The sequence below is a fragment of the Arthrobacter sp. Soil761 genome (assembly GCF_001428325.1).
Classification (GTDB): domain Bacteria; phylum Actinomycetota; class Actinomycetes; order Actinomycetales; family Micrococcaceae; genus Arthrobacter.
Genome location: NZ_LMSF01000002.1, coordinates 279,633 through 337,059 on the forward strand (window position 1 = coordinate 279,633; position 57,427 = coordinate 337,059).

General features: G+C 62.1%; 47 protein-coding genes and 3 pseudogenes (1 of these 50 running past the window's edge). 25 read left to right on the forward strand and 25 right to left on the reverse strand.

Annotated features, from left to right (window positions below; all coding sequences use genetic code 11):
- Positions 1-852, reverse strand: partial view of a nucleoside hydrolase gene (locus ASG79_RS03735; protein WP_056388509.1) — the 5' portion only. It extends 213 nt beyond the left edge of the window; 852 of the gene's 1,065 nt are visible here — the first part of the coding sequence; the start codon lies at positions 850-852; the stop codon falls past the left edge of the window.
- Between the two features lie 217 nt (positions 853-1,069).
- Here ASG79_RS03735 and ASG79_RS03740 point away from each other — a divergent pair, with 217 nt between their 5' ends.
- The gene (locus ASG79_RS03740; RefSeq protein WP_186447859.1) at positions 1,070-2,059 is read left to right on the forward strand and encodes a LacI family DNA-binding transcriptional regulator; all 990 of its coding nucleotides are present in this window, start codon (positions 1,070-1,072) and stop codon (positions 2,057-2,059) included.
- Between the two features lie 45 nt (positions 2,060-2,104).
- On the forward strand, positions 2,105-3,211 hold the full coding sequence (locus ASG79_RS03745) for a GTP pyrophosphokinase family protein (protein ID WP_018770343.1): 1,107 nt from the start codon (positions 2,105-2,107) through the stop codon (positions 3,209-3,211).
- A gap of 100 nt (positions 3,212-3,311) precedes the next feature.
- On the opposite strand, the gene ASG79_RS03750 is transcribed toward ASG79_RS03745, so the two are convergent.
- On the reverse strand, positions 3,312-3,653 hold the full coding sequence (locus tag ASG79_RS03750; RefSeq protein WP_056388511.1) for a YegP family protein: 342 nt from the start codon (positions 3,651-3,653) through the stop codon (positions 3,312-3,314).
- 309 nt (positions 3,654-3,962) lie between these two features.
- Here ASG79_RS03750 and ASG79_RS03755 point away from each other — a divergent pair, with 309 nt between their 5' ends.
- The 4 genes from ASG79_RS03755 to ASG79_RS03770 all read left to right on the forward strand — a co-directional run bounded on the left by ASG79_RS03755 (position 3,963) and on the right by ASG79_RS03770 (position 8,142).
- Complete coding sequence (locus ASG79_RS03755) at positions 3,963-4,178, forward strand: hypothetical protein (protein ID WP_056388513.1); 216 nt, start codon at positions 3,963-3,965, stop codon at positions 4,176-4,178.
- 561 nt (positions 4,179-4,739) lie between these two features.
- Positions 4,740-6,047, forward strand: a complete 1,308-nt coding sequence (locus ASG79_RS03760) for a hypothetical protein (RefSeq protein ID WP_235509720.1) — start codon at positions 4,740-4,742, stop codon at positions 6,045-6,047.
- A gap of 322 nt (positions 6,048-6,369) precedes the next feature.
- Positions 6,370-7,413, forward strand: coding sequence for a DUF4041 domain-containing protein (locus ASG79_RS03765; RefSeq protein WP_235509721.1), 1,044 nt, complete (start codon positions 6,370-6,372; stop codon positions 7,411-7,413).
- 162 nt (positions 7,414-7,575) lie between these two features.
- On the forward strand, positions 7,576-8,142 hold the full coding sequence (locus ASG79_RS03770) for a recombinase family protein (RefSeq protein WP_056388516.1): 567 nt from the start codon (positions 7,576-7,578) through the stop codon (positions 8,140-8,142).
- 268 nt (positions 8,143-8,410) lie between these two features.
- Here ASG79_RS03770 and ASG79_RS03775 read toward each other — a convergent pair whose 3' ends face one another.
- On the reverse strand, positions 8,411-10,705 hold the full coding sequence (locus ASG79_RS03775; RefSeq protein ID WP_056388517.1) for a hypothetical protein: 2,295 nt from the start codon (positions 10,703-10,705) through the stop codon (positions 8,411-8,413).
- 573 nt (positions 10,706-11,278) lie between these two features.
- Between ASG79_RS03775 and ASG79_RS03780 the strand changes: the two genes are divergently transcribed.
- The gene (locus ASG79_RS03780; RefSeq protein ID WP_082581653.1) at positions 11,279-12,595 is read left to right on the forward strand and encodes an AAA family ATPase; all 1,317 of its coding nucleotides are present in this window, start codon (positions 11,279-11,281) and stop codon (positions 12,593-12,595) included.
- Between the two features lie 881 nt (positions 12,596-13,476).
- On the opposite strand, the gene ASG79_RS03785 is transcribed toward ASG79_RS03780, so the two are convergent.
- Together ASG79_RS03785 and ASG79_RS22955 are read right to left on the reverse strand one after the other, a co-directional pair.
- Positions 13,477-14,748 carry an SLC13 family permease gene (locus ASG79_RS03785; RefSeq protein WP_056388521.1) on the reverse strand — a complete coding sequence of 424 codons (1,272 nt, stop codon included), beginning with the start codon at positions 14,746-14,748 and terminating at the stop codon, positions 13,477-13,479.
- Positions 14,749-14,751: 3 nt separating this feature from the next.
- Positions 14,752-15,498 (reverse strand): GntR family transcriptional regulator, encoded by a 747-nt coding sequence (locus tag ASG79_RS22955; RefSeq protein WP_082581654.1) that lies wholly within the window; start codon positions 15,496-15,498, stop codon positions 14,752-14,754.
- 75 nt (positions 15,499-15,573) lie between these two features.
- On the opposite strand from ASG79_RS22955, the gene ASG79_RS03800 reads away from it, so the two are divergent.
- Entirely contained in the window at positions 15,574-16,461 is an 888-nt protein-coding gene (locus tag ASG79_RS03800) for an amidohydrolase family protein (RefSeq protein ID WP_056388526.1), read from the forward strand.
- A gap of 130 nt (positions 16,462-16,591) precedes the next feature.
- Here the strand turns inward: ASG79_RS03800 and ASG79_RS03805 are convergent, their stop codons facing one another.
- The 5 genes from ASG79_RS03805 to ASG79_RS03825 form a co-directional block, all read right to left on the reverse strand.
- The gene (locus ASG79_RS03805; RefSeq protein WP_056388528.1) at positions 16,592-17,452 is read right to left on the reverse strand and encodes an amino acid ABC transporter permease; all 861 of its coding nucleotides are present in this window, start codon (positions 17,450-17,452) and stop codon (positions 16,592-16,594) included.
- A complete protein-coding gene (locus ASG79_RS03810) occupies positions 17,449-18,093 on the reverse strand; it encodes an amino acid ABC transporter permease (protein WP_056388529.1) in 645 nt (214 codons plus the stop codon). The genes ASG79_RS03805 and ASG79_RS03810 overlap by 4 nt, the downstream gene beginning before the upstream one ends.
- Positions 18,094-18,102: 9 nt before the next feature.
- On the reverse strand, positions 18,103-18,969 hold the full coding sequence (locus tag ASG79_RS03815) for a glutamate ABC transporter substrate-binding protein (protein WP_056388531.1): 867 nt from the start codon (positions 18,967-18,969) through the stop codon (positions 18,103-18,105).
- 55 nt (positions 18,970-19,024) lie between these two features.
- Positions 19,025-19,789 (reverse strand): amino acid ABC transporter ATP-binding protein, encoded by a 765-nt coding sequence (locus tag ASG79_RS03820; RefSeq protein WP_056388533.1) that lies wholly within the window; start codon positions 19,787-19,789, stop codon positions 19,025-19,027.
- An 82-nt stretch (positions 19,790-19,871) separates the two neighbouring features.
- A complete protein-coding gene (locus ASG79_RS03825; RefSeq protein ID WP_200953135.1) occupies positions 19,872-20,858 on the reverse strand; it encodes a tripartite tricarboxylate transporter substrate-binding protein in 987 nt (328 codons plus the stop codon).
- A gap of 90 nt (positions 20,859-20,948) precedes the next feature.
- Here ASG79_RS03825 and ASG79_RS03830 point away from each other — a divergent pair, with 90 nt between their 5' ends.
- The 10 genes and pseudogenes from ASG79_RS03830 (at position 20,949) to ASG79_RS03870 (ending at position 30,324) form a co-directional block, all read left to right on the forward strand.
- Positions 20,949-22,553, forward strand: a complete 1,605-nt coding sequence (locus ASG79_RS03830) for an ATP-binding protein (RefSeq protein ID WP_056388535.1) — start codon at positions 20,949-20,951, stop codon at positions 22,551-22,553.
- A 49-nt stretch (positions 22,554-22,602) separates the two neighbouring features.
- The gene (locus ASG79_RS03835) at positions 22,603-23,931 is read left to right on the forward strand and encodes an AAA family ATPase (protein ID WP_082581656.1); all 1,329 of its coding nucleotides are present in this window, start codon (positions 22,603-22,605) and stop codon (positions 23,929-23,931) included.
- The gene (locus ASG79_RS22960; protein WP_082581657.1) at positions 23,928-24,554 is read left to right on the forward strand and encodes an HNH endonuclease; all 627 of its coding nucleotides are present in this window, start codon (positions 23,928-23,930) and stop codon (positions 24,552-24,554) included. Before ASG79_RS03835 ends, ASG79_RS22960 begins: the two co-directional genes overlap by 4 nt.
- Before the next feature lie 1,106 nt (positions 24,555-25,660).
- A complete protein-coding gene (locus ASG79_RS03840) occupies positions 25,661-26,866 on the forward strand; it encodes an MFS transporter (protein WP_056388538.1) in 1,206 nt (401 codons plus the stop codon).
- A gap of 55 nt (positions 26,867-26,921) precedes the next feature.
- Positions 26,922-27,464: a cyclophilin-like fold protein gene (locus ASG79_RS03845; protein ID WP_056388539.1), complete on the forward strand. Its 543-nt coding sequence runs from the start codon at positions 26,922-26,924 to the stop codon at positions 27,462-27,464.
- Between the two features lie 57 nt (positions 27,465-27,521).
- Positions 27,522-28,406: pseudogene (locus ASG79_RS03850) on the forward strand (alcohol dehydrogenase catalytic domain-containing protein).
- A 215-nt stretch (positions 28,407-28,621) separates the two neighbouring features.
- A complete protein-coding gene (locus ASG79_RS03855) occupies positions 28,622-28,924 on the forward strand; it encodes a carboxymuconolactone decarboxylase family protein (protein WP_156400152.1) in 303 nt (100 codons plus the stop codon).
- A complete protein-coding gene (locus ASG79_RS03860; protein WP_321165350.1) occupies positions 28,914-29,111 on the forward strand; it encodes a hypothetical protein in 198 nt (65 codons plus the stop codon). The genes ASG79_RS03855 and ASG79_RS03860 overlap by 11 nt, the downstream gene beginning before the upstream one ends.
- A 110-nt stretch (positions 29,112-29,221) precedes the next feature.
- Positions 29,222-29,605: a DUF2255 family protein gene (locus ASG79_RS03865; RefSeq protein ID WP_056388540.1), complete on the forward strand. Its 384-nt coding sequence runs from the start codon at positions 29,222-29,224 to the stop codon at positions 29,603-29,605.
- Between the two features lie 29 nt (positions 29,606-29,634).
- Positions 29,635-30,324: an NADPH-dependent F420 reductase gene (locus ASG79_RS03870; RefSeq protein ID WP_056388541.1), complete on the forward strand. Its 690-nt coding sequence runs from the start codon at positions 29,635-29,637 to the stop codon at positions 30,322-30,324.
- Between the two features lie 272 nt (positions 30,325-30,596).
- Here ASG79_RS03870 and ASG79_RS03875 read toward each other — a convergent pair whose 3' ends face one another.
- Positions 30,597-31,454: an aldo/keto reductase gene (locus ASG79_RS03875; protein WP_056388544.1), complete on the reverse strand. Its 858-nt coding sequence runs from the start codon at positions 31,452-31,454 to the stop codon at positions 30,597-30,599.
- Between the two features lie 99 nt (positions 31,455-31,553).
- The gene (locus ASG79_RS03880; protein ID WP_056388545.1) at positions 31,554-32,666 is read right to left on the reverse strand and encodes an alpha/beta hydrolase; all 1,113 of its coding nucleotides are present in this window, start codon (positions 32,664-32,666) and stop codon (positions 31,554-31,556) included.
- Between the two features lie 290 nt (positions 32,667-32,956).
- Between ASG79_RS03880 and ASG79_RS23995 the strand changes: the two genes are divergently transcribed.
- Together ASG79_RS23995 and ASG79_RS03890 are read left to right on the forward strand one after the other, a co-directional pair.
- Positions 32,957-33,187 carry a cyclophilin-like fold protein gene (locus tag ASG79_RS23995; protein WP_235509726.1) on the forward strand — a complete coding sequence of 77 codons (231 nt, stop codon included), beginning with the start codon at positions 32,957-32,959 and terminating at the stop codon, positions 33,185-33,187.
- Between the two features lie 98 nt (positions 33,188-33,285).
- Positions 33,286-34,308, forward strand: a complete 1,023-nt coding sequence (locus ASG79_RS03890) for an SDR family NAD(P)-dependent oxidoreductase (protein ID WP_056388548.1) — start codon at positions 33,286-33,288, stop codon at positions 34,306-34,308.
- 333 nt (positions 34,309-34,641) lie between these two features.
- Here ASG79_RS03890 and ASG79_RS03895 read toward each other — a convergent pair whose 3' ends face one another.
- From ASG79_RS03895 to ASG79_RS03955, 11 genes are all read right to left on the reverse strand, one after another.
- Positions 34,642-35,409: an SDR family NAD(P)-dependent oxidoreductase gene (locus tag ASG79_RS03895; RefSeq protein ID WP_056388550.1), complete on the reverse strand. Its 768-nt coding sequence runs from the start codon at positions 35,407-35,409 to the stop codon at positions 34,642-34,644.
- Positions 35,410-36,041: 632 nt separating this feature from the next.
- The gene (locus tag ASG79_RS03905) at positions 36,042-36,707 is read right to left on the reverse strand and encodes an SDR family NAD(P)-dependent oxidoreductase (RefSeq protein ID WP_056388553.1); all 666 of its coding nucleotides are present in this window, start codon (positions 36,705-36,707) and stop codon (positions 36,042-36,044) included.
- Positions 36,708-37,015: 308 nt separating this feature from the next.
- The gene (locus ASG79_RS03910; protein ID WP_056388555.1) at positions 37,016-37,906 is read right to left on the reverse strand and encodes a helix-turn-helix transcriptional regulator; all 891 of its coding nucleotides are present in this window, start codon (positions 37,904-37,906) and stop codon (positions 37,016-37,018) included.
- 247 nt (positions 37,907-38,153) lie between these two features.
- Positions 38,154-39,383 carry an MFS transporter gene (locus tag ASG79_RS03920; RefSeq protein ID WP_056388558.1) on the reverse strand — a complete coding sequence of 410 codons (1,230 nt, stop codon included), beginning with the start codon at positions 39,381-39,383 and terminating at the stop codon, positions 38,154-38,156.
- A gap of 362 nt (positions 39,384-39,745) precedes the next feature.
- Positions 39,746-40,165: a hypothetical protein gene (locus ASG79_RS03925; protein ID WP_056388560.1), complete on the reverse strand. Its 420-nt coding sequence runs from the start codon at positions 40,163-40,165 to the stop codon at positions 39,746-39,748.
- A 121-nt stretch (positions 40,166-40,286) separates the two neighbouring features.
- On the reverse strand, positions 40,287-41,780 hold the full coding sequence (locus ASG79_RS03930; protein WP_056388562.1) for an NAD-dependent succinate-semialdehyde dehydrogenase: 1,494 nt from the start codon (positions 41,778-41,780) through the stop codon (positions 40,287-40,289).
- Positions 41,781-42,079: 299 nt separating this feature from the next.
- Complete coding sequence (locus ASG79_RS03935) at positions 42,080-42,862, reverse strand: isocitrate lyase/PEP mutase family protein (protein WP_056388564.1); 783 nt, start codon at positions 42,860-42,862, stop codon at positions 42,080-42,082.
- Positions 42,863-43,000: 138 nt separating this feature from the next.
- Positions 43,001-43,678: an aspartate/glutamate racemase family protein gene (locus ASG79_RS03940; protein ID WP_056388565.1), complete on the reverse strand. Its 678-nt coding sequence runs from the start codon at positions 43,676-43,678 to the stop codon at positions 43,001-43,003.
- A 569-nt stretch (positions 43,679-44,247) separates the two neighbouring features.
- Positions 44,248-45,747 carry an aldehyde dehydrogenase family protein gene (locus ASG79_RS03945; protein ID WP_200953136.1) on the reverse strand — a complete coding sequence of 500 codons (1,500 nt, stop codon included), beginning with the start codon at positions 45,745-45,747 and terminating at the stop codon, positions 44,248-44,250.
- A 33-nt stretch (positions 45,748-45,780) separates the two neighbouring features.
- Entirely contained in the window at positions 45,781-46,833 is a 1,053-nt protein-coding gene (locus ASG79_RS03950; RefSeq protein WP_200953137.1) for a zinc-dependent alcohol dehydrogenase family protein, read from the reverse strand.
- Between the two features lie 164 nt (positions 46,834-46,997).
- A complete protein-coding gene (locus ASG79_RS03955; RefSeq protein ID WP_056388569.1) occupies positions 46,998-48,401 on the reverse strand; it encodes an MFS transporter in 1,404 nt (467 codons plus the stop codon).
- A 1,115-nt stretch (positions 48,402-49,516) separates the two neighbouring features.
- Here ASG79_RS03955 and ASG79_RS03960 point away from each other — a divergent pair.
- From ASG79_RS03960 to ASG79_RS03970, 3 genes are all read left to right on the forward strand, one after another.
- A complete protein-coding gene (locus tag ASG79_RS03960; RefSeq protein ID WP_056388571.1) occupies positions 49,517-50,506 on the forward strand; it encodes an aldo/keto reductase in 990 nt (329 codons plus the stop codon).
- A 284-nt stretch (positions 50,507-50,790) separates the two neighbouring features.
- Complete coding sequence (locus ASG79_RS03965) at positions 50,791-51,882, forward strand: tartrate dehydrogenase (protein ID WP_056388572.1); 1,092 nt, start codon at positions 50,791-50,793, stop codon at positions 51,880-51,882.
- 140 nt (positions 51,883-52,022) lie between these two features.
- Positions 52,023-52,796: an SDR family NAD(P)-dependent oxidoreductase gene (locus ASG79_RS03970; RefSeq protein WP_056388578.1), complete on the forward strand. Its 774-nt coding sequence runs from the start codon at positions 52,023-52,025 to the stop codon at positions 52,794-52,796.
- Positions 52,797-53,364: 568 nt separating this feature from the next.
- On the opposite strand, the gene istB is transcribed toward ASG79_RS03970, so the two are convergent.
- Entirely contained in the window at positions 53,365-54,249 is an 885-nt protein-coding gene (gene istB, locus ASG79_RS03975; RefSeq protein ID WP_082581658.1) for an IS21-like element helper ATPase IstB, read from the reverse strand.
- A pseudogene (gene istA / locus ASG79_RS24375) lies at positions 54,246-55,785 on the reverse strand (IS21 family transposase). Before istA ends, istB begins: the two are co-directional and overlap by 4 nt.
- 643 nt (positions 55,786-56,428) lie before the next feature.
- On the opposite strand from istA, the gene ASG79_RS24440 reads away from it, so the two are divergent.
- On the forward strand, positions 56,429-56,597 hold a 169-nt coding region (locus ASG79_RS24440; protein WP_414730902.1), incomplete at its 3' end, for a helix-turn-helix domain-containing protein.
- A gap of 416 nt (positions 56,598-57,013) precedes the next feature.
- Positions 57,014-57,363 (forward strand): annotated as a pseudogene (locus ASG79_RS24445) (IclR family transcriptional regulator C-terminal domain-containing protein); the annotation flags it as partial.
- Between the last annotated feature and the right edge of the window lie 64 nt (positions 57,364-57,427).

The following is a 57,427-nucleotide window of genomic DNA, read 5'->3' on the forward strand; positions in this document are numbered from 1 at the left end:
CTGCAGTTCGATGTTGACCGGCACCTTGCGGGTGCTGACGATGCTGGGGTCGATCACGTAGGCCACGGCGCACGGATCATGGACCGGCGGGTGATCGAAGCCCTGCGCGTCCTTGTAGGTGTGGGCGAAGAAGTCCATCAGCTCGGTGACGAATTTGGCCGGGGTGGTGCCGATGGCGGCGATCTTTTCCACGACCTCGGGGGTGGCGAGCGCCTGGTGGGTGAGGTCAAGACCCACCATCACCACCGGCCATTTTTCATTGAAGACGATGTGCGCGGCCTCGGGGTCGATGATGATGTTGAACTCCGCCACGGCGCTCCAGTTGCCCACGTGGTAGCCGCCGCCCATGAGGACCACTTCCCGGACGCGTTCCACGATGCGCGGTTCCTTGCGGGCGGCCATGGCGATGTTGGTCAGGCCGGCAGTGGGGACCAGGGTGACGGTGCCGGGCTCGTGCGCCATGACAGTGTCGATGATGAGGTCGACGGCGTGGCGCGGGTCCAGTTCGATGGTGGACTCCGGGAGGGCGGGGCCGTCCATGCCGGACTCGCCATGGATGTCCGGCGCGGTTTCGATGCTGCGGACCAGGGGCCGCGGGCAGCCGGCGGCGAAGGGGACGCCGGTGATCCCGGCGATGGTACCGACGGCCAGGGCGTTGCGGGTGACCTTTTCAAGGGTCTGGTTGCCCACTACCGTGGTGACGGCCAGCAGTTCGATGTTCGGGCTGCCGTGCGCCAGCAGCAGGGCCACGGCGTCATCATGGCCGGGGTCGCAGTCCAGGATGATCTTCCGGGGCTTTGGGTGGCTGTCTACGGGCCGGGGATCTAGTTCCACGATGGTTCTCCACGTCATTGGGGCCTGCCGGGGAGGCAGGGATTCAGTATTCCGGGAGTGATCATGGCAGGCTTTTGCGGCTGGCGTCAAACGCTTAACGTCGGAGAGGTGTTGCCGCACGTCAAACGCTTGATGCGTTGCTGCCCCTGGTGTTCCCTGCGGCGGATAGGATCGAAGTATGGATTCCGGGGAACAGGTGCAGCAGCGGGCGCGGCCCCGGCGGGTGACGGCAGCCATGGTGGCGGCGCGGGCCGGCGTCTCCGTGGCCACGGTGTCATTGGTGGCCAACGGCAAGACGGCGGGCCGGGTGTCCGAGGACAACATTTCCCGGGTGCGGGAGGCCATCGCCGAGCTGGGGTACGTGGTGGACGGCATCGGGAGCTCGCTGGCCAAGGGCGTCAGTTCAATCGTGATCCTGGTGGCGCCGGACATCTCCAACCCGTTCTTCGCCAAGGTGATCGGCGGGGTGCGGGAATCCCTGGGGCCCAACTACCAGCTGCTGCTCTCCGTCACCGATTCGGGCGAATTCCCCAAGGCTGACGACGTCCGGAAGCTGATGTCCCTGCGGCCGGCAGGGCTCCTGGTTGACGCACCGAACGCGGACTTCCTGGCCGATCTGTCCGTGGCCGGGCCCCTGGTCCTGCTGGACGCACCCGGCCTGGAATCGGTTGCTCCCGCGGTCAATCTGGACGTCGCGCAGGGCGCCCGGGAGTTGGCCGCCCACCTCGCCGGGGCCGGGCACCGGCGCGTGGCCTACCTGGACAGCGTGACCGGAACCGAAACTTTTGCCATCCGCCGCGAGGCGTTCCTGGCCGAAGCGGCCGCCCGGGGCATGGCGGTGGATCCGCAGCATATCCCTGCCACCACCATCGACGTTGGCGAGGCCGCGGCGGCCTTTGCCGCAGCGTGGCCGGACTGGCAGCGCCAGGGGGTGACCGCCGTCGTCTGTGCCACGGACACCCACGCCTACGGTGTGCTGCAGGAAGCCCGGGTGGAAGGGGTCCGGATTCCGGAGGAGTTGGCGGTTGCCGGCTTCGACGACCTGCCGTACTCCGCTACCAGCAGCCCGGGCCTGACCAGCGTGCACCTGCCCGCGGCGCTGCTGGGCCTGAAGGCCGGGGAGCAGCTCCGCCGCCTGATGGAAGGCCGGCCGCTGGAGCAGGAGGAACTCATCCTCGAGAGCTCCCTGGTGGTGCGCGGGTCCACGTCGGCCGCCGAAACGTAGGGGGCCCAAAGGCTTCCTGTCGGACCCCCGCCGTAAGCTGGGACCATGCCGAGTAACTGGGAAAACCTGGACGAGCCGCTGCGTGAGTCGGTGCAGCACAACGTGGAGATCTATGAGCGCGTCCGGCCTGCCCTGAAGCTGGTTACCCGGGACGTTTTGCTGGTTCTGCGGGACATGCTGAAGGACAGCGAGGTCACGCCGCTCTTCGTCACCGGCCGCACCAAGACGGTGGAATCGTTCAAGGAGAAGATCTCCCGCACGGAGGAGCCGCTGGAACCCGGCGGCCGGCGGCTCCTGAAGTTCCCGGACCCCTTCCGCACCCTCAATGACATGGTGGGCATCCGGGTGATCACCAAGCTGCCGGCCGAGAACGCCGCCGTAGCCAACATCATCAAGCGCCAACGGCAGCTGTTTGACTGCCGCGGCGACCGCGAGAAGGACATCGGCTCCATCGAGAGCGGCACATACGGGTATTCCAGCCGCCACCTCATCCTGCGCACCATCCAGAACGAGGCCGTCAAGGAATACCAGCAGGTCTTCAACCCGGACCTGCAGCCCAACGGCAGCTACTTCTTCGAGTGCCAGATCCGCACCATCTTCGCCCACGCATGGAGTGAGATCGAGCACGACATCCGGTTCAAGGCCGAGGACCCTCGCGCCTGGACCCCGCACTTCGACCGGCAGTTCACCGCCACCGCGGCCATGCTGGAAACCGTGGAGACGGCCTTCGCCGACCTGCACGAACGGTATGAGGAAGTCCGCAGCTTCTGGGACGTGGACGGCGAAGGGGCCGCCCCGCTCACGCCCAACCGGATCCGGGACGTGTGGCGCACGCTGCTCCCCCACGTTGACCGCAAGGTGGACGACGACTGGGGCTGGGCCGCCGAACTCCTCGCCGCGCACGGCCTGAACCAGACCATGCAGCTGGCCGGGCTGCTCAGTGCCAACCGCATCACGGAGGTCCGCAAGGCCCTGGACCACCGCTACTCCCCCGGGCCGGACCGGCTCCTGGACGACCTCCTCCTGTGGCAGTACGGCACCAAGCACATCGACCTCACCGCGGAAGGGCCCGACGCCGTCCCGCACCCGCGGCGCGACAGCCTCCTGCGGCGGCTGCGGCAGATCGAACGGTATCGGATGACGAAGAAGTAGGGGTAGGTACCTGACGGCCCGTTTATATGGATCGAACCCGAACGGCCGATAGTTGATCTTGTGTAAAGCTAGAGTGGTCCCCACACCCCTCCCCGGCGGTTCAGGAAAGGCTGTGGATTGCCCCGGCCCAGCGGGGGCCCGAGACGGCCCGGCGGACCGCCCTGGCGCGGGTGTGGAAGTCGATTTTTGGCATGCGCGGGGAATCGTCAGTTTGACCGCCGGGGTCAGTCCAGGTGGCTGGCGGTGCCGCATTTGTGGTTGTTGTGCTGTGGTCGGTAATCAGTCCCATGCCGGCATATTCGCGCACGGCGGCGATGCCGGCAACGGCGTCGGTCTTGGTATCGAAGGGCTTGGACACTGCCATGACAGTTCCATCGGGTGCTGTGAGCCGGAACCTGAACGCAGATTCGGTGTCGATAAATAGTTCGAACATTCCTGCCATTGCGATCCTTTCGTCTGCGGGATCTTGTGGCGGCATCTTTGCCGCCAGACAGGAGCGGGGGCATCGTTGCCTCCGTTTTCCCTGGTATCCCGCCGTCCAAATTTTCATCAATTCAGCGCGCGTTCCTCGAGTTTCTCGTGGGACCGCTTGCCGGCGCAAGATGTCGCCCGGCATCCAACAGAAGTGATCACCTGCTCTCGGGTGTCCAGTCCACGCGCACGTTCCTCGTGGGTTCACGAGACAGCCTCAGTGCTCGGCAGGTCGTCAACATATGTTGACCCAACCCCTGGCGTCAACTAATGTTGACGCATGGAGGTGGATCGGATGAAGACTTTGGTTGCATCCATGGACGGGAAAGGACCGGCTGAAGCCCTGCAGGCGGCCGCCCAGCTGCAGAAGGAAGTCGGGCGAACAGAAGCGTCACTGGTCAGGAAGGCCCGGCAGGCCGGCCTTTCCCGGGAAGCCATCGCGCTGTGCCTGGGCGTGAGCAAGCAAGCCGTCCACCGTAAATACGGAAAGCGCTAGGTGCTGCTTCCGATCCTGGGCTGCGACCGCCCAGGATCGGAAGGCAGCCACCCCCCTGCCTCGGCTAAGAAAACGTCCCTGACCGATAGCCGACGTTACGTAAAGCTGGAGCTGAGAGGGGCTCCCCTGAGGCTTCCTGCGCCAATCCCGGACTGTCCTCCAGGTCTTCGTCAACCGCGCCAATTCACCATGTGTTCGGGCGGGGCCTCAACTGTGCGGATCTGAACTTGGCGAAGCTCCAGTCAAATAGCGGTTGACCTGAGCTCCGGTCCGTTATGTGCCAATAAACCTGAGGATTCCGTGTGAGCGCGAGCCAAGTCGAGCCTTATGGTGATGGACGTTATGTAACGCTGGGCGCCCCGGGCCTCCCGGTCAAAAACAAGGCTTCGATTATCGATCCATCCAAGGGCTTCCAGAAGCCGCGGCGTCGCCGCGACGGAGTATTCGCGGCGACTTGGCCGCTAGCCTGCGGTCGAGGTGAGCGCATTGAGACAGAGCGGCTACCTCTCAGGACTCGCTTTTGATGCTGGCTACTAAATAGTTCTTGTGTCGGGCGGCTAGGTGAATACTTTAGTCTTCCAGTTCCTTGCTAATGTGAACGAAAACTGTATCTGGGGGTTTGATTTGGCACGGCGTCGTGGCTTTTTAGCGGAAATGCAGCACCAGGCGAAGGTGGCCGAACAGCGGCAACGAGCGGCGGCACGGGAGCAGGCGGTATCGGCGCGCCGGGCCGAGCAGGCATGGAAAGCCGAGCAAAGGGCGCAGGCTGCACTGCAGCGTGCTTCGGAGGCGGACCGCAAACGCCTTGAGAAGGAAGCGTATGACGCCCATGTGGCCAGCCGCCAGGCAGAAGCCGAGCAGCTGAACGCCCAGCTTGCGAGCGTTTACGATCAGGTTGACAGCCTCCTTGATTCGACTCTGGCCGTGGATGATTATGTTGACCTAGCCAGCTTGCGCAGAAGGGCTGAGCATCCCCCGTTCGACCGGAGGCTCGAGACCCCAATGCCCGTCCCTGTACCCCTGCCCGATCCCCCGGCCCCTGTGTTTGAACCGCCCGCTCCCCCAACCGGGCTGTTTGGCCGCAAGAAGAAGCTTGCTGAGGCTCAGGCCCAAGCTGAGGCCGCATTTGCCGAGGCTTATTCGTCCTGGGAGCATGAGATGGCCCAGTTGCCTGGGCGGCGGCAGGCGGTTGCTGACAGGTATGTGGCCGATGAGAACAATCGAAAGCAAAGGCTGGCGGCAGCACAAGCCCGGTACTTGGACGAGTGCGCCGCGCGTGAGACCGAGGTTGCTGAGCACAACGCCTCGATTGACCAACTCATCACGAATCTCAGTTACGGTTCGGTGGAAGCGGTCCAGGAATACGTAGGCATTGTGCTCGCCAACTCCGTCTATCCCGATGGGTTTTCCGTAGAGCACGAGGCGGAGTTTGAGCCTGGCACAGCAGAGCTGGCGTTGCGCGTCCTCATCCCGAGCCCAGACCAGATCCCCACGATCAAGTCCTACAAGTACGTAAAGGCCAGCGACGAGATCACGCCCGTGGCACTCTCGCAGAAAGAGTCCAAGGACCGATATGCGGGAATCGTCCACCAGGTCGTACTGCGGACTTTGCATGAAATCTTTGAAGCTGATCGCCGCGCGCTGATACAAAGCATCGCGCTGGAAGTCGGAACACAAACAATTAACCCGGCGACAGGCAACGAGACGTACATACCTTTCGCCGCAGTCGGGGTATCACGTGAGGCCTTTTCTGACATTGACCTGTCAGCCGTGGTGCCTGCGGCTACTCTGGAGCACTTGGGTGCATCGGTCTCTAAGAACCCACTGGGGCTGGCACCCGCGAATGTCGCAGGAGTTCGGCGCTCCTGATGACGACAGGTGATCTGGTTTTTAATCCGCCTCCTGGCTGGCCCCAGCCCCCGCGTCATGGCGGCCACCGATAGGTTGGACACCGGACCCTGATTGGCCGGAGCCCCCGCCAGGGTGGCAGCTCTGGCTGCCATCAGGAGATTCGCCAGCCCCGAATGGCGCGGAGCCGGCACCTGACTCCTCAGCCGGCAAAGCGGAATCTACCGAATCTTCAGTTGCTGCCCGTGTCGCGTTTCTCGAGGCAGAAAACGAGCTTCTTCGGCGGCAGCTCTCCGACGCCTCCGACGCCTCGACTCCTTATGTTGAGCTCAACGACGAACGAGTGCTTCAAGAGGTCGGTATTTACCGGTATCACCACCCGCTGGAGAATGCAGCGTCCTTCCGTGAACGCCTAGACGACGTGGAAACGCGAATCGCGGAGCTGGTTAAACTCGGGCACGCGATCGTGAAGTCGAACCTCTTCACGTTCAACAATTCCCTTGCCAAGGGTCGACGCATGACGGATGACTTGGCCAAACTTATGCTTCGCGCCTATAACGCCGAGGCGGACAACAGCATCAGATCCTTGAAGTTAGGCAATGTTGTCACGGCGAAGCGTCGCCTTGATGCTTCCCGCATGGCGATCGCAAAACTGGGCGCACTGATGGAAATGCACATCAGTGATGACTTCCACGCTCTACGCGTCGAAGAAATCGAGCTCACTGCCGACTGGCTCATGAAGAAGCAGGAGGAGAAAGAAGCAGAACGAGAGGAAAAGGCCCGTCTGCGCGAGGAACGCCGCGTCGAACGCGAACTCGCCGAGGAACGGGCCCGGCTCGATAAGGAACGCGCCCACCTCCTTAATGCTCTCAACGCGATGCGAGCAGCTGGTCAGGGGGATGCCGATCTCGAACGGAGGCTCGAGCTTATCGACGAAGCCATCGCTCAGAACGACTTCCGGGCAGCCAACATCCGCGCCGGCTACGTTTACGTGATCTCCAACCGCGGAGCCTTCGGCGATGACGTCGTCAAGATCGGCCTGACACGACGCCTCGAACCCGCGGGGCGCGTAGCAGAGCTCAGCGGCGCATCAGTACCGTTCCGCTTCGACATCCACACCCTTTTCTTCTCTGAAGATGCAGTCACCTTGGAAAACGAGCTCCATAAACACTTCGCGACGAAGGCCGTGAACCAGGCCAATCCACGGAAGGAGTTCTTCTTCGCCACCCCAGCTGAGGTGCGGGACGTACTGGTGGAAAAAGTCGGGAACCTTCTGGAATTCAGCGAACAAGCGGACGCCACCGAATACCTTCAATCCATCAAGCACTGGCCGGACCGACCTTCCCAAGAACCGACGGTTTCATCACTGCCCATTGCTAAGCAATAGAGACGTACCCGCCGCGCTCAGCAGTTGGGCGGTGCCCCTCATTCGCTTGCAACTGCGGCCGCAAAACCAGCCGGTGCACCTGGAAACGGTATCCCCAATGCCTTGACTTCCTTCCTGAGCGGGCCTAGAACTCAACCTGACAGGACGAGGATTGGAGGCCACGTGAGCGGGCAGCGGATCGGCTACGTGCGGGTGAGCACTTTGGACCAGAATGAGAAGCGCCAGCTCGAAGGTCAAGTTCTGAACCGGGTCTTCATGGACAAAGCCTCAGGCAGGGACATTGCCAGACCGGAGCTCACGCAACTGCTGCGGTTCGCACGAGAAGGGGACACCGTGGTGGTTCACAGCATGGACAGGCTCGCCCGCAACCTAGACGACCTGCGAGCCCTGGTCCAGGGCCTCACCCGCAAAGGCGTGCGGGTGGAGTTCATAAAAGAGAGCCTGGTCTTCACCGGTGAGGACTCCCCCATGGCCAACCTCATGCTCTCCGTCATGGGCGCCTTCGCTGAATTCGAACGCTCCCTCATAAAGGAACGCCAAAAGGAAGGCATCGCCCTAGCCAAGCAACGCGGCGCCTACAGAGGACGGAAAAAGACCCTCACGCAGGAACGGGCCGCCGAGCTCGTCCAGCGCGCCGGCACCGGTGTTCCAAAAGCCCTCCTTGCCCGTGACTACGGGATCAGCAGGGAGACCGTCTACCAGTATTTGCGCCAAGCCAAGCTGGAGTGAGCCGCTCCCCTGCCTCCGCCGTCGATGTGCAATAGTTCGCGCGGCCCCGTTATCGGCGCTCGAAGACAGCTGGTGGGAGTGCCCGTAGAAGGTGCAGCCGCCTGCCTCGTTCGTGGAAATTGTTCCGCAGGTTCCGGAGGCAGAGACTGCTCAGCCAACGCAATTCACTGCGGAGATAACTAGGAAGGAGGGCCAAAAGCCGCACGGGAACCGGTCATTTCGGTCACCATTCGGAATGTTCCGCCAAGTGCCGCAGCGGCATAGTGCGTCACGTCTGAAAAGTTTCCTCTTCCGCGGAGGCGGTAATTACGTCCGCGTCCTTCCACGACTCGTTGACTTTGGGGCCGGTAAGGCCGCTCTGGACTTGGAATACTTCTTTTGTCATTCCCTGACTCTGAGCCAGTGCAGCTGCACTAGCGCGTTGGAGGCGTTCCTCATCTGAGGCCGGATCGGCAAAGAATTTGGCGTCACGCAGCAAGGTCTTGACGCTGTCTGTAGTGACGCCAACTGCTTCCCCGATTTCCTTCCGGGTCAAGCCTGAGGCCTGTAGTTCCAGAGCACGGCGACAGCGTTCTAACCGGCCCTGCCGCGCAGCGGCATTGGCCGCATTCCGACCCCCGACGTTTCCACTCTTTTTCGTTGGTGCAGCTGGTAGGAGCGGTTTGAGGATTGGCGACCACGCCCAAGACGTGATTTCCGACGTTGAAGCCGGGAGCCAAGGTGCGAATACCCGTGGCAGTGTGAGAAGGTCGCGTTCCGTTAGCTCAATAAGTGTTAACCCCTGTCGTTCAGCAAGCTCACGCTTTTCTCGCATTCGCGCGGCGTACGCTGGAGCACTTGGCAACCCCCAAAGCTCCACGAAAGTGCCATCAGCCAGAATCCAATCCGCCCTCCGTCGCCCCCGCGGGTTAAGGTCTGGGTCCACTGGATAGAGTGGCTCGCGGTCGTGCTGGATGCCAAACTGATGCAGGAAATCGCAAACGGCCTTTTCCCCGAGTGAGAGACACCGATGACCATCTCGCGCGCGAACGAGGGTGCCTCTGCTTAAGCGCAAGCCGTTCTGCGTCAGGCCGGCTTTTTCTAAGAGTAGTGTCCATGGGAACTTGCCGCGCTTGATCGTGAACCTTAGCAGCAAGAGCTTGTCTATGGTCTCGGGTGGCACGGGAACCCGTGAATCAATGTGCAGAGCCGCCAACTGTCCTTCAAGCATCGGCTCGTTGCTGAATTCGAGTTCTGCGAGCATCTTGAGCGCCTCAGCTGCTCTGGGCTGGTTCTCGAAGACGCCCTCGCTAGCAAACTCTAAGCATTGGTGGCAATAGGTCACCGGCTCCGTGCAGACGGCCGTCGTGAACATCCAAGCATTCTGACCGCATAGCCTGCACGACCCTGAGTTGTCGGCCAGAGTGAGTTCTCCGAACAAGTATTGCCGTTGCTGTACAAATGACTCATTAAGTCGGAAATGATCCTTATTCTCGTTTAGGGCGCCCTGGCTAATGCGGAAGCACTTTGCCTCAATCGTGTCCTTCGGTATCAGCCGTTCCAAGCCAGTTGCCTTAACCGCATCCCAAAGGGTGCTCATCAGCGATGCGGCAACCTCTTGTTGCGTGCTTTGAAGTTTCTTCCGCCGGCCGTAATCCTTTAGTTCGTCGAAGGCAACCTCATCGTCAAGTCTCCAAGGCCTTTTGGGCAGCCCAACTTCGGCTACTTGAAGACCTAGGCGCGCCGCGAAGCAAAGCGATGGCCCGACCAACCGGCTGTCTTCGACCCACAACTTCCGCGTTTTGGGGTTATATCGGCCCATGGGTGCCACAGGAGGGAACAGGTATACCTCGGTTTGATTGTCTATCTGAAGGTTCGGAACCCTGGTGACAGGCCATGCCGCTTCCAGCGGGATCGCCGTCCTACCCTTTGGTCGGGCTAGCCGAAGGCCTGAAGTGGAAAGCAGCCTCAAAACAGCGTCTCTGTCACGTTCATCTTCGAGGAGCAAATAGCCTTGGTCGATATGGCCCACTAGTCGGTGGGACAGACTATCCTCAACCGCGATTCGGCGGCCTGCCTTGCCGAATCGAGTCGTCAGGCGTAGTCCTTCTACAGCTATCGGCTCGTATGTGAAGACCTGCACGGTCGCCAGGGCCCGGTCCGTCTCAAGCGATTTCTTTTTATGGATCCTCGTGTCGTCGTACCCTAGGAACTCGTCAATTGCTCTTGCCAACTCCGCCGGTTCTGGGAGGTCAAGTTCCAGCCCGTCTCGGGTAGCAATCCCAGTGCAGCTCATCTCGGCACCGCCCAAGGTTTTCGAGAGATCGGCAAGGCGCCTCATGCCTATCTCATTCAGCTGACTGTCGTAGAAGTACCCGAAAAATCTACTGTCCCTGTCCCCACCAAACTGAGCTGGCGCTGCTATGGCGATGGCGTTCGGGTTGTAGCTATTGTCGGGCCGATGGATCAGAGCGAGTTCCAGGGGGATGCGCTCATTATGTTGCAGGGGGCGGCCAACTGACCACTCTATGAACCGTCGAATCTTATCGCCAGTATCGTTCCATTTGCAGAAGTACCAGTCCACCCCTCCAGGCGGCAAAACTGCCCTGCCGGAAACAAGACGGATTGCATGCGACGAGTCCCCCATTCGCCACCCCCTGTTCCCACTTACGATCAGCAAAATGCTGTGGCAGGCACCGTGCCTATTCGTTAAGACGCTAATGCAGCAGCTGACCCCATTGTCAGGTTGTACGCAGTGAAGTGCGGAAAATTTGTGGACTGTTTCCGATGAACTTCTGCCAGGACACGATGAGAGCGGTCATCAAGCTCGGAAGCCTGCCACCACCGAAGTCTCTCATTCCGTCCCTTGTTGCTGAAAGCCGACGATATGTAAGTCAAAGCTGAGAAGGGGCTTTTCGCGGCTGGAATAGCACCTTGTCCATTGCTGCCGGCGGTGCAGTGGCCTACTGAAAAGCGGCCCGGAATTGACGAAGGGCGGTGGCATGGCGCTGGACCGGAGGTCCCGTCCGATGCAGCTACAGCCGCTCACCGCTTACAAGAGTTATGCCCTCAGCGATAGGCTACCGACTTGGGGCGGCAGTACCTCTCGCGAGAGGTAACTTACTTGGGGGTCGGCAGAATAATTGGGGTAAAGCACATGAACAACCGCGCTGTCATGCTGAACGCGTTCCTTCCGGCGACTGAGTTAGACGATCCCGAGCGTTTCGCCGGTCGAAACCAGCAGGTCCGTGAACTGGCCGATTCATTGCACCTGAGAGGCTCCACTCCACTCATCTATGGAGACCGGGGCCTCGGGAAATCAAGTTTGGCCCTTCAAATCCGCCTCATTGCCATGGGCAACCCTGAGCTCCTACACCAGCTCAACGCGGAACGACTAGCCTTACCTGCGGACGCACACTACCTTACTTTCTACGTCACATGCACAGACGCAACGAAGTCATTTCAAGACCTTCTGCAGGCCTTAGTTAATGCAGCCGAATCCGTCGAGTCAGTCGGTTCAGGTGATGCCAGCCAACTCATCGACCGGGTTACCCGCAAGAAGCTGACCCTGAAATTCGTCGAGCTGGAAAGCACCAAGAAGTACGCCGTCGAAAGCCAAAGGCTGAGTTATCAAGATCTGAATCTCGAGGAGAAGCTAGTTCAGCTTTGCGAGCTGTTAACGCTGACCTACGGCCAGCCGGTTTTGTTTGTCATCGATGAACTAGACCGCATGGAGAGCACTGCCGGACTGGCCAGCTTTCTGAAGGCGGCATCTGGCGAGAACTTGAAGTTCGTTCTAGTCGGTATTGCAAGCAATGTCTCCGATCTGCTATCTGATCACCAATCCCTCGAACGAAGATTGCAGCCGGTTCGCGTCCCGCTCATGAGCGTTAAGGAGCTGGCACAGATCGTCATAAAGGCTCAGAATTACCTCCAGGGAGCAAACTTCGACATCAAGTTTTCTCCCGCTGCCATCGGAAAATTGATCCAGGTCGCAGCTGGCTTTCCCTGGTTTGTGCACGTTCTGGGACAGCAATGTGTGATCGACGCCGACAGACATGGCTACAGCACCATCCAGCGCAGTCACGTGGATAATGCCATTCAGGGGATCGTGGACAGCAGGTTGGCACAACAGTTCTCGGATATGTACCAAGCTGCAGTTCGTGATTCTTTGGCTAGAGAGAAAACGCTTAGATCTTTCGCTCACTGGACAGACCCGGACATACCAACTGGCGAAGTGTACAAAGTCCTTAAGAATCACTTGGGCGTCGGTAGCGGCTCCACCCATCGCGGACAGCTCTGCAAGCCGGAGTTCGGGGATGTCCTCTTCGTGCCAGGAATTCAGAAGCGAGGCCTGGTGAGGTTCCGCAATGAGATGTTCAAGGCCTACGTCCGCATGCGCCCATCCATCTATACCGGAGTCGACGAAAGCGTGCGGGATGCTTTCAGCGTTTGGAACGAGGGGGCAGCGTAGGTCCCCATCACGGCAACTTATACGCGTCCCGCGGATCTTCGCGTCAAGGCACAGGGGCAGTCCCCTGCCCCTGTGCCTGCCGCTCGTCTTGATCCGAAGTCCGTTATCCGCTGCCAGGGAGCAGGTTTCGCGCCGAGGGCTCCTGCAGCCTGACAGAATCACCATTATCGGCCTTTAAACCACGGGAGTGGAAGCAGCCGCGAGAACTTCCTCGCCTGAACGAAATCGGCCTTTCCGCAGCCACTGAGAAGTTTAGATTTGTGCAGCTCATCTAATTGCGGCAGCGGATAGGATGCGCGCCGTGCTTCTCCAATAGCTCGTGTCATACGTGTTCGACTTCGCCCTCAGCGACGACGAAGTTGCTGACGTGGACGCGCATGACCGCGGCGTGCGTGGCGGACCGACCCGACGAAGCCGATCCCTCGACATGGGACCTCGAAAGCCCGGAACCCTGACCCCGCCATAAGTGCCGCAGAGCACTCGTATTGGAAGTGAAGGAGTCCTGGGAACGAAGTCTCTGAAAGCATCCGCCAGGCTATTCCTAAGGTCGTTTTAGGACCATGAGTTTGTCGGTTTGGAGGAACAATCTACGGCGGTCTGCATCGTTCGCGGTGAGCCAAAAGACGCTGTCATCCAAGGCAACCATGTCGACCTTTCCCGACACTAATAATGTCTGGTTGTCGTAAACATCTACTTGATCGCCACGTCGTAGTTTCGTCCAGTTCGGGACCGGTTCTGTTTGGTGAGCTGGCATGGCCTTCCTTATGTTGTGCTGACGGTACGGAGCTCAGAGTGATACCCATGTCGTTTCTGGGAGACGTAGGGATGTGCTGAAGGCGGGCTGGGAGCTCAGCCCGCCTTCACTTGGTTGATGCTCTTTGCTAGATCACTACGAACAGGAGCCAGGCCAGCAGGGGCGCTGCGACGATCATTGACATGCCCCAGATCATCATGCCGCGGAAGGTCTTTTCGCGTTTTTCTTCCTCGGTGTTGGCGATGACGAGTGCCCCGCCAGTGGAAAAGGGACTTGAGTCCACAGCAGATGCTGCGATGCAGAGGGCGATCACGAATCCCAGGACGGCGACGGAGCCTGTGACAAGCAGTGGGGCTGCGAGCGGGACCAGGACGACGAACATGGCGTTGGTAGAGGCGAAGGCTGAGACGACGCCGGCCACTACGAGCATCATGAGTGCAGCTAACAGTGGCGTCCCGATGCCGGCGACGGAGTTGGCGAGTCCTTTGATGACGCCTGCGTTTTCGAGCATGCTGATGTAGGTGACGATTCCGCCGATCAGCAGGATGACGTTCCAGCCGATGTGGCCGAGTGCTTCCTTGGAGTGCTGCGGGTACAGTGCCGAAAGGACCACGGCTGCCGCGAGGGCGAGGAATCCTACGTCGAGCTTGAAGCCGAGGGCGCCGACAAGGATGCTGAGCATGAGCACCACTGTGACGATTTTCTGGCCTGTCCAGGTAGCGGTTTTGGTGATGGTTGCGGTACCGCCGCCGAGGTATGAGGTCGTGGAGTCCGCGGTTTCTTCTTCCCGTCCGCGGCGCATCAGTTCCGGTCCCCCCAGCAGAATGAACGCGACAGCGTTGATGACAACGTTGGCGATGAAGGTCCAGAGGAAAAGCTGACCGGCGTCTACGGAGACCCCCACTTTCGCCAGGACGCCGTTGACGATGTTGTAGTACACGGCGATGGGGGAAAATCCGCCGGCGTTGGTGCCGTTGATGATGCACAGCCCGACCAACAGCGGATTAATCCTGTAGCGCTGGGCGAAGGCAAGCCCCACGGGGATAAGAATGGCGTTGGTGGCTGCAGACAGCGCCCCGGATCCGGTGATGATGGCAGCGAGGATGAAGAAGACCCACGGGACTAGGGCAACACGCCCCCGGACTGCTCCGACGGCGCCTCCGACGATTTGATCGATGGTGCCGTTGGCCCGGGCCATGCCGAAGAGGTAGGTCACGCCCAGCAGGGTGATCAGGAGGCTGCCCGGGAAGCCGGATGCAAGGTCGGAGGCCGTCTGGCCGAAATAGAGGACGCCGAGCAGGAAGGTAACAACCAGGGCGACGGCGCCCATGTTGATGTTGCGCCACATTGAGAGGCCGAAGATGAGGACAAGGCCGGAAACGGCCACGAGTTCTTGCATGGCTTAGTTGATCTCCACTTGGTATCGGAATGATGATGCCAGCCCATAGGACTCGCGGTACTCGGCAACGTCGCCGGTGTGGGTTCGTGCAATGCGGTTGATTTTGACGAGGGGGTCCCCGCCTTTGCAGTTCAGAAGTGCCGCCTGCCCGCCTGCTGCCTGGGTGACCGAAAGTTCCTCGGTTGCCGAGCCGATGATGACGCCGATCCGGTTTTCGTATTCCGGATACAGCAGGCTGCCGAGCTCGTTGAGATTTACGTCAGCGATCGGCTGAAACTGCGGCAGCGGGAGCCAAATATCTTCGACCAGGAAAGGGGTGTCCTGCCACAAACGAAGACGGTGAAGGTGCAGGACAGGGGAATGTTCCTGGACCTTCAGGGCGGCGGCGACGTGGGCGGGTGCGTCCTGCATGGTTCGTTCGAGGATGCGGCTGCCGGGGGCCTGTCCGGTTCCTCCGTGCATTCGGAAGAAACGGAACAGGGAGTGCTGGAATGTAGCCCGGCGAACATAGGTGCCGCGTCCCTGATGGCGTTCCAGTATTCCGTCAGCGGCCATCTCCGCAAGGACGCGCCGCAGAGTTCCCACTGAGATTCCGTACTCCTCAGCCAAGGCAGACTCGGGCGGCAGCGGTGTTGTGCTGGCCCACTCGTTTGCCCGGACACGCCGGATCAAATCATCTTTAACCCTGGCGTGAAGCGGCAGCCTGTGATCGGTCTGAGCCAAAGCCTGGGAAGCGGAAGCTTGTGTCATGCCTCACACGCTACCGTAAATTCCTTTATAGGTCTACTCCTATAAAGGTTTAGTCTTTTCGGTTATGGTGGGACCATGGATGGAAACGGCTTCCCACTCGTTGACACGCACGCACATATCTTTCACCCAAGGCTTCGGGCAACCAATGACGCGCGGTATGTCCCGGACTACGAGGCGAGGCTGGACCAGTACCTGAACGTCCTTGCCATCAACGGGATGGGCCGCGGTGTGCTCGTTCAGCCAAGCTTCCTGGGCTCTGACAACAGTTACCTTCTGGCCGGCCTTGCTGTCGCCCCGGACACACTTCGCGGAGTGATCGTCGTGGCCACTGATGACCTCAGGCGCGAACTTTCCCTGGAAAGGGTGCGCGATCTGCACGAAAGCGGGGTGCGGGGCGTCCGATTAAACCTCGTCGGCCGCCCTGTTCCCGATCTCTTGTCCGCAGTGTGGAAGGCGGCCGGTTCGGTGATGGCAGCCGAGGGTTGGCACTTAGAGATTCAAGCCTCAGGTCAGCAGTGGCTCGACCTCGCCCCGGCCCTGGCCGAATGGCCAACAAAACTGGTCATCGATCACCTCGGCCTGCCCCAGAGCGGACATCCGGAAACCGCAGAGGCCGTGCTGGACCTGGCCGGGAGGAATAAGACCTGGGTGAAGGTCTCGGCCCCGTACAGATCTTCGTATGATCAGGCGGCGGTGATGTTCTCGCGGCTGCTGGAGCAAGGCTCGCCCGACCGCCTCGTGTTCGGCAGCGACTGGCCGTTCACCCGCCATGAAGAGAACACCTACCAGGAACTCCTGGTATGGGCCCAAAACCTGGCCGGGGAAGAACAGCTCAACCGCATGATGACCATCAACCCCCACACGCTGCTCGAATGGCCGGAACCATCCCGCAACACCACGATCGCGTCGGCGCTCGAATCGAGCGTTGGAACTGGACGCGATGTGTTTTCGGACGTGGACTGAGGCGACAACCCCCTGCCGACTGCAACTGAGCGAAAACTTGTCGCCGTTGTCTTACACGTGCCGTGGCTGTCGGGGCATGCGTGTGAGGGGCCACCTTCCGGTGGTCCCCTCACGTTTCGCGTTTTGTTGGCTAGGTTGTGCTTAGTTCTGCTGATACCTCGAGGTTTTCCGGGGCCGGTTCTTCAATGTTGCGCCGGCGTTGACGGCGGGCCATTGCGGTTGCGAGCAGGCCCAGCGCGATGTTTACGAGCATGAAGCCGATCGCGGCGACGATTTGGGCTTGAAGCAGTGAGCGGCTGTAGTAGGTGCCGATGACGGTGGCGCTTCGCAGGAGCTCGATGTAGCCGCCGAGCACGTAGGCAAGTGCTGTGCCTTTGAAGAGAATCACCATTTGGCTGACGAGGGCCGGGCTCATGGACCGCAGTGCCTGGGGCAGGAGCACCAGCTGCATGGTGTGCATCCTGGAGAAGCCCAGGGCTTCGGCTGCTTCTGTCTGGCCGTACGGGATGGCCCGGATTCCTGAGCGGAGGAGGTCTCCGATGACTGCGCTGCTGAACAGGGTCAGGGCGATGACCAGGAACCAGAAGTCCGAGAGTTTCAATCCGTAGGTGGGCAGGACCAGGGAGGTGAAGTACAGGAGCAGGAGCAGTGGAACGCTGGCGAACACGTCCGTGTAGATCCTGCACGCGATCCGGACCGGCCCTCGCCGTGAGAGCAAACCGAAGGCGAGCAAGGCACCGAAGAGCAGTGACAGGGCCATGGCGACGGCTGCTGCCCGAAGGTTGTTCAGCAGACCTTGCCCCAGGAGTACCCAGAGGCCCGGTTGGGTGAAGGGTTTCCAGGCCGCCTGGCTGAATTCGCCGTGGATGGCGAGTGTTTCATAGGCCTTGTACAGGCCGAAGACAATCACGGCACTACACAGGATTTCGATCAACGTGTGCCGTCGCCGGGCGCGTGGTCCCGGTGCGTCGAACAGTGGCTTTGTACTCATCGGCTGAACGCCGCCTTTCGGTCCAGAATGCCCACGAGCCGGCCGACGAGGAGGCCGATCAGCAGGTAGCTGATGGCGGCGCCGCCGAAGATCAGGAAGGGTTGGGCTTCGTCTACGGCTGCTTTGTTGGTGGCGAATGTCAGGTCGGCGACGCCGACCAGCGCAGCGACTGAGGTGTTTTTGATCATCGTGATCAGTACGTTGCCCAGGGGCTGGATGACGGTCCCGAACGCCTGCGGCAGGATGACGTGCTGCATGGCCGGGCGTGGACCGAACCCGAGGGCGCGGAGGGCTTCGAGTTCTCCGGTGGAAACTGTGTTGAGTCCTGACCGGAGGGTTTCGCTGACGAACGGTGCGGTGTAGATGACCAGCACGATGGCCGCGGAGGCGAAGAGCGAGTATTGGATGCCCAGAAGCGGCAGGCCGAAGACGAACAGGACCATCTGGACCGGCAGAGGAATGTTCCGGAACACGGTGACGTAGCCTGTAGCCGCAGCGTTGAGGGTGCGGATGGGGCTGACACGCATGGCCGCCAGGAGAGTTCCGAGGACCAGCGCCCCTGCCCAGCCCAGTACCGTGAGTTCGAGGGTGATCAGGACTCCACTGCTGAAGTCTGCGATGTAGCCGGAGATGAACGGCATTTTCAGTCCTTAGAGGGTGATCTGGGGCGGGGTGACCTCAGAAGGTTTGACAGCCCCGATGGTGTTGTCATAGGCCTTCTTCCACTCGCCGTTGTCTTCGATTTTTTTCAGGAAGCCATCGAGGTAGTCGTGCCACGCGGTGTCGTCCTTGGCCGATCCGATGGCGTATTCCTCGCTTGCCATGTAGTCGCCGACGAGTTTGAAGTCACCCTTGTTCTGGTCCATCAGTCCCAGGAGCAGCGATTCGTTGGTGACGACGGCGTCAACGCGCTTCTGCTTCAGCGCCTGCGCGCATTCGCTGTAGGTGCCGAACAGGGTGAGTTTTGCCTGCGGTGCCAGGGTGGGCAGAAGCTGCGCTGCGCGGGCGCCGGTGGTGGTGCAGACCGGCTTGCCGTTGAGGTCGTCCTTGTTTGAAATGGACGAGTCGTCGTTGCGGACCATCGTCGAGACGCCGCTTTCGAGGTAGGGTCCTTCAAAGGCGACGGCCTTTTTCCGCTCATCGGTGACGGCGTAGGAGGCAAGGATCGCGTCGACCTTGCCCTGCTGGAGGAACGCTTCGCGGTTGGCTGTCACGGCCTCGACGTATTCGACGTTGTCCTCGCTGCCGGTGAGGTCCTTGGCGAGGAGCTTGGCCAGTTCGATGTCGAGGCCTTCCATGTCCCCAGTCACCGGATTCTTTACGCCGAACATGGGCTGGTCGAATTTCACGCCGACGATGATTTTCCCGCGCTGCTGGATTTTGGCCATGGTGGTCCCTGCGGGGAACCTCTCTACCGGGGTGCTGGCGGCCGGAGCAGTTGAGCTTCCGCAACCGGTGGTGCCCAGGGCGAGGGCGGCTGCGATGGCGAGGGGGGCGATGATTCGGAGCTTTTTCATGAATGTCCTTTTGGTGGTTGGCGTTGGCGTCAATGCCATGTCTTGTCAGGGGTGGTTAGTGGACTGAGGAGAGGAAGCTGCGTGCCCGGTCACTGTTGGGGGCCGAGAAGAACGTTTCGGGGTCAGCAGATTCGATGATTGCCCCGTCGGCCATAAAGATGATGCGGTCCGCGCACGACCTGGCGAAGGACATCTCATGGGTCACGACGAGCATGGTGGTACCGCCTTCAGCCAGCTGACGCATGGTGGCCAGGACGTCCTGCGTGGACTCGGGGTCAAGAGCCGAGGTGGGCTCGTCGAAGAGGATGACCTTGGGGTCCATCGCCAGGGCCCGGGCGATTGCGGCGCGTTGCGACTGTCCACCGGAGAGCTGTGCGGGGTAGGAGTTGGCTTTGGAGCCGATGCCGACCATGTCGAGCAATTCGCGGGCCCGCCGTTCAGCGTCCGCCTTGCTCTGGCCGAGGATCTTCCTTGGGGCGAGTGTGATGTTGTCCAGGATGGTGCGGTTGGAAAACAGGTTGAACGACTGGAAGACCATGCCGACCTCGGTCCGAAACTTGAATAGTTCCTTCCCTTCTGCGGGCTGTGGTGCGCCGTCGACGAGGATCTCTCCGCTGTCGATGGTTTCGAGGCGGTTGATGGTGCGGCACATGGTCGACTTGCCGGAGCCGGAAGGGCCGAGGACGACGACGACCTCTCCCCGTTTGACCCGCAGGTTGATGTTCCGCAGGGCGTGAAGGCTGCCGAAGTGCTTGTCCACGGCGCGGAGTTCAACAACGATGTCGTTCTCCGCTGGCTGGTTCGGGGTGTTTTCGGGCATGGGGTATTCCTGTCGTGGTGTGGTGTGGTGTGGTGCGGTTTTCCGAGCGGAAGACCGTCGAAATGGTGTCGTGCTCGAGGGGCTAGTGAAGACCGAGCTCGGTGAGGGTGTTGGCCACCCTGCTTTCCTGCTGTTTGAGGAAAGTTTCGAACTCTGCCCCGATGCTGAAGGAGTCTTCCCAGCCGTTGGCTGAGAGCGCCTGCTTCCAGGCGGGTGCGTCGTGGAGCCGAGTCAACGCTTCGACGAGTCTGTTCCGGTCCGTATCCGAGAGCCCCGGCGGGGCCATGAGTCCGCGCCAGTTTGTGAATGCCAGGTCGATGCCGGACTCGCGCAGAGTTGGCGCCGGGACGCCGGCCTGCCGCTCTTGCCCCGACACGGCCAGGACCCGCAATTGCCCGGAGGCGATTTGTTCCTCGTACTCGGCGATGCCGGAGGTTCCGAAAGTGATTTTGTTGCCCAGCAGGGCCGGCAACAGTTCCCCTCCGCCGGAATATGAACGGTAGTTGACGTCGGTGATCCTGATGCCCGCAGCGCGGGCGAGTTCCATCGGGAACAAGTGATCCGGTCCGCCGACAGCTGACCCTCCCCCGACCGTGACGGAACCAGGGGCCGTTCTCCACGCTGCCACGAGCTCCCCTATCGTCCGGTACGGGGAATCCGCCGGGACGAGGATTCCCTCGGGTTCCTCAAGGAGCTTCGCCACCGGGGTGGCGTCGGAGACTTTGATCCTGGAGCCGTTGGCGTAGTTGGAGCCGACAACACCCAGGCCCATCATCATGACGAGGCTGCGGTTTCCGGTTTCATTCATCAACCGGGCCATGGCAACGCTGCCGCCGTCGCCCGGGACGTTGAAGATTTCCATGTGCCCTGCGATGCCTGCGTCCTCCATGACGTGGGCGGCGACCCTTGCGGTGATGTCGTAGCCGCCGCCCGGGCTGTTGGGCACCATCATGCGGGTGGGATTAACCAGCGTCGCCTCGGGGGCTGAGGTTCCACAGGCACTCAAGGCAAGGAGGATGACGAGGGCAATGACGCGGGCAGATTTGTGCAGTGCCGTCATGGTCCTCACCTCCTTGTGGTCTTTGCGGGGCCTCTTTGTGACGTGGCTACTATCAAAGCGTGACTGATGTCATGAGGGCTTGTCACTGTTAGCGAATCAATGAAGGTTGTGGTCTTTGTGGTCACGTTCAAAGCGGGACGTCGACTGAGCCTGTCCCGGCAGTTCCTGCTTCTGCAGCTGGGGGTGATCACCATTGTCCTGCTGGCGGTAACGATGGTGTCGGTGACCCAGTCACGGGCGGATTTCGTTGATGTCCACAGTCAGAGGATGCTTGCGATTGCCGAAAACCTGGCATCAACACCGGTGGTCCGGGATGACGTTTCCGCCCCACAGGCAAACGTCATCCTGGCCCCTGACGTGGATAAGGCCCGCGCCCTGTCCGGGGCCTCCATCGTGGCCGTCACCGACCCAAAAGGGATCGTCCTGGCCGCATCTGAACCGGAAACTGTGGGGGACGCCGTGGACGTGGCGGCGGAGCGTGCCTCGCTGGGCCGCTCATGGACTGGTGACCTGACCCTGAGTGGGCGGCAGACGATCGCTGCCCGCGTCCCGATACTGAAGGCTGACGGGACAGTCACCGGGCTGGCCCTGGTGGCGGAAGATTATCCCGCTTTCGGAAGCGCCTTGGCCGCTGCGGTACCGGATTTGATGTTCTTTCTCGGCATGGGCGCCGCCCTGGGCGTGGCCGGCTCATGGTTACTGTCCCGCCTGATCCGGCGACGTACCAGGGGGCTGGAACCTGATGAGATTGCCGAGCTGGCCGACAACCGTGAAGCCCTGCTCTACAGCATCCGGGAGGGGGTGATCGGCGTGGGCCTTGATGGAAGAATTACGCTGCTGAACCAGCCGGCCACGGAGCTGTTGGGACTGGACAGCGACTCGGTCGGCAAACGAGCCCAGGACTTGCCCCTTGAGGACAACATTCGGGAGCTGCTGCTGGGGACTACCGACGCCCAGGAAACGATGGCGGTCAGCGGGTCCCGGATGCTGGTGCTCAACCGGAGGACTGTCGGCAGCCGGGGCCGGCCGATCGGAACCGTTACGACCCTCCGGGACCGAACTGAGCTAGCGGAACTTCAGAGCCAACTGGCAGCCAACCAGAGCATCACCGAAACCCTCCGGGCCCAAACGCACGAGTTCTACAACCAGCTGCACACCGTGTCAGGCATGCTTCAGCTGGGAGACTTCGCTGAGGTGAAATCGTTCATCCGCGAACTGACCCGGCGCCGCGCAGAAATAAACGGGGAAGTCGCCCTGCGCATCAGGGATTCGTCCGTTGCTGCGCTCCTCGTGGCTAAAATAAGCCTCGCAGAAGAATCAGGTATTGAACTCCGGCTCGACAGCGAATCCCAACTCGGCGCGCTCGAGCCAGCGCTGGCCGCGGACGCCATTACCGTGCTAGGAAATTTCGTTGACAACGCGGTCGATGCCATCGCGGGCCTGGAAGACGCCACCGTGCTCGTGCACATCAGCGACAGGGATTCAATGATCACCATCAGAGTCAGCGACCCCGGCCCCGGAGTCCCCGAGGACCTGGAACAGCGGATCTTCATTGCATCAGTCGACCGATGCTGCCGAGAGAACTGGGGCGCGCCGAGTGTCGATTCTTGTCTCCCGCGGGACGGCTGCTGGAGGAACGCTCCGATATCAACTGCAGATAGGGACCCAGCCCTAACCTTGCACCTCCTAGTCATCCACGGGTAGGCAGTTGCAAAATTTGACCTAAAACGAATCAGTCAGCAGTATTCAGAGCATGGCAACAGCGGGCTCTCCTCGGTACAGCGACCCAACATCCTTTAAACACCTAAGGGTCGAGCCTTGGCGCCAGTTCAATTCGATGGACTTGGATCTCAGCAAAACCCTGACGATCTTCACGGGCACAAACGGGACCGGAAAGACAACTTTATTGACGCTGATCGGGGTTCACTTCGACTGGCAGGCCCAACTGATTGGCACGCCTGTTTTAGACGAAGAAGGGCACCTGAGCTTCAAACTTGGCTCGGACATACTGTTCGAAGTCAAGCAGCCTCAACTGCATGGTATCGGTGCGCCCAGCTTCCCCCCGCCTCCTTACTACACACAACCAACATCGAAAATCGGATCAGTCGAGTATGAGAATGGCGTAGAAACAAATCTTCTCGTTCCCGAGGGTATGAGCCCGCAGTTCTCGGTTCAATACGAGAGACAACAAACCGTCGATGGCCTCTACCTTAACTCACATCGCAGCATAAGCGCCTATCAAACCGTTGCGACCATCCCTGCACGGTTCTCTCGGGCGGAAGAATTGCTCGCATCTTTTTATAACGAGATTCGATCTCGATTTTTCGGGACCAGTTCCCAACGAACCAGCATGTTGATAATGAAAGAGTCACTACTGGCCGCGGCTATCTATGGGGAGGGCAACTCCTCCGTAGTTCCAGATGAAGAAGCAAAACAGATTTGGGATGGGTTCCAGGAGACGCTTCGGCTTCTGCTTCCTATGGAAATCGGTTTTCTTCGCCTCAAAGCATCGCCTCCTGAGGTACTCTTGGAGACGGAAACAGGAGACTTTACCGTCGATGCCTTATCTGGTGGCCTAAGAGCAATATTTGAACTTGCTTGGCAAATTTTCCTTCGCTCGCATGCGACCGAGCAGTTCACAGTTTGCCTCGACGAGCCGGAGAATCACCTCCATCCCTCGCTACAGCGGTCCCTAATGCCAAGTCTCATGCGCGCTTTTCCGAAGGTTAAATTTATAGTCGCCACTCACAGTCCTTTTGTGGTTAACTCAACCACCGAAGCCAATGTTTATGCCTTGACCTATGACGAATCAAAGCGCGTAAACGCTAACTTGCTTGACCTCTCGAATTCCGGCTTGTCAGCTGAAGATACTCTCCGAGACGCTTTAGGCGTAGGAAGCACTCTGCCGATCTGGGCGGAGGACCGGTTCAACGCCATTCTTTCAGCGTTTACGTCGGCAGAGCCAACAACCGAGACCGTCGACGCGTTGCGACGGGCGCTGTTTGATGCGGGGCTGGCGTCCGAGATGCCGTTGGCGGTAGAGACGCTTGTGAACCAAGTCGGGACCGAACGGAATCAATGAGGGCTCTGAAGAAGCTTCCAGCACCAGAAGTTCTAGTTGCTAACCAACAAGTTTGGACCGAAAGGTACTTAGCAGCGAAAGAAGCGAAGGCGAAGCTGCCCAACGTTTGGGGTCATGATCAGATTCGTGACGCGCTTGAGCGTGAGACCGACAGTCGATGCGCGTACTGCGATAGTCACATGAGCCAAGTAACCTATGCTCATATTGAGCACTACAAGCCGCGCTCTACTTACCCTGAGCTTGTCGTCGACTGGGATAATTTGACTGTTGCTTGCCCCAGGTGCAATTCCTCAAAAAGTGACACCTTCAGCGAGGATCTTCCTTTTATAACTCCTTTCAGTGACATACCCGACGATCATTTTGTGTTTTTCGGTGATCTAGTTCTTTCCCCAGCCAGTCAACGCGGTGAGTATACGATCCAGGTTCTTGGGCTGAACCACGAAGACCTTGTGGCCGCCCGGAGGAGGCGACTCCAAAGCATCATTCAATTGGCAAAGGCTTGGTTCGACGCTCCCGAACTTCTCAAGCCTGGCGTTTTGGGCGAGATTCGTCGACAGCTTGATGAGGGCGAATATGTGGCATCAGTCAGGTCTCTCCTACAAAGCCTCAAAATCCCACTCTAGACACTTGGCATTTTCTCGAGGAATTGGTCTTTTCATATAAGATGCCGCCGTCGTCCCTCAAACAGCTACGCAGCCTGTCTGTACGTATATGCGAGGATGTAGGCAATTTCGTTCCAAGTCGCTCCGTCTGCGCATTCTTCCGCGTGACTAGCGGTTTGATGATCTGGGCGTTTGTCTTTGAGTTCGGCAAGAGCATCGAGGGGCGGATCGTTCTTGGGCCATGCTGAAGGCAGCTTCACGGGTGCGCCGCGGGGCGATGCTATGGACTACTTTCCCAGTTGACGAAATCTCAATTATCGGCGCTTAAAACAGTCGGGGGAGCGCTTCCGGAAGGGGCTGTTTCCGGCCCGTCATGGCACGAGTTGGCCGGGATCATGACCGGCGAAACCGAATTCTCGGTGCAGCGAGTTTCAATGGGTGCCTGGGCAACAGATCGTGATGCAGATCAGTTCGGCATCGCTATTGGATTGCCCCTCACTTTTCTTTCCCGTCTGACGACCATGCCAGCGGGAAAGCCTGTAGATCGAACTTTCACACGAGTCAATCCACTCCGTATGCTTGCCTCTGAACAATTCAAAGTGCGGGTCTCCGGGACGCCTGACAGTACGATGTAGTCGGAGCTAGGCCCCAGGCACGTGTGCTTATCTTTGTCAATGGCCATCAGATTCTGCCCAGGGGCGGCCAGTTGATGGCCCGTAAAACTGCCTGATAACAAGGATGCCGCACCGACGCTCCATCCCTGCCAGCTCTCGCCCAGTTCTTCTGTTCCACATGGGCGCCATCTAGTACTCGCCGCTGACGTCGGCGAGTGTCGCAACCTCCGTGCGGCGAAACCCGGCAACGAGTCTGTTCGTCCCGGCGGGAAGTCCGGCGTGTTCGGGGGTGACCTTTGCGCGGCACGACATCAGAAACTCGCGTACCTCGGCTTTGTTGTCTAGGCCACCAGAAGAACTCCGGGGGGTCCCCGCTGGTACACCCCTTGACAGAGACTCCCCGCCGGGATGGTTCGCGTGTTGACTGGATAAGGACTCATCAGCGGCATGACCTGGACAAGGTTTTCGACCTCATCCTCTCCGCTAATTGCCGCTTAACTCTATAAGGAATTTATGACCACCCTTACAACCGTTCCGGCGCCAGCCCCGGAATCGACTGAGAAGCCGAAACGGCTGCCGCTCGCCACCCTGTCGGCGCTTGCCGTTATCGGCTTCGTCCTCGTCGCGATGGAGACCATGCCGGCCGGGCTGCTGCCGATTATCGCCACGGGCATGGGGACGAGCGAAGGCACGGTCGGACTGTTCGTAAGCGCCTATGCCCTCGGCACGGTGCTTATCACGATCCCAGCCATCACCCTTACCCGGGGCATGCGCCGCAAGCCGTTGCTCCTCGGTGCGATCCTCGGCCTCATCCTGGCCAACAGCACAACCGCCCTCTCCAGCGACGTGACCTTGTCACTGGTATCGCGTTTCGTCGCCGGCGCGTTCTCGGGAATCATCTGGGGGATGCTGGCCGCCTACGGCCGGAAGATCAGCCCACCCTCCCGTGCAGGCCTGTCACTGGCGATCGTCTCCGTCGGGGCACCCGTCGGATTCGCTCTCGGCACGCCACTGGGGGCCTGGCTCGGGACAACATTCGACTGGCGCTGGGCCTTCGCCGGACTCACCGCCGTGGCCGTGATCGCCGGTGTATCCATCGCTGTAATCGCACCCGATGCCAACGGCCAGCCCGGAACGTCCCGGCTTCCCCTGGCCCGGGTTTTCCGGATCCCCGGAATCGCCGTGATCCTGGCCGTCATCTTCACCTGGATGCTGGCCCACAACACCATCTACACCTACATCGCCCCCTACCTGCGGACCACCAGCAGCGGCCTCACCGCCGACGTCGAACTCTTCATCTTCGGAGTCTCCTCGATCGCCGGAATCATCATCACCGGCGCCCTCCTGGATCGTCACCCCCGCCCGCTGCTGCACGGAAGCGTCGCCCTGTTCATTGCAGCCGCGGTGGTGCTGCTGGTCGGCCATACATCGGCCCCGGCGATCATCGCCGCGACCGTCCTGTGGGGGATCACTTTCGGCGGGGCCGCCGCCCAGCTCCAAGCCGCCCTCACCACTACCGGGGGCGCGGACTCCGACGTCGCGAACTCGTTCCTGCCGGTGGCGTTCAACCTCGCCATCTTCACCGCCGGCATCCTCGGCGCGGCCCTGCTGACGAATTTCAGCGGCTTGATCCTGGCGGTCGTGATGATCGTCGCCGGCCTAGCCGCGCTCATGCTGACCTTCTACGGGCGCCGCACCGCATTCCCGGGCCGCCTCTAGCAACATCGACTGGGCCGCGGATTCGCCCTCCGCCATCCCCGGAAAGGATCTACCTATGAACAATCGCAACCGCCTTTTCAAGGGAAAAGCCTTGCGTCCAGGCATCGCTGCGCCTGCGATGATCCTAATCGCCATCGCTATGGCTGCATGCAGCTACAACCCCGGCGGCAACGCTGACGCAGGGCTGCCCTCACCGGACTCACCGGCAAGCAATCCGACTCCTGCCCCGCCCGCACCGTCCACCACCACGCCGATTGTCATCGAGCTCCAGGGCCAGAGGATTGCAGGCGAACTCGACGGCAGCGCCGCATCAGCGTCGCTTCTGGCCCAGCTTCCCCTGACCCTGAAGTTCAGGGACCACGGCGGCCAGGAAAAGCTGTCTCAACTACCGGCCGCCCTGGACCTCAGCGGCGCACCAGTGGGAAGCGATGCCGCGCCGCTGATGGTCGGGTACTACGCCCCTGATCAAAGCCTTGTCCTTTACTACCGGCACGTCGGCTACTTCAATGGGATTGTGCCCATCGGCACCTACGAAAACACCGAAGCCATCGAAAACCGGGTGGACGGATTCGCCGCCACCATACGCAAAGCCGGGTGACCGGCGCAGCCGACCTGGCGCTTCCAACGGCCCGACCGCCATTGCTCAGGGGATATTATGAAGGCAACCTATATGTTCGGCCCCGGTGACGTCCGCATCATCGAGGCCCACGACCCGGAGCTCATAGACACCACAGACGCAGTCGTCCGGATCGTCCGGCCATGCGTCTGCGGATCCGACCTGCACCCGTATCACAGCATGGACAGCACCCCCGAGGGCGTGTCCATGGGGCACGTGTTCATCGGCGTCATCGAGGAAATCGGATCCGACGTGCGCACCCTCACACCGGGCGACCTCGTTATCGCCCCCCCCTTCGCGTACTCGGACGGAACCTGCGAATTCTGCCGTGACGGGCCCCACACCTCGTGCCTGCACGGAGGTTTTTGGGATGCACCCGGAATGGGCGGCGGCCAAGCCGAAGCTACCCGGGGTTCCTTACGCCGAGGGGAGCCTCGTGAAAGTACCCGGCGTCGATGAGAACGAACCCAGCATTTTAATGGGACGCCACAAGTCCCGCACCGACCTCGGCATCGAGTTCGGCGCCACCGACATCGTCGCCGAACGCGGCGAGGATGGTATCGCGAAGGTCCGGGAGCTCGCCGGCGGTCATGGGGTTCGGAAGGTGCTCGAGGCGGTCAGGCACCTGCCAGCCTACGAGCAGGCATACGGCATCGTCCGGCCAGCTGGAATCGTCAGCCGCGTCGACGTTCCCCAATGCGAAGAAGCCCCCGTCGGCTTCGGCAGCCTCTCGGCGGTAAACATCACCCTCACCGGCGGCCCGGCACCCGTACGCTCCTACGTCGAACAGCGGATGCCACCAATCCTTGACGCCACCATGAACCCCGCAAAGTCTTCGACCGCACCGTCGGTCTCGACGAGGTCCCGGACCCCTACCGCGCCATGGACGACCGCGAAGCCCTGAAAGTGCTGATCGCGCTCTAACCAAACAAGCGATCGGAGGCTTTACCGCGGAGAACTGCCGCCCCGTAAGCGAGGCCGGACCTGCACAGCGCCAGGAGCGGTGTCGCAGCGAGCCATCGTCCTGCTCGGCCACGAGAGCCAATGACCCGGCTGCAGCCGTCAGCTGCTGCAGTACGCCTACCGAAAGAAGGAAACCCATGACTGACTAGCCCAAGCAGATCGGCGGCGGCCGGAAGATGTTCGGCGACTTCGCTCCGAAGCTTGCAGAGCTCACCGACGACCCGCTCTTTGATGACGTCTGGAACCGGGCCGAACTGAGCGCACGCGATCGCAGCCTCATCACCGTTGCCGTGCTCACCGCCGGAGGGAACACCGAGCAGCTGGGTCACCACCTGGGCCGCGCCGTCGAAAAGGGTGTGACCCGGGAAGAGCTGATCGAAGCCATCACGCATGTCACGCTTTACGCCGGCTGGCCCAAGGGGATGTCCGCGATGGGCGTCGCCAAGCAACTCTTCACGGACAACAAGTATGGACATTGAACCCACCGCGCCGACCACCAAGAACCCTGCAGCCCAGTTCGCCCGCGAGGTCCGGCTCGACCCGATCGCGCTGCCCCACGAGAGCGACCAGACGATGTACGTCGCCACAGTCCGTTTCGCCTGGGGGCACGGACAGCCTGGCACTCCCACGAACACAGCCAGTATTTGCGCGTCGCCCAGGGTGTAGGCGTCTTGGTACGTGGGACGGAAAAATCATCGAAGTCCATATGGAAGAGCAAGATGAGCCCGGCGAAACGCCCGCCCGAGGCGCGTCGCGCGCTGAGAGGAAGAACATTTATGGCCGATTGGCCGACGGACACCATCGACAGGATTGCCGCCACCGACGACCTCCACATCGCCCCTTACCGTGCCGACGGGAAGATGACCGGGACACTCACCTGGATCTGGTCAGTTACTGTCGACGGACGCCTTTTTCTCCGGGCATGGAACGGGGTGAACGGCCGCTGGTACCGCGCCGCGATCGCACAGCGGGCCGGGAGGATCACCGCTGCTGGCGACGAACATATGGTCGCCTTCGCCGCGGTCCACGACCCGGAGTTGAACGACCGCATTGACCAGGCGTACCGGGAGAAGTACGCGGGTAGCGCCTATCTGCCGCCGATGCTCGCCGCTAGACCGAAGGCTGCCACTGTCGAGATCACCCGGCGCGACGCACTGTGAATCACTACCGCATAAGGGAGCACAACAGCATGAAGATTGCAGTCCTCGGGACAGGCCAGGTTGGCCGCATTCTCGCCGGCCGGCTCGCCGGGCTCGGCCACGATGTAGTCATCGGCACACGCGACCCCGACGCCACCCTCGCACGGTTCGACCCTGATGGCATGGGCAGGCCTCCCTACGCACAGTGGAACGCCGAGCACCCCGAGGTGCGACTGCTCGCCTTCCCGGACGCCGGCGCCCACGGCGAGGTCGTCCTGAACGCCACCAATGGGCGCAACGCGCTGGCTGCCCTGGATGCCGTCGGAGCGGAGCATCTCGCCGGCAAGGTCCTGCTCGACCTCGCGCTGCCGCTGGACCTGTCACAGGGGTTCCCGCCCGAGATGACGATCGCCAACACCGACAGCCTCGGCGAACGAACCCAGACCGCATTCCCCGACTCGAAGGTCGTCAAGTCGCTCACCACCGTGTACTGCGAAGTCATGGTCGACCCTACCCGGGTCCCCGGCCAGCACAGCATCTTCGTCGCAGGGAACGACAATGCGGCGAAGGAGACCGTCGCTGGACTGCTTCAGCAGTTCGGCTGGTCCGCTGATTCGGTCCTGGACCTCGGTGACATTAGCGGAGCCCGCGGAGCGGAGATGTACTCCCGGCTGTTCTTTGAGCTCTATAACCGCTTCGGCACCTTCGACTTCAACATCAACGTCGTCCGCAGACGCTGACCACCAACGAAAAGAAACACTTTGGACAGCAATGCCTTCCTGCCCAGCGTCGGCCAGACATGCCTCACAGATCTCGGTCAGACACCCCCTGGGCCATTTCACCGTCGAGATCACATTTGAGACCGAGACGTGCGCGAGCTTCCTCGTCACCAGAGTTGGTCCAGCTGCAGGGGCACCTGGACCGGCGTGCGCTGAGCCGGGGATGCGCTGAAACGCGGTGATGCCCCCGAGGGATCCCTGGGGGCATCACCGCGTGAGCTATGGGGTGCGGCCTATTTGCCGCTGTAGACGGGGAAGGCGCTGTGCTCGCCGTAGTCCACGTCGCGAAGGCCGCGCAGTGCATCCATGTCCGCCTCAGAGATCTCGAAGGTGACCTCGGCGTTGGAGCGCATGTGCTCCGGGTTCGCGGTCTTCGGCAGCGACACGGTGCCGAGCTGCAGGGTGTAGCGGATGCACAGCTGCGGCACGGTCACGCTGTACTTCTCGGCCAGGGCCTTCACGTCGGGGTTCTTCAGGATCGCGCCGTGTCCGATTGGCGAGTACGCCTCGACGAGGATGCCCTTGCCCTCGCAGTAGGACAAAAGATCGGAGGGCGTATTGCCTGCGTGCACGAGCAGCTGGTTGACGTGCGGCACGACGGCCGCGGTCTCGAGCAGGCTGTCCAGGTCCTCCTGCAGGAAGTTGGACACGCCGATCGAGCGGATCTTACCTGCCTGGTGGGCCTCTTCAAGAGCGCGCCATGCCTGGCGGTTGCCGTCGGCGTAGTCGCCGCCGCGGAAGTCGTTCCACGGCTGCGGGCTGTGGATGAGCATCAGGTCGATGTAATCCAGTCCCAGCGCCTCCAGGGACCCCTCGATCGAGGTGACCGCGGCGTCGTGGTCCTTGATCTCCGCGGCCAGTTTGGTCGAAACGAACAGCTCGTCGCGGGCGACGCCGGAATTGCGCACGCCTTCTCCGACGCCGTGCTCGTTGCCGTAGGCCTGAGCGGTGTCGATGTTGCGGTAGCCGATTCCGGCCGCCGCCTTCACTGCGTCTGCGGCCAAGGCGTCGTCGATGAACCAGGTGCCGAGTCCCAGCTTTGGGATCTCGACCCCGTTGGACAGTGTGTAGTTCTCGTTCAGGATGGTCATGCGTACCTCTCCATTCTTCTTCTGTTGTGATCGTGCAACCCTTCCCGATGGCGGGTACCCGCCGATGGCGCAGTACCCGTTCATCGTGGGCGGGACAGGTCAGAGGTTCTGGTCGAAGAACCCCGTCAGCCTGCTCCAGGGGATCAGGTCAACCTTGTCGTAGAGGTCCACGTGTCCGGCACCGGGGACGATGTGCAGTTCCTTTGGCTCTGGGGCCTGCTCGTACGCGTCTTCAGTGTAGTAGCGGGAGTGCGCCTTCTCGCCGGCGACGAACAGGAGGGGCCGCGGGGCGGTGAGCTCGATCTGAGCGAGCGGCATGAAGGCCGTGATCGCGCCGAGGCTGGTCAAGCTCAGCGCGTGCGACCGAGGGTGCTGGCCGCGCGGAGTGGCGTAGTATTTGGCGAACTCGTCGGCCGCGGCCTGCTGCGACGGCTTCAGCGGCACAGCGTTGCCACCACCGTAGCGAACCTCGCCGCCCTCGAACTCCGTCCAGCGCTGCTGCGCGGCCTCGGCAAGGGCCTTATGGCGCTCGGCGATGGTGTTCGCCTCGTTGGCGATGGGGGCGTAGCCCTGACCGTCGCGGTAGGCGCGGCCCATGTCGTACATGCTGACCGTGGCCACGGCCTTCAGCCGCGGATCGACCTGCGCGGCGGCCAGGGAGAACCCGCCGCTAGCGCAGACGCCGATCACGCCGATCCGGTCGCGGTCGATGTCCGGGTGGGTGCCGAGGTAGTCCACGGCGGCGCTGAAGTCCTCAAGGAAGGCCTCGAGGGAGGCGATGTTGCGCGGCGTGCCGCCGCTTTCGCCGTTGTAGGAGGCGTCGAAGGCGAGGGTGACGAAGCCGTGCTCGGCCAACGTCTGCGCATACAGGCCGGAGGTCTGCTCCTTGACGCCGCCGAACGGGTGCCCGACGATCAGCGCCCGGGCCCGGCCGCGGACGCCCTGGGGGCTGTATAGGTCGGCGACCAGCTCGATGCCGTAGCGGTTCTTGAACGAGACCTTCGTGTGATCAACGTTCTTGCTGCGCGGGAACGTTTTGTCCCACTTGCTGTTCCACTGGCGCTTGACCTCGGCGTGAGCGGCGGTGCCGCCCACCGCGGTGAGCGTCCCGGTCGCCACGGCGGCTCCGGTCAGCTTCAGCAGGTGACGGCGCTGCAGGCCGCGGCCGGTCTGCTCGGCGCTCATCGGTTCACGGGACTCTGTCGAGGTCATGGTTGGCCTTTCTGGGTTCGTGGACGTCGATGCGCCGCGGCGTCGTCGATGCAGCACTCCGTCCGATCCGGGAAGAATGGGGCCTTCCCGGCTCTGTCTTTTGACACATCCATGGAACCCCACCGATTCGCCGCAGCGGGAGTCCCTCTTGGTACCCCCCACGACAGGGACTCCCGCACCGTCAATTCTCCGTGTTGCATTAATGGAAGTACTCCTCGGACCGACCCGGAAGGCCCTCCACGATTCGACTGCCCAGAACAACCGCCGACGAAGCGGTCGTCGAGGTCGTCATCGACGAGGACAACCCCACGACCCGCTCGTTCCTCGCGACGCTGCCGGTGACCCTGGCGTTCTCCGACTACGGCGGCAAGGAGAAGGTCGCGACCCCGACCGGGGAGGGGGACTTCACCGACGCCGAGGGAGATCAGATCCAAGAGTCGGGCAGCTCTTCTCCTCCAAGCCGCCGGGCAACTTCGGGTTCTTCGACAACTCCGACGGGAACACCGTCTCGCACGACCTGACCAGGATCGGTAAGACCGAGGACATCGACCAGATCGAACTGCTGGACGTGCAGAAGGTCACCTTCCCCCGCGCCGGCTGAACAAAGGAAACGACGAGAATGAAGCTCACCACGACTCCTCTGACCAGGCGCAGCCTCCTGCTAACCGGAGCGGCGCTTGGCACAGTGGCCCTGGCCGCCTGCACCAGCGCTCCCCCGCAGGGCGCCTCGACGCCTGCGCCGACAGGAACCGGACCTGGTCGCCCCGGGACCTCCGGAAACGTCGTCCGGGCCCAGGGTGGCCTGTACGGCGTCGGTGTGTACAACACCCGGCAAGTCGCCGACGAGCTGGTGTGGATCGCCGAGAACGTCCAACCGCTCGACGGCGACAGGAAGCGGATCCTCATCACCGGTTCCACCGCCGGTGCCGGGCAGCTCGCCGCTGCCCATCTCCTCAAGCGCGGGCACACGGTCATCGCGCACGCCCGGAACGAGCAGCGCGCCGCCGACGCGCGCCGCGACCTGCCGGGCCTCGAGGACGTGGTGACCGGCGAGCTGCTCGACCTCGACCAGACCAGAGCGCTGGCCGAGCAGATCAACGCCCTCGGCGAGTTCGACGTCATCGTCCACAACGCCGGCGAGTACGGGCTCCCCGACGGCGACCTGCTCAACTCCAACTCCCTCTCGCCGTACCTCCTCACCGCGCTGGTGACCCCGCCGGGGCAGCTGATCTACCTCACCTCGGACCTGCACCTCGGCGGAGGCCTGAGGCTCGACGAGGTGCGCTCGGGCGGCGGCATCGGCTATGGCGACAGCAAGCTGCACATGGCGATGATCGCCACCGCAGCGGCACGACTCTGGCCAGACCGGCAGGTGAACGCCGTCGCACCCGGCTGGATCCCCACCCGGATGGGCTTCCACAACGGGAACACCAGCACCCCCGACAGCCTTCGCGACGGCTACATGACCCAAGTCTGGCTGGCCGAGGGCCTCGAGCCCGGCAGCGACGTCACCGGCGAATTCCTCTTCCACCAGCAGGTCGAGACCCGCGTCAATGAGCTCGTGCACGACACCCAGGCGCAGGACCGGCTGCTGGCCGCCTACGCCGAGCAGACCGGCGTCGCTTTCCCCGCAGAGAGCTGAACTCCAACTTCCAGTCTCGCCAAACGGGAGCCGCGCCGCCCACAGAAAGGATCGGGGACTCTTGAGCGTCTCCACACACCGACCTACCACTCCACCGCTGCCCTCCGGCCACCGCGCGGGGTATCAGCGGGCCCGGCGTCACCATGTTTTTGTGCGCGGGGAAACGTGCTCTGGGCAGCTCAAGATGCTCGTCCAAAACAGGGTCACCCTGTCCCATAGAACCAGATCGACCTTGTCCTAAAGGTCCAGTGCCTAGCTCCAGTGCGGCATGAGGAGCACCGGGGCGAGTCGAGCTTTCCTACTCATGTCGGTGGTGCTTCTCCTCCGGAGCGATCACTGGGCGGTGTGTCCGGCGTCGACAGGCAGGGCGACGCCGGTGACGTAGCTGGCCGCGTCGGAGCACAGCCACAGCACCGCGGCGGCGACCTCCTCGGCGCGGCCCAGCCTCCCCAGCGGTACGCCAGCCGCGGCGGCGCCGCGGTCGAGCTCGGCGTTGGCGGCCATCCGGGCGACCATTGGTGTCTCGATCGTGCCCGGGCAGACGGCGTTGACGCGCACGCCGTGCTTTCCGTACTGCAGGGCGACGCTCTTCGTCTGGCCGATCACGCCGTGCTTGGTTGCGTGGTACGTGGTCCGCCCGTCACCGCCGACGAGCCCGCCCAGAGAGGAGCAATTGACGATAGCACCGGAGCCCTGCTCGCGCATCTGCTTCAGCTCGTGCTTCATCGATGCCCAGACACCTTTGAGGTTGACGGCAACGAGCTTGTCGAAGGCCTCTTCGGACTCATCGGCGGAGTCGACGGGCGGGAGCATGATACCGGCATTGTTGAACGCCATATCCAGCCTGCCGAAAGCATCGACGGTGGCTCGGACCGCGGCAGCGATCTGGTCCTCAGCCGTGACGTCGCAAGGGAAAGCGATGGCCTTCAGCCCCTCCGCGGCGAGTTCATCAGCGAGATGTTGGCTGGACTCGCCGTCCAGGTCGACGATCGCGACGTTCGCGCCCGACTCGGCGAAGGCGCGGACCGTGGCCTGGCCCATGCCGGCGCTACCACCGGTGACGAGGGCGGTCATGCCATTAAAGTCGTAGGTGACGGACATGGTGGTGCTCCTTATTCTTAAGTTCTCCTATGGGGTGGCTGTCCGGTCGGGGGTGTCCCTCCGGTGCAAGCTGTGGGGTCGAACCGCAGGCACTCCCCTCGTCAGGACCGGGCCGGCCTCGACTGACGGGGCCCGCTGCTGGACGGTGTCATCGACCAAGCGGTCGTCATGGGCGACGCCCTCGACGGACGCCAGCCGTAGTTCCGCCGGGCCTGGATGACGTTCGGCTCGTCCCAGCTGTTCTGGCCGAACTCGGAAGCGAACATTCCGCTGTCGATTTCCCCAGGCCAGACCCTGCGGGTTGCGATATCCGTAGCTGTAGACCGGCGAGCCGTTGTGGAAGCGGGCCAACGGAATGCCGTCCGCGACCAGTTCCGCAGTGCCACGCCACCCGAACCGGCTTCGCTGCTCGGCCCGGTACCGCTCGAGCCCGTTCTCGTCGTCGTCAGTGAAATATGCGTATGAGATGCCACCGTGCACAGGGATACCAAGCAGGCCGCCCTCCCCCATTCGCATCGCCCCGACAGCCCTCCCTACGTGATGTGTAGCGCCGTCGCACGCCTGATCAGGGATCCGGCTGGGGTCCCGCTGGCTGTGCAGCACAGAGGTTCTGCGAGTGGCCAGGAACGTCCTCATGCCTCAACCTCACCAACGAAGGAGCGGAACGCGCCGCGGTCGCGGTGTAATAAGAAGATGCGGTCGGCGAGGGCGTCGGGCTCATGGTCGGGATCGCCGCCACCGATGCCGCGCGGGATGATCAATTGCGCGACGTGAATGCCCTCGGACCCAAGGGCGTCATGCAGCATCTGCCCATAGGCGCTCTCAGCGGCGAAAGCCACCGAGGTACCCGCGACTCCGCCGTTCGGACGTACGGCGCTGCCTCCGTTGATGAAGAGGATCGTGCCGCGTCCCAGCTCCCGCAGCACAGGCAAGAGGTGCTGGACAGCGGCGACCGGCCCAAACACGGACTGCTCGATCGGGCCGAGGAGGTCCTCCGCGGTCGTCTCAAGAACCGGCTTCATGAACTCCTTTGCGGGCACCGGACTGTACTGGAGGACCTCGATCGCACCAAGATCGCCGGCCGCTGCGTCGAGGGCAGTGCGCAGGGCTTGCGGGTCGCGGGCGTCGGCTGCGTAGCCGCGCGCTGTGATCCCTTTGCCCGTCAACCCTGCAGCAAGGTCGTCCACGTTAGCTTGGGTGCGAGAGATCAGGGCGACCGAGAAGCCCTCGCGGCCGAAACGGTGGGCCGTCGCCTGCCCCAGTCCGGTGCCGGCTCCGATGATCGCGATCGTGCTCATGATGGGTCCTTCCGTCAGGCTTCAGGGCTTCAGGGGCGGTGGAGTCTGGAGGGCCCGTTTCTGGACCACTCCGCGACGCCGTCCACGTCCTAAACAGTAGGCACTCGACGACTGCAAAGGGAGTCCCTTCGAGTACCTCCATCAGCCGGGATTCCCGCGGGAACAGACGCAATCGCCTTGATCGTGGCGCTCCAGGGGCGCGAGCGTCTCCGGGTCGAAATGGTGTCGAACAGGCCCGTGCTGCCATCGACGCTCCGGCTGATCTTCACAGCCGGAGCTCTCCGGCAAGATGCCTCAGATGGAGGGAGTCAGTGCGCTTCTCGCCGCTGACGGAAGTCCGCTGCCCCGCCGTCCTCGCTGGCGGCCCAGGAGGAGAGCAGCTGCATCCGCTCTGCCGAGGCCGATCCAGGCTCGGCGGCGTAGATCGTCAGGGTCAGGCCGGGCTCGGACTCCAGCTCCATGCCCTCATACGCCAGCGTCATCTCGCCGACGACGGAGTGGTGAAACGTCTTGAAGCCCGTGCCGTGGTTGCGGACATCATGCGCGCCCCAGAGCCTGCGGAACTCCTCGCTCCGGGTCGAGAGCTCTCCGATCAGGTCGTGCAGCTCCTTGTTGCGCGGGTCCCGGCCAGCCTCTGTGCGCAGGATCGACACCGTTATCTCCGCGAATGAGTCCCACGCAGGGTAGAAGTCATAAGAGCGCTGATCCAGGAAGGTGAATCGAGCGATGTTTGGCGGCTGGCCTGGCATGTTGTAGGCGTCCTTGTAGAACGCCCGGCCCAGCGCGTTCGCCGCGAGCAGGTCCATCCGCCCGTTACGCACGAACGCGGGGCCCACGGTGACCGCGTCAAGGGTCCATTGCAGACTCGGGTGGGGGGCCCACCCCTTCGGGCTGCGCCGCCGCGGCGACCGCGCGACCGGGCTGGCTGCGTGCGCAAGGTCGAACAGGTGGGCCCGCTCGGCGTCGTCCAGCAGCAGCGCCGTGGCGATGGACTGCAGGACCTCGGGGGACGCGCCTCTGATCGCGCCGCGCTCCAGCTTGGTGTAGTACTCCACGCTCACGCCGGCGAGAGTCGCCACTTCGCTGCGCCTCAGGCCGTCCACACGACGGTTAGTACCAGCGGGCAGACCGACATCCTTCGGCTCCACCTTGGCCCGTCGGGAGGTCAGGAACGCGCGCACCTCCGCCTTGTTGTCCATGCATTCAACGGTATGCCGACTCCGGGGGTTCGAGGGAGTCCCTCTTGGTACCTCCCTCCATCGACCGGGACTCCAACTCGGGGAGGGCCCGCGCGATCATCGTCTGCATCTTCCAATACTCCCCTGTTTTCTTTCCGCACTCATCGGCGCCGTATTTCAACAAGTACTCGTATCCGTCCGCGCACCACCCGCCCGTCACTCCCCAGCAACCGGCGATTATTGCAACTGCAGTGACCAAACTCAGCTGTCATTTTTGACCGGAGTGAGGACAGGTGGAGGACGGGTTACGCGCAGCGACAATTGCGGTGAGCCAAACCAGAATGGCCAGGACGGCGTAACCGGCCGTGATGGTGGGAAGGCTCAAGGTGCGGCTGGCCTGCCCTGCGATCAGGCTCGGCACCGCCGAGCCTGTGTATGAGATGGCGAAGATTACAGCGAGGAGGCCGGCGCGATCCCTGGGAAGGGCACCGGAGAGGAGGGCGCTCATGCTGCCCGAAGTTGCGGCGCCCATTCCGATGCCGCCAATGATGCCGGCTCCGATGTAGAGGCCCAAAGTTCCGGCAGTGCTGGCGTATGTGAGGCCAACGCCGGCTAAGGCTACAAGCGTCATCCCCAAACGTTGCGCAGCCGCCGGCGTCAGGCGTCCGGCGATGAACCCACCGAAGAAACTCGGTGCCATATAGGAGGCGAACACGGCGGCGGCGGCGAGTGGACTGTGTGACCCCAGGTTCTCGGCCGTGATGGAGGGGCCGAACGAGGTGAAGTAGCCGCCGATAGCCCAGGTGGCGACAAAGATGCCCGAGGCGAGAGGCAGGTAGCGGCGCGACGCCGCCGGGACCGCGAGCCGTGGAATAAGTGAGGCCCACGCCCCGGCTGTGCGGGGAATTGTCTCAGGACGTGTGGCGAGGGCGAGGGCGCAGCCGAGGAGGACCCCGGCGACGACACAGAAGGTGAGTTCGCGCGGGGCGGGTGCCAACTCGACGAGCATGCCGGAAAAGAAAACGCCGACGGCGAGCCCGACGGCGGCGCCGGCGCTGGTGATCGCGGCGACAAGCCATCTTGGGCGCCGGGGTGCGACGTCGACGATGTAAGCGCCGATGGCGCTGGAGGCGAGACCAGCGGCAAGGCCTTGAAGGGCGCGGCCGATCAGGAGGGGGAGGAAGCTGTGGACCCACAGGAGTGCGAGGCAACCGGCGGCGGCAATCAGGAGCGCGGCGATGGAGACGGGGCGCCGCCCGTGGTGGTTCGAGAGCCGGCCCAGGATAAGCAGTGCGAAAACTGCGCAGACGAAGTAGGCGACGGAGACCAGTGAAAACTGATCGTTGGTGAGGCCGTCGGCAGTTCGGTAGGTGTCGTAAAGGGGAATGACGGCCGCGCCGGCAGCGAAAACGCAGATGAAGGAGACGGTGGCCGCGACGAAGCCGCGCCCATTGGGGCGGCCGACAGCGTGGCCGGAAATCGGGTGTGAGTTGGTCATGGGCTTCCTGATGTGGCGAGCTCCCTACCACGGGTCCCCTGGGATCGTGGTACGTGCGAGCGAAGAGCGGGCGACACTTGTGAAGTGCCGTTGTTCAACCCATGGAGATCGTCACGGTATCCATACTTGCTACGCTTCGTGCCTGGTTTCTCGCGAGGGTCGGATCACAACCGCCAAAACATTCTGCCGGCAGTGGAAGACCCGGGCTTGGGAGTTTCAATGGAACGGCTGATTCATCGGGATTTGCATCACCAGCGTCTCACTCCAGCGAGAAACCATCGATACCCATGATGTGGGCGGGAGCTCCGACGCATTCGCGTGTTCGATACTTCTCCAGCCTGAATCCTCGCTTTGTCAAGGATTCAGCACAAGGAAGGGCGCTCGTTGGCCGTCTTGTGTATGGACTTGGCCGTCTTGTGTATAGAACAGGGCACTCCGCTCTTCAGACCGCCGTCGACCACCGTATGCGCCCCGGACCGGTGCAACGCAAGGGCCGTGCCCAGAGTAGCGATCGAGCGCCGCGGTCCCTCAGGGGTCAGCGCAATGACACTACATCGTTTACCACCGTGCTGTATCTGGACCGCGATAGGACTGAGGTTGTTGCTGCTGAACTCGGCTGCCCCTACGGGGTCGGGAATGTCGCCAACAATGTACTCGATGAATTCTCCGGCGAAAGTTTGGAGTTTCAAAAGGGTGGTTCGGGAACCATAGACTGCTCCGGCGACCACCGCCGATCCGACGAACTGGTTGGAAGCGTGTCGATGGTTTCGTGTGTCTTCCATGCTCTCTTCCTGGCTTACGGCAGACGCAGATGACCTTATAAAACCGCGCCAGCTTCTGCGCAGCGGCGAGGTCCTGGTTTAGTGAGGGGCAGCCGGGGCCGTCTCGGACGCGGCCCAGAGCTTACACCCGCGGGACCGCCATGTACTTGTATTCGAGAAATTCGTCGATGCCCACGCGGCCTCCCTCGCGGCCCAAACCCGAGGCCTTGACGCCACCAAAGGGCGCCGCAGAGCTGGCCACGACGCCCGTGTTCAAGCCGACCATGCCAACCTCGAGAGCCTCTCCCACGCGGAGGCCCCGGTCCACATCCTGAGTGAACAGGTAGCCCACCAGGCCAAACGGGGTGTCGTTGGCCATGCCGACGGCCTCCTCTTCTGTGTCGAACGGGATGACAGGAGCTACCGGACCGAAAATCTCCTCGCTCATGAGGTCCGCCTCCGCCGAAACGTCAGCGAGCACCGTGGGCGGGAAAAAATAGCCCGGGCGGTCTGGCCGGCTCCCACCGCAGACCACCGTCGCGCCCTTGTTCACAGCATCATTGACGAGCTCCTGGACCTTCCGCAGGGCCTTCTCCTCCACGAGCGGTCCAACCTCGGTGCCCGGCTCGGCGCCGTCGCCAACCGAGAGCGAGCCCAGCCGTAAGGCGAGACGGCGAGTGAACTCGTCGGCAACGGGCCGCTGGACGAAGATCCGGTTCGCGGCTGTGCAGGCTTCGCCGATGTTGCGCATTTTGGCCGCGACAGCCCCTTCAACGGCACGGTCCAGATCTGCGTCCTCAAAAACGATAAGCGGGGCGTTGCCGCCCAGTTCCATGGACGATCGCATTACGTTCTTCGCCGCCTGCTCCAGGAGACGCACGCCCACTCCGGTGGAGCCGGTGAAGCTGACTTTGCGTGCGATTCCACTTTCCATCCATGGTGTGACTACGTCGGAGGCCCTGGTGGTGGTGACGACGTTCAGCACGCCCTTGGGCACGCCGGCCTCGACCAGGATGTCCACGAGCGCGAGGGAGGATAGCGGGGTAAGGGCGGCGGGTTTGAAAACCATGGTGCATCCGGCGGCAATAGCTGGCCCGATCTTCCGGGTTCCCATGGCCAGGGGAAAATTCCACGGCGTTACCAGGACGCAGGGACCCACAGGCTCCTTGGAAACGAGGATACGGTTTTTGCCGTCACCTGTGGTGGTCAGGTCGCCGCCTATGCGGACGGCTTCCTCGGAGAACCAACGGAAAAATTCCGCGGCATAGGCTACCTCACCTTTGGCTTCGTTCAGAGGTTTACCCATTTCCGCTGTCATGATCAGGGCCAGCTCATCCTGCCGGGCCATGATCAGGTCGAAGGCACGGCGCAGGATCTCGCTTCGTTCTCTGGGAGAAGTTTTGGCCCACTGCTTCTGTACCCGCCCGGCCGTTTCAATGGCCCGACGTGCATCTTCAGGGCCCCCGTCGGCCACTGTGGCGATAACTTCCTCGGTGGCGGGGTTGACCACGTCGAATCGTGCACCGGAAGCCGCGTCGGCCCATTCGCCGTCAATGAACAGACGTGTGTTGACCTTCGTGATGGCCTCCGCTGCCCTCCGCGAGGTTTCGGAGTAGGTAATTTGCTGAATACTCATGAGGGATCCTTTTCTGGAATGGACGGGAATGGTTTGTGGTCGTTCTTCGGGGAGACCGCGCCCTTGGGCAACGGTTAAGCGCCCGGCAAGATGACGGCCCAAGCGGGAGACGCCGAACTGTTGGACTGTGTCGCGTAGGACAAGCCGCTGAGGACCACAAAACTCTTCGCCATTTCCTCAGCGGCGGCCAGCTCTCCTCGCCGCCAACCTGGTGGCCCTGGCCGGCAGGATTGGGCTGGAAATCCCTTTCTGCATCGGTCTTCGATACGCTGGTGGTCCCCAGTTTGGAGGTCCTCTAGTTAATTCAGGGGTGGGGTATCAGCAGGAACAACACCGGTCCCATACAGGTCAATGGCGAGATCCCTTAGCGCACGCAGAGCGACACGTTGAGTGAAAGGGCCATAGGAGACGCGGGCTACGCCAAGTTCTTGCATCTCGGCGGCAGGCAGGGCCCCGGGGGCGCCGCCGCCCACCGATAGCTTCCCTCTACCCAGTCCGTTCACCAGAGGCTCGATGACTTCCCGGGTGCGTGCTCCCGGGACGAACACCAGCGCCGCGCCAGCATCGAGGAATGCGCGGCCTCGGGCAATAGCGTCATCGATGCTGTCTGTGACGGGGCGACCCCCGCCCATAAAGATCGCGTCCGTCCGTGCGTTGAGCTGAAATGCAATGCCCTCATCATTGGCGGCCCCCATGATGGCGCGCACGCGGGCGACAGCTTCATCGAAGGGTCGAAGGCGGTCCTCGACGTTGGCTCCGACAACGCCGAGCCCGATAGCCCGGCGGATCGTCTCGGCCGGGTTGTCATAACCATCGTCCAAGTCGGCCGTGACGGGAAGGTCAACGGCGTCGACAACCGTCTTGACCCCCGCTAGCGCTAACTCCAGAGGCATCGTGCCGTCGGCGAAACCATACATGGCGGCGATAGAGTGGCCGGCGGTAGCGATCGCTTTCGTCCCAGGCACCGCCGCGACTGTTGCTGCGCTGATCGCGTCCCACACGTTCACAACCCGGAGAATCTCGGGGGCCTCATGCAGCGCTTTCAACTGCTCTGCGCGGTCTGATTGACTTGCTGCAATCATTATTTTCCGTTCTTTGTCGTCACTTGCTCAAACCCTCGCGAATGCGGGTCTGGTATCAGAGAAATGCCGCAACAGCGGGCGAAAGAACGGCAGCCAAACTGGTGCTCTTCTGCTCTTCGCAGCCCGACTCGGCATTAGTCACGCAGAAAGTTCTGCGACGCGACGAGCCAGGTAGTCCACGCCCAGACGAGGGCTCGAGAGAACCGTCATCTTGGTCTTCTCCTGGAGCACCCTGGCAAGGCGGTTCATGGATGCCTGGGCGAGGACGATCATGTCAACCTCATTGGCGAGGTCCATTGCCTGCTCGATGATCATCGCGTCATGCTTTTCGCGGTCCCCTGCCATGAGGACCGAAAATGCGCCTTCGCATAACCGCTGCTCGAGTGAAATGCTACGGCCGATCTCGTCTGCTTTTGCACGGATCAAATCCGATGTTGGACCAAGTGTGGTGGGTACGGTGGCCAAGACGCCAACGCGGTAGCCTTCGCGGGCGGCGCGCATCGCCATCGCCTCGTCAATTTTCACCACAGGCGTTTGAACGTTACGGGCTGCGACGTCCAGGGCCGGTCCCAGGGAAGAGCATGCAGAGAAGATGACATCGGCTCCCGCTGCTTCCGCTGCCTTCGCAAGATGGGTCATTCGCGCCTCGCTATCGGAGGAGATCCCCCCCTCGCGCACAACAGTCGCCAAAACGTCAGAATCCACAAAATGCATGACTTCAGCATCGGGAATGAGCTCAGCAATAAGGTCATTGATCACGGGCTCGACAGAAACAAAGACGAAGCTTGTGTGCAGAATTGCGATCTTCTTTGACACGCTAATTAGTTCCTTTTTCTACGGCCGACGCTCACGGAGTCGGCCAGAAATGAGTGGGTACGTCCCTAGCTTGGACGGGAAATCAAAGCTGAGATCAGTTGATGTTTAGGATATCCCGACATATGGGATATCGTCAATATGAGCCTGTCATCTCTTCCGATATCACCCGAGGACCTCCCCCTTGGACTCGGACAGTGAAACGTTCTTGAGCTGCTGCCGCCATGGGCGGTTTCCGGCCGCAGCCAGCGGCGGATTTTATGAGGTCCGCAGGTAGCAGGGCTTCAAACTCCCGGATCGGAGCCAGAAATTCTCGTGGCCCATCTCGCCTTGGGGTTACGCCAAAGCCTGGAATGTGAAATGGGGGGATCCTGCATTCTGTGTCCGCGATCATGGGCGACCTGCAGCCGACGTAGAGAGCGAGCCTACAGGCGCTTTGAGGTTCCGTCGGCTGGCGCATACCAGCGAGGGATAACTTTTTCTCTCTGGTCCAACGCTCGGCGGATACCGCCTGATTCAGCACATGCCTGGAAGGTTCCCGTGCTTTCACGAAGCGGTGGACGGGATCCTGGTCATAACTGCATGTAAACGCTCTTGGTGTAGAGGTAGGTGTCCATGTGGGCAGCTGTACCCTTGGAGCCATACCCGCTCAGCTTCGTGCCACCGAACCCGACCAGCGGATCGATGTACCCATAGCAGTTCACCCACATCGTGCCTGTATGCACGCCTTGGACCACCCGGAGGGCAGTGGACAGGTTTTGGGACCACACTGCTCCCCCGAGGCCGTACTCGCTGTCATTAGCGATAGCGATCGCCTCGTCGACGTCATCGAACGGGAGTATGGAGAGGACCGGGCCGAAGATCTCTTCGCGGGCGATTCGCATCTCATTGGTCACGCCACCGAAGACGCTCGGCTCCATGAAGTACCCATTCCCGAGTTCGTTCCCGATTCGTCGGCCGCCGCAGAGCAGTTCGGCCCCTTCATTTCGGCCGATATCGACGTAAGACAGCACCGTGTCCAGTTGCGGCTGGGAGATGACCGGGCCCAGTGCAGCCTCCGAATCCAAGCTGTGACCGACCCGCAGGGTTTTGATGAACGCCAGCAGCCGCTCAGTGAAGTCCTCCACGATGGGCCGCTGGACCAGCACCCGCGTGCCGGCGAAGCAGATCTGGCCAGAGTTGGCGAACACACCCATCGCAGCTCCCGGCACTGCCTTAGCCAGGTCGGCATCCGCGCAGATGATGTCTGCCGACTTACCGCCCAGTTCAAGCTGCAGCTTCTTGATGTTCACGGTCGACGCTTCAATAATCCGGCGGCCGGTCTCCGTCGATCCAGTGAAAGCGATGCGGTCGACGTCGTGGTGGGCGGCCAGGGCATTTCCGGCTTCTCGGCCTGGACCGGTGACGACGTTGATGACCCCCGCGGGAACTCCGGCTTCATGAAGGATCTCGGCCACCCGCAGCACCGTCATGGAGGCCTCGGAGGCTGGCTTGAGTACGGCGGTGCATCCGCTGGCCAGCACTGCACCGATAATCCAGAACTGGCTGTTGAGCGGGCCGTTCCAGGGGATGATTCCGCCGATGACCCCCACCGGTGCCTTCAGAGTCATGGTGGTGACATTCCCGGCGATGCCGTTCATCAACGTCTCACCTGAAATGCTGGTGGCCTGGGAGGCGAAGAACGCCAGCATTTTCATCAAGGCGGGCTTGGTATTGCGCAACCTTGAGACCGGGGCACCCATGTCCATCGCCTCAATTTGAATCAGCTCCTCAAACCTTTGGTCAAGGACCCCGGCGATGCGCATCAGCAACCCCTGGCGCTCGTAGGGGCTCCAGGAGCTCCACGGGCCGTTGAACGCTTTTCGTGCGGCGAGGACTGCGTGATCAACGTCAGCCTGGCCACCGGAGGCGAACCGGGCCAAGACCTCGCCGGTGGACGGATTGGTCGTCGTCAGCGTTTTTCCGGACTGTGCAGGGACCATCTGGCCATCGATGAAGAGATGGTGCACCTCACGGGACCAAAAGCTCTGCGCTTGCTCGGACAGTGCGGGACTCTGCTGGATTGTGGTCATGACATTCCTCTCAAGGTGACCTTTGTCGTTGGGTTAGTCGAAGAGGAAGACGCCTTTGCCGATCTTGCGTTGATCGAACAGGTCATAGGCCTTCTCTGCCTCGGCCAGCCGGAACTCATTCGTAAATAGCGACTCAACGTCCAGGCCCCGTTCTGCTACGAACCGGGCACAGTCTTCCTGCTGGTTCTTGCTGAAAGTCAGCGAGCCCACCACCGTTTTCCGCAACTGGATAAGCTCTTCGCTTTCCAAATCGATTCTTCCGAAAACACCCACCATGCAGGCGGTGCCCCAAGGCCGGACTGCCTGAACCGCCTGTTGACGCACTGCGTCAATGGCACTGCATTCGATGGATTTGTCGGCTCCTTCCCCGTTCCTGGTCAGCTCGCGTATGGCGGCAACGGGATCCTGCTCCCGGGAGTCGACCACGTGGTCGGCGCCGAAGCGCGTTGCCATCTCCAGCCGCGAAGGCTCAACATCGACCGCGATCACCCTGGCTCCGAATGCCTTCGCCAGCAAGGTGACGCTCAGTCCAACGGGCCCCTGCCCGAAGATGGCTACGGTCTCGTCAGCGGACAGCTCCACCCTCTTGATCGCTGCGAAGGCCGTACCGGTGCCACACGAGATGGCAGCCCCAGTCTTAAACGAGAGCGAATCCGGCAGTTTGATAAGGGTGTGCGCGGGGACCTTCATGAAATCCGCGTGCCCGCCGTCGCCGTCGAGCCCGCCGTATACGATCCGCGCATTGGGGCAGTATTGTGTCCAGCCTGAACGGCAGTACTGGCAGGTGCGGCATCCGTCGTAGTGGTGGACCATGACCCGGTCTCCGACCCGGGCTTCTGTGGGCCGGACCGCGTCGCCGACGAGCTCGACCACACCACACGGCTCGTGCCCTTCGATGACCAAGTCCGCTCCCGTGCGTACCGGGCCGTGGAGGTGATGAAGGTCGCTTCCGCACATCCCCGAGGCCTTCATGCGGATGACGACTTCATCAGGCCCCGGCACCGGGTCCGGATACTCACGGATTTCGAGCTTACTTTCGCCCAGGAAAACAACGGCTTTCATGTAAACGCTTTCGATGGTGTTCAAGAGTTGGACGGCCCGCGTGTGTGGTGGCCGGCAGTGAAGCCATTGCGTCGGTCATGCGGACTCAACAGATAAAACGGTTGGCGGACGCGGTCAGCCGTAAGAGCCAGGCAGCAAGCCCCGCATCAGCTGAACCCGACAGCGATGGAGTAGGAAAGGGATTCCGACTATCGCTGCGTGTCGTGCGGGACTGTGTGCCCCGCCGGGGCATCAGCGGTGTCGCCGTTCGGGGCGATCTGCGCCAACGCCTCAGCCGACGTGTCCACACGGGCGGCGGCGATGACCAACGTCACGAGAATGTACATGCCTGAGAGGGTCAGGATCACCCCGATGATGCCAAGGCTATTGAACAGCCACAGGACGATAAAGGGGGATGAGATGACGCAGATGCGACCGACGGTCTGAGCGAAGCCGCCGCCACGGAAACGGAAGGCGGTGGGGAAGAACTCCGGGACAGTTCCCAGAGCCAGAGTCAGGAACGACGAGACCATGCAGGTCATGAAGAAGCCGATGGCGATGATCAGCACAGGCTCTTTCATGAACGGGTAGATGGCAGCGACAATTGCTGTCAGCGTCCCGTACAGCATGATGATGTTGCGCCTCCCGAGGCGGTCGGCGAGCAAGAGGATTACTATCGGTCCAAGGACGTAGCCGGACATGATGGCCGCGTTGAACCCCAGCGATGACGACACGGTCATCCCCTGCTTCACGAAGAACGTCGGTATCCAACCGGTGACGGTATAGGAACCGAACAGGCTGATGATGGTCAGGAGCAGAGCCACCAACGTCCGCCGGATGACAGGGCGCGAGAACAGCACCGAGAACGGCACCCACTCGGCCTTTTCGTTCTCCACGTTGAGCATCTGGGGTGCGACCGAGCTGACCTCCTGGCTCGAAATGCCGGACTCCTTCGCGATCCTCTCGAAGACGGCCTCGGCGTCCTTGTGCCGCCCGCGCGACTCCAACCACCTCGGGGACTCCGGCATACCACGGCGCAGCCACCAGGTAATCAGCGCGCCCACGCCGCCGAGGACGAACATTGCGCGCCAGGACCACACAGGAATGACCAGCCAGCCGATGAGCGAGGACAACGAGACACCGAGGCCGGCAAAGATTCCGAGGACGCCCAGGTACCGGCCGCGATGGCTGCGCGGGATGAACTCGGTGACCATGCCGTAGCAGATCACGTATTCGGCACCCATCCCGATACTCATCAGGAATCGCAGACCGATGAGCACTTCCATGTTGGGTGCAAAGGATGCAGCCACAGCCAGGACCCCGAAAAGCGCCAAGTTGAACTGGAAAGCGAAGCCGCGCCCCAGCCGGTCGCTGAGCCAGCCTGCGAAAGCCGCGCCGATCGCGAGGCCGGCGTACGTGAACGACAAGAAGAGCGAGTTCAGCTCAAGAGTCGAGAAGCCAGAGGGCAGCAGCGACGCCAACACTGCGGATGAGAGCGTGTTGTCGAACGAGTCAAAGAACATGCCAAGCCCCACCAGCACCATCAGATGCCGGTGAAACTTGCCGATTGGGAGCTTATCGAGCCGGAGGCCCGCAGAAACGTGCGTGCTCATCAGCCCAAACCTCCCTCTCGCGCCGTGGCAACAAGGTTGGAGCAACTGGTGGCTTTCGCGCTCGTGACGGGGAGCAAGGCCCGTTCCGGGACAATACTCACGGTAGAAGCTCGATCTGATGGGCCCAGAGCACAAGCTTCGCACTGGTTCGATCGACATTGTTCGGACATGCGTTTTCACTACCTTTTGGCTTGGTGTTCGTGCACAGGGCGCGAACATATCGTTGGGGGCAAACTGCCCTTATCCGGGGGGTGGAAGCCTCGAGCAGGAAAAAATAACCTGACCGGGCCGGACACACGGAGTGACGAAATCTCAGCGGTTCGACAGTGATGGCGCCCACAGTTCCTCGGGGATATGGTTCACAATATCCTGCAATGTGAGACTGGGTCAATACTTTGAGCCGATGGATGGCGATCAGACTGGACTTGACTTTCAGGCCTGCGCGACCTCCGGATTGACTGGACGCGGGTCCCGGGCTGCAGATGAATACGGTTTCTCACCCCATTGTGCGAGCGACCCCCGCCAGGCCCGAATCGTCGAGATAAGCTGCCGGCTGGAGGCGTGCCCATGGTGGTCACATGGCATGGTGCAGGAAGGGTTTCCACAGCGTCAGTCACCCCTTACAACAGAGTCTGCAGCGAAGTATCATTAGCTTTATCCAACATAGCGGGATATAGTAAGGTCTCGAATTGGGTTGCTGCCCCCTTGGATTGTGCTCCAGCGCCCCAGCATGAGTGCAGCCGCTACAGCAGCGCCGCTACGCCGACCAGCGCACTTTACGCTTGCCGTAATGCCACGCCACAAGGATCGACTATGACGACGACACCCCTGAATCAGGGCTCCGCAGGACTCCGCTATGCGGGCGTCGGCGCGGATGGGGATTTTCGCCGCCGCCCAGGGCTGGGCGGCGGGCCGGAGCAAGCGGGTGGAATCCGGCAACGCGTCGGCGCTGATGGTCCCCAGGAGGACGCAGCGGAAATCTCCGCCCCGGAACGCAGCGCTCCCCCACCTTGCAGGGCGGAGCCCGTGGCACCTATTCCACTCTTGGCGATATTTGGCGAAACAATTTGTAGCAATCCACCCGTTAGACCACAGCAACCACGAGGAATCAACGCATGAGCAAGCAAACCGAAGGCACGCAGGTGGACGGTCTGAGACTCCCCATCTCCCGGCTGGTCCTGGGAACCATGACGTTCGGCGACACGGTCGATGAGGCCACCGCAGGGCGGATGGTGAACGAAGCGCTTGACGCCGGCATCACCACCATCGACACCGCCAACTCTTATGTCGCGGGAACCACGGAGGAAATGCTCTCCCGCCTCCTCAAGGGGCGGCGCGGGGACGTCATCCTCGCCTCAAAGGCAGGCATAACGCACGCTGACCACGGGGAAAACTCGCCACTGTCCCGAGCAGGGCTGCGTAACAGCGTGGAAGGGAGCCTTCGCCGACTCGGCGTAGAGCGCCTTGATCTGTTTTACCTGCACCAGCCGGACCGCGCCGCGCCCCTGCACGAGACCCTGCGCACCGTGGCTGAGCTCGTGGCGGAAGGAAAAATCGGCGCCCTGGGTGTGTCCAACTTCGCGGCCTGGCAAATCGCCGACGTCATCCAGGCGGCGAACGAAGTGGGGGCGCCGCGACCCGTCGTGGCGCAGCAGCTATACAACCTGGTGGCGCGCCGGGTGGAGGAGGAATACCTCGAATTCGCCGCCACGCACCACGTGCACACGATGGTTTACAACCCCCTGGGCGGTGGGCTGCTAACCGGTAAGCACAGCTTCGACGCCAAACCGGCCACGGGCCGCTACGGCGACTCAAAGCTGGCCGCCATGTATACCCAGCGCTACTGGGACAGGCAGTTGTTCAACGCGGTGGACGAACTTACCCGTATCGCCAAGAACGCCGGCATCACACTGGCAGAGCTCTCCCTCCGCTGGCTCGCATACCGCGACGGTGTGGGCTCCGTCCTGCTGGGCGGATCCAAGGTGGAACAGCTCCGCGCCAATATCGCCGCCGTGGCCAACGGACCGCTGCCGGCCGATATCCTGGAGGCCTCCGAGGCCGTGGGTGCCGGGCTCCGCGGCCCGATGCCCGCCTACAACCGCTGACCCTTTCCCGAAGACGCGGCGAGTCAGCCGTTTACTCTCCTGTGGAAGTGATGTTGCCCGTGTTCTGCGGCCGTCACGCTTCTTGATCGGGAAATCTGTTCAAAGAAACCCAGATCTTTAAACACTGCTCAAGGCCCCTGCCAGTGCTTCTTTCTCTGAGAGAAACTTTGTGCTGCGTGAAAGACCACGAACTCCCCATTCGTCATTCCACACTGGCATGACGAAAGGCCCGACGCAACGTTCGGTGCCTAGCAGGCTTGCCGACCAAACGAGAAGGTCCGACCATGACAGAGATATACAAGATTGCAGTGATTGCCGGCGACGGTATTGGGCAGGAAGTTGTCCCCGAGGGAATACGGGCGCTGACAGCCGCGGCAGAGGCCTTCGATTTTAACCTCAAGACTACGGTCTTTGATTTTGCCAATGGCGATTACTACCTCAAGCACGGGAAGATGCTTCCGGATAACTGGGCCGATCAGCTCGGCGGCTTCGACGCTATTTTCTTTGGTGCCGTCGGTTCCCCGGATACTGTCCCGGACCACATCTCGCTTTGGGGAAGCCTCCTGCAGTTCAGGCGCCACTTCGATCAGTACGTCAACCTCCGGCCCGTCAAACTGCTGGCCGGAGTGAGGAGCCCGTTGGCGGACCGGGTTCCGGGGGACATCGACTTCTACGTCGTGCGGGAGAACACGGAAGGCGAATACTCGAGCATTGGCGGCAGGATGTTCGAGGGAACGGACAGGGAAACGGTCATCCAGGAGACGGTAATGACCCGGACCGGTGTTGACCGCATCCTCAAGTACGCGTTCGAGCTCGCTGCGCTGCGCCCAAAGAGGCATTTGACGTCGGCAACAAAGAGCAACGGCATCTCGGTAACGATGCCGTACTGGGACGAGCGGGTCGATGCAATGGCGCGGAACTTTAGCGACGTGAGAACCGACAGCTACCACATTGACATCCTGACAGCGAACTTCGTACTGCATCCAGAGCGGTTCGACGTGGTCGTGGCAAGCAACCTCTTCGGCGACATCCTGTCCGACCTGGGCCCTGCCTGTACCGGAACGATCGGCATAGCGCCCAGCGGCAACATCAATCCGGAACGTCGATTCCCGAGCCTCTTCGAACCCGTCCACGGATCGGCACCGGATATCGCGGGGAAGGGCGTCGCCAACCCCATCGGTCAGATCTGGAGCGCATCGATGATGCTGCAGCACCTTGGCGAAGATGCTGCTGCTGCCGCAGTGGTGCAGGCCTTCGAGAATGTCCTCGCAAGGGGCGATCGGTCCCTCACTCCTGACTTAGGCGGCAACGGCACCACGGAACTGCTGGGCAAGACCATCGCGGACGAAATCCGCACAATAGCAACCCGCCGCTGACAGTGGGCGTTCCGCTGCGTACCTCCACGGGCTGGAGCGTCCGGAGAGGCGACGCCGCGTCGGATCCTGCAGTTACCGTTACGGCCCGCCGTGAACCCCACCGACCCTCCGAGCACTCCATACCGACGAAAAGAAGAGCAATGACACCCACCTCATTCCCCACGGAACGCACCGTAGTACTGACTGGAGCGGCATCCGCCCGCGGCATTGGCCGTGCGGCCGCTGACCGGATGGCCGGCGAGGGCTGGTCCATCGCCATCCTGGACATTAACGGGGACGAGGCCAAAGACGCGGCGGCGGAGATCGGCTCCAGGCACGCCGTGAATGCCATCGGTGTGGGCGCCGACGTTTCCGACGCCGCCTCCGTGGACCGGGCCATCACCGCATTCGAAGAATCGCTGCCGCCGATCGTGGCCCTTGCAAACCTCGCCGGCATCAGCTCACCCACACCGTTTATGGAGACCAGTGTGGAGGAGTGGGACAAGGTTTTCGCCATCAACATGAGGGGTACTTTCATCGTTTCCCAGCGGGTGCTCAAGGGAATGATTTCTCGCGGGCTCGGGCGGATCGTCAGCATCTCATCGATTTCCGCCCAGCGAGGTGGCGGCACCTACTCTAAGGTTGCGTACAGTGCATCGAAGGCTGGGATCATTGGCTTTACCCGAGCGCTGGCCCGCGAAGTCGGGGAATTCGGCGTCACCGTGAACGCTATAGCCCCGGGCCCCATTGACACAGACATTATGGGCGGCACGTTGACGGAGGAGCGCAAGGCACAGATGTCTGAGGGCATCATGATGGGCCGCGTTGGCACCCGGGAGGAAGTCGCAGCCCTGATCTCTTTCCTGCTTGGCGCAGACTCCGGCTACATCACTGCGGCTACCTATGACATCAACGGCGGCCTCCAAGTCTCATGATCTTCTGATGCGGAACGGCCCACGCCCGCGTCTCCAAAAAGCTGGCTCGCTGCTGGGCGGCCGGAAGCCTAATGAATGCCGACCACTTCTGGTCTAAGCGACGATCAGTGGCCATAGATCGAGCCGTGGCCCCTGAACGGTCGGCGGCATCGCCCGTTCAGGGGTCACCGCCACGTCGTGGGAAAGAATCATCTACCCACCGGTGCGGCATTTCGAGGCATGACCTGCCATCCGCGTTCGGTTCCTGCCGGAAGGCACGGAAGCGAGCGTGAACTTGGCGTCCGCACCATCCGGGGCCGGTGCAGCAGTCCCATCGTACCGGCATGGCGGCACAACCCGATGGATCCAATAAACGCAGCGCTCCGCCTTTTTGGGCCCTTTTCGGGCCCGCATATTCGACCATGTCGAGGACTCGCTTTGCCTCCCAGCGCACTGATCTTCCCAACGCAGGAACGGAATCCCGTTTTCGTCGCCGTCGCAGCCCACTCCCCCCGGCCGCTCTTCAAGTCGACAGATCGGCCCACCCCACGAGTGTCAATGGCCAGTAGTTTCTGCCCATGGACGGCCACTAAAAGTGCCCGCTGGTGGCCAGTAAGACTGTCTGGTGATGGCCAACAGATCTGCCCACTGAGTGGTTCGGCGGGGTTGGCCATCGTGGGGTTGGTCGGTTCAGTTGGGTTACTCCTTTCCCGGCGAGGGCCTGGGTGAGGCGGACGGAATCGCCGCTGGTCTGACAGACGTGGGCGTGGTGCAGCAGCCGGTCAACGGTGGCGGTGGCGAGGGTTTTGGGTATGAGCTCGTCGAAGCCGGCGGGGTGGAGGTTGGAGCTGATCGCGATGGACCGTTTTTCGTAGGCTGCGTCCACGACCCGGTAGAGACCTTCGGCGGCGTCCGTGGCCACCGGCAACAGGCCAATATCGTCAATGACCACGAGCTCGGCGCGGAGAATCCTGGCCACGGCCCGGGTGACGCTGTCGTCGGTTCGGTGGGCGCGGATGAGGACGCCGAGGTCTTCGAGCCTGAACCAGGCGACCCGCATTCCGGCTTCAACGGCCTGCTGGCCGAGGGCTTCGAGGAAGAACGTCTTTCCGGTCCCGGAGGGCCCGCAGACGACGAGGTTTTCCCTGCGGGTGATCCATTCCAGGGTGCGGAGGGCCTGCTGGGTCGGGGCAGGGATGGAGGACGCTGCAGGGTCCCACGCCTCGAAGGTCTTCCCGGTCGGGAAGCCTGCTGCTTTGCGGCGGGAAGCGAGCATGGACCGGGCCCGTCCGGCGGCTTCCTCGGTGAAGAGTGCTTTGATGACCTCGGTTGGTTCCCACCGCTGGGCGCGGGCGGTCGCGATCAGGTCCGGTGCCAGCGCCCGGGCATGGGGCATTTTCAGGGACCGCATCAGGGCTTCCAGGTCCGCCGGCAGCGGCGGAGCGGCGGTGTTGGCTGTGGTGACGGGGCTCATCGGGCCTCCTCCGGCGTGATCTTGGTTGTGGTGTTCAGGGTCGGGTTGCCGATCGCGGCCCACGCACTGGTGCCTTGGGTCAGCGAGCTCGCTTCGTTGGCAGCGTGGGTGGTCGTGCGGCGGATGTTGGCGTTCAGGATCGAGGCGAGGTCCTGGTGGGCGAACCGGCCATGTAGTGCGGCGTCACCCAGTGCCCGGTCGACCTGGTCGGTGCCGGCGATTTTGGCCAGCGTGACGGCTTCGGCCATTTTCACGTTCATCCTTGCGGTCCCGGCCGCGGCGGCCTCGAGCAGCCAGGTCCTGGCGCCTTCGCCGATGGCCAGGAACGCGGCCTCGTCCGCGCTGCGGGCCCTCACCTCGTAGTCGCCGGGGAGCTTCGCCCGGGTTCCGGGGAAGTGTTCGTCGTTGATGGCGGGGCTGCCGGGCCGGGCCCGTTCGTGGCGGGCGACCTCAACCGGACCGGCGGCGCCGTGGTGGACGATGATGACCTGCTCGCCGGGCCCGGTGCCGTGAGTGCGGACGAACACCCGGGCTCCGAGCAAGTGGGCCGGGACGGAGTACTGGGCGTTTTCGAAGGTCACCACAGGGGTGTTTTCCGGGACGGTGCGGGCAAGGCCGAACGCGACCGTGTGGGCGGTATCCGGGATCCGATGCAGCCGCGGGGCTTCCTCGGCGAGCATCGCCGCGGGTTTCCGCCGCGTCGTCCGGTGCTCACGGTGATTGACCTCGTCCATGAACGCCTGGCAGGCGGCCTCGAGTTTCGCGAACGTGGCGTGTTCGTCGCGGAGGTTGGTGTCTTTGGGCACGAGGTCGGCCTTGGCGAGTTTCACGGACGCTTCGACTCCGCCTTTGGTGGCCGGGTCCGCCGGTTGGCAGGTCAGCACGGTCACCCCGTAGTGTCGGGCGAAGTCCAGGTTCTCTGGTTCCGCACCGGGACCCCGGCAACATGGGCGGTGGTGACGGTCTTCTCGTTGTCCGTGAGGACGTAGGTCGGTGCTCCGCCGAGGATTCGGAAGCACCGGTCCAGGGCAGCGAACACGCTCGGCGCGGTCCTGTCCCTGAGCGGGATCACGATACGGAAGCGGGAGAACGCCAGCCACGCCACGAACAGGATCGTCTTCACCCCGCCGATCCGTGGCCCGTCGCCGAAGTCGTACTGCAACCACATCCCCGGTTCAGTGATCCACGGCCGGTGGACGCGGGTGTGGCCCAGCCGCCACGCGGCCTTGACCTGCGCGATCGCCCGGCGGGTGGAGCGTTCCGAACCCGTATAGCCCAGCGCGAGGAGCTTCTCGTGGGCCTTATCGGCCCGGATCCGGCCCTTGGAGGCCTCCACCCATTCTTCGATCTTCGGCAAGTACGGGTCGGTGACCCGGCCCCGGGCCGTCGGTTCCCCGATCGGCCGGCCGGCATCCCGGGCGGCGACGTGTTTGGCAACGGTGTGGTGCGAGCAGCCAGTGAGCTCCGCGGTGGCGCGCAACGATCCGGTCAGATCTAGGCAGCAAGAATTTCCATGATTTCTCCGTCAGACTTCATACAGGGCCTCTTCCTGGTTCGCTTGGTGCGCTTAGACACCGTCATCAAACCCCAGGGAGAGGCTCCCACCGCTTAAAACGCGGTCGGTTCAGTAAGGAAGTGGGCAGATCTCATGGCCACCATCGGGCAGTTTTACTGGCCATCAGTGGGCACTTTCGTGGCCGCCTATGGGCAGTTTTTCATGGCCGCTAACACACGAGGACACCGGACATCCGGGTACCAGCGAAGCATGCGGCTGGCTACCCGACCAGCCATGCAGTGGTGAACTCACATGCTAGGAAGCTGCCAATGCAGCCGCATGTCAGTGTTGCACAGCAACCGCCGGACGGAATGCGGGCATTCCAGAAGCCCGCAAGACCGGGAGTGCTCCCCAGCGAAGCGATTGATGGCCGCCGGCGACAGTAGCCTTACCGAACTCCTCGAAGCGTCCTTGTTATATCCTGTATATCGAGATGTTTGTCAATGGTAGGCGACGTGCGCCCCATCGAGGCCTTGGTCATTGGTAGGACCTGCTGCCTAGCGTTGTCAGCCCGCCTAATGGGGGCCCGCAGAAAGAAGGAATGGGACTCGGCGTATGAGTGAACGTGATTCGCAGGCCGGCGGGGCAGCAGAGGCTTCGGATAGCGCGGGCAGCTTGTCCAGGATGCTGAACGTTCTGGATCTCTTCACGGAGGTGACGCCTGTGTGGTCAACGGCTGACCTGATTGAGGCTTTGGAGACCTCCAGGTCAACGGGATACCGCTACATCAAGACCCTGCATGATGCCGGGCTGCTCACCGCGGTGCGCAACGGCTACTACAGCCTCGGCCCGCNAGACCTCCAGGTCAACGGGATACCGCTACATCAAGACCCTGCATGATGCCGGGCTGCTCACCGCGGTGCGCAACGGCTACTACAGCCTCGGCCCGCGGRTCATCGAGATGGACCTGCAGATCCGCCAGACGGACCCACTGCTGCTGGCCAGCCACGGCGTCCTGGAGGAACTGGTGGACAAGATCGGGCACTCGGCGACTCTGTGTACCGCGTTTCGYGATTCGGTCCTGTGCATCGGGGAGTACCGGGCCCCGACGAGCCCCGAGAACCGGTTCAGCCGCGGGCAGCGCCGCCCGTGGTTTCAGGGAGCGGTGTCGAAGGTCATCCTGGCCTACCTCCCCCATCACCGCCTGAAAGCCATCTACCCCCGCCACAGCAGGGAAATTGAGGAAGCCGGTCTGGGCAGTACGTGGANCGAAGGTCATCCTGGCCTACCTCCCCCATCACCGCCTGAAAGCCATCTACCCCCGCCACAGCAGGGAAATTGAGGAAGCCGGTCTGGGCAGTACGTGGAGCGAATTCCGCAAGAGCCTGGGCGAAATCAAGAAGGACGGTTACCTGTTGACCATGGGAGAGTTCAATCCCGGGGTCTACGGCGTCGCGGCACCCGTCCTCACCGATCAGAAGACAGCCCTGGGCAGTGTGGGGGTCGCGTGGGATGAGAAAGTCCGGCGCGACGTCGATGTCCAGCAGGCCGCACTGGCCGTCCAACAGGCAGCAGCGACCATATCAAACCGCCTGATGGAGAACCAGCACCGGTCATGAGCCCGCGAAGGACCCGGATCGTCAAGACCCCGCCCAGCACCTTGACCCCAACCTCATGTTGCTG

Excerpts from the sequence above, each read along its gene's own strand:
- ASG79_RS03835 (WP_082581656.1), top strand. The coding sequence starts at position 22,603 with ATGGCAACAGCGGGCTCTCCTCGGTACAGCGACCCAACATCCTTTAAA.
- ASG79_RS03865 (WP_056388540.1), top strand. The coding sequence starts at position 29,222 with ATGGCCGATTGGCCGACGGACACCATCGACAGGATTGCCGCCACCGAC.
- ASG79_RS03745 (WP_018770343.1), top strand. The coding sequence starts at position 2,105 with ATGCCGAGTAACTGGGAAAACCTGGACGAGCCGCTGCGTGAGTCGGTG.
- ASG79_RS03880 (WP_056388545.1), bottom strand. The coding sequence starts at position 32,666 with ATGACCTCGACAGAGTCCCGTGAACCGATGAGCGCCGAGCAGACCGGC.
- ASG79_RS03875 (WP_056388544.1), bottom strand. The coding sequence starts at position 31,454 with ATGACCATCCTGAACGAGAACTACACACTGTCCAACGGGGTCGAGATC.
- ASG79_RS03905 (WP_056388553.1), bottom strand. The coding sequence starts at position 36,707 with ATGAGCACGATCGCGATCATCGGAGCCGGCACCGGACTGGGGCAGGCG.
- ASG79_RS03925 (WP_056388560.1), bottom strand. The coding sequence starts at position 40,165 with ATGGAAGACACACGAAACCATCGACACGCTTCCAACCAGTTCGTCGGA.
- ASG79_RS03740 (WP_186447859.1), top strand. The coding sequence starts at position 1,070 with ATGGTGGCGGCGCGGGCCGGCGTCTCCGTGGCCACGGTGTCATTGGTG.
- ASG79_RS03920 (WP_056388558.1), bottom strand. The coding sequence starts at position 39,383 with ATGACCAACTCACACCCGATTTCCGGCCACGCTGTCGGCCGCCCCAAT.
- ASG79_RS03860 (WP_321165350.1), top strand. The coding sequence starts at position 28,914 with ATGGACATTGAACCCACCGCGCCGACCACCAAGAACCCTGCAGCCCAG.
- ASG79_RS03955 (WP_056388569.1), bottom strand. The coding sequence starts at position 48,401 with ATGAGCACGCACGTTTCTGCGGGCCTCCGGCTCGATAAGCTCCCAATC.
- ASG79_RS03895 (WP_056388550.1), bottom strand. The coding sequence starts at position 35,409 with ATGTCCGTCACCTACGACTTTAATGGCATGACCGCCCTCGTCACCGGT.
- ASG79_RS03800 (WP_056388526.1), top strand. The coding sequence starts at position 15,574 with ATGGATGGAAACGGCTTCCCACTCGTTGACACGCACGCACATATCTTT.
- ASG79_RS03815 (WP_056388531.1), bottom strand. The coding sequence starts at position 18,969 with ATGAAAAAGCTCCGAATCATCGCCCCCCTCGCCATCGCAGCCGCCCTC.
- ASG79_RS03750 (WP_056388511.1), bottom strand. The coding sequence starts at position 3,653 with ATGGCAGGAATGTTCGAACTATTTATCGACACCGAATCTGCGTTCAGG.
- ASG79_RS03780 (WP_082581653.1), top strand. The coding sequence starts at position 11,279 with ATGAACAACCGCGCTGTCATGCTGAACGCGTTCCTTCCGGCGACTGAG.
- ASG79_RS03965 (WP_056388572.1), top strand. The coding sequence starts at position 50,791 with ATGACAGAGATATACAAGATTGCAGTGATTGCCGGCGACGGTATTGGG.
- ASG79_RS03830 (WP_056388535.1), top strand. The coding sequence starts at position 20,949 with ATGAAGGTTGTGGTCTTTGTGGTCACGTTCAAAGCGGGACGTCGACTG.
- ASG79_RS22960 (WP_082581657.1), top strand. The coding sequence starts at position 23,928 with ATGAGGGCTCTGAAGAAGCTTCCAGCACCAGAAGTTCTAGTTGCTAAC.
- ASG79_RS03785 (WP_056388521.1), bottom strand. The coding sequence starts at position 14,748 with ATGCAAGAACTCGTGGCCGTTTCCGGCCTTGTCCTCATCTTCGGCCTC.
- ASG79_RS03870 (WP_056388541.1), top strand. The coding sequence starts at position 29,635 with ATGAAGATTGCAGTCCTCGGGACAGGCCAGGTTGGCCGCATTCTCGCC.
- ASG79_RS03970 (WP_056388578.1), top strand. The coding sequence starts at position 52,023 with ATGACACCCACCTCATTCCCCACGGAACGCACCGTAGTACTGACTGGA.
- ASG79_RS03930 (WP_056388562.1), bottom strand. The coding sequence starts at position 41,780 with ATGAGTATTCAGCAAATTACCTACTCCGAAACCTCGCGGAGGGCAGCG.
- ASG79_RS03810 (WP_056388529.1), bottom strand. The coding sequence starts at position 18,093 with ATGCCGTTCATCTCCGGCTACATCGCAGACTTCAGCAGTGGAGTCCTG.
- ASG79_RS03805 (WP_056388528.1), bottom strand. The coding sequence starts at position 17,452 with ATGAGTACAAAGCCACTGTTCGACGCACCGGGACCACGCGCCCGGCGA.
- ASG79_RS03755 (WP_056388513.1), top strand. The coding sequence starts at position 3,963 with ATGGAGGTGGATCGGATGAAGACTTTGGTTGCATCCATGGACGGGAAA.
- ASG79_RS03890 (WP_056388548.1), top strand. The coding sequence starts at position 33,286 with ATGAAGCTCACCACGACTCCTCTGACCAGGCGCAGCCTCCTGCTAACC.
- ASG79_RS03960 (WP_056388571.1), top strand. The coding sequence starts at position 49,517 with ATGAGCAAGCAAACCGAAGGCACGCAGGTGGACGGTCTGAGACTCCCC.
- ASG79_RS03945 (WP_200953136.1), bottom strand. The coding sequence starts at position 45,747 with ATGACCACAATCCAGCAGAGTCCCGCACTGTCCGAGCAAGCGCAGAGC.
- ASG79_RS03845 (WP_056388539.1), top strand. The coding sequence starts at position 26,922 with ATGAACAATCGCAACCGCCTTTTCAAGGGAAAAGCCTTGCGTCCAGGC.
- ASG79_RS03820 (WP_056388533.1), bottom strand. The coding sequence starts at position 19,789 with ATGCCCGAAAACACCCCGAACCAGCCAGCGGAGAACGACATCGTTGTT.
- ASG79_RS22955 (WP_082581654.1), bottom strand. The coding sequence starts at position 15,498 with ATGACACAAGCTTCCGCTTCCCAGGCTTTGGCTCAGACCGATCACAGG.
- ASG79_RS03840 (WP_056388538.1), top strand. The coding sequence starts at position 25,661 with ATGACCACCCTTACAACCGTTCCGGCGCCAGCCCCGGAATCGACTGAG.
- ASG79_RS03855 (WP_156400152.1), top strand. The coding sequence starts at position 28,622 with ATGTTCGGCGACTTCGCTCCGAAGCTTGCAGAGCTCACCGACGACCCG.
- istB (WP_082581658.1), bottom strand. The coding sequence starts at position 54,249 with ATGAGCCCCGTCACCACAGCCAACACCGCCGCTCCGCCGCTGCCGGCG.
- ASG79_RS03910 (WP_056388555.1), bottom strand. The coding sequence starts at position 37,906 with ATGGACAACAAGGCGGAGGTGCGCGCGTTCCTGACCTCCCGACGGGCC.
- ASG79_RS03935 (WP_056388564.1), bottom strand. The coding sequence starts at position 42,862 with ATGATTGCAGCAAGTCAATCAGACCGCGCAGAGCAGTTGAAAGCGCTG.